This is a genomic window from Burkholderia sp. AU30198, assembly GCF_020419825.1.
In the GTDB taxonomy this organism is placed as follows: Bacteria; Pseudomonadota; Gammaproteobacteria; order Burkholderiales; family Burkholderiaceae; genus Burkholderia.
Map to the genome: position 1 here is coordinate 230,421 of NZ_JAIZSA010000001.1, position 57,671 is coordinate 288,091.

Here is a 57,671-nt window from a genome sequence, read left to right on the forward strand (position 1 = left end):
ACCTCGTCGAGCGTCGCGTACGGCACGCGGCCGATCACTTCCTGCGTCGCGGGGTTGACGATGTCGCCCCATTCGGCGCTTTGCGATTCGACGAATGCGCCGTCGATCAGCAGCTTGGCGGTGGGCAGGGCGAGGGTGGTCTGGGGAACTGCGGCGTTCATGGAACTCTCCGGGAAACGGTGTGGCAACTAAAAAGGGGCCCCGTCTCCGCCGCGCATGCGCGCGCGGCGGACGGCAGGACGAACTGAAATCGATCGAATGCGGGCCGGCGCGTCAGGCACGTGCCGGGCGCATCAGCGCGGTACACACGAGCGCGAACACGCCGAAGCCGACGAGGTACGCGATCACGTAGTGCGGCTGGCCGCCGCCGGCCTTGAGCAGCGACGTCGCGATCATCGGCGCGAAGCCGCCGCCGATCACGCCGGCGAGCTGCACCGACAGCGAGATGCCGCTGTAGCGGATTTCCGCCGGGAACTGCTGCGCGAACAGCAGCGACTCCGGCGCATAGAGGATCGGGAACACGACGCCGAGGCCGAGCACGATCGCCCACCACGCGTACGACACCTGCTGCGTGCCGAGCATCATGAAGAACGGCGCGGCGAACGCGCACATCAGCACGAGGCCGATCGCGAACATCCGGCGCTGGCCGATCTTGTCGCTCAGGTGGCCGCACAGCGGCATCGTGACGAGCGACAGCGCCGCGCCGGCCGTGATCGCGTGGAGCATCTCGGCCTTCGGCAGATGCAGCTGCTGCGTCGCGTAAGCGAGCGCGAATGTGACGACCATGTAGAACCAGGTGTTCTCGGCGGCGCGTGCGCCGACGATCGTCAGCACTTCGCGCGGATGGCGGCGCAGCGCGGCCGTCACCGGCGACTTCTCGGCCTTGCCCTGGCGCTGCATCTTCTCGAAGTCGGGCGACTCGGGCACTTTTGCGCGGATGAACCAGCCGAGCCCGACGAGCGCGATGCTCGCGAGGAACGGCACGCGCCAGCCCCACGACAGCATGTCGGCTTCCGGCAGCGCGGCCACCGCGGCCATCGCGACCGACGACAGGATCAGGCCGAGCCCGACACCCGTCTGCGGCAGGCTGCCGAACAGCCCCTTGCGGCCCTTCGGCGCGTGTTCGACGGCCATCAGCACCGCGCCGCCCCATTCGCCGCCGACGGCCATCCCCTGCAGGAAGCGCATCGCGATCAGCAGCGCGGCGGCCCAGTAGCCGATGCTGTCGTAAGACGGAATCAGCCCGATGATCATGCTCGGCACGCCCATCAGCAGCAGCGTGATCATCAGCATCGACTTGCGGCCGATACGGTCGCCGAAGTGGCCGAACACGATGCCGCCCATCGGCCGCCCGATGAAGCCGACCGCGAACGTGCCGAACGCGGCGAGCGTGCCGACGACGGGGTCCAGCGACGGGAAGAAGATGCGGTTGAAGACGAGCGCGGCGGCCGTGCCGTAGAGGAAGAAGTCGTACCACTCGATCGTGGTGCCGGCCATGCTGGCCCAGCCGGCCAGCAGGTAGTGCTTCGCGGTGCGCTCGGGCGCCGGCGCCGCGACTGTCGCATGCTCATCGAGGGTGGATCGGGTCTGCATGGTGTCTCCGTGGTGGGTGCCGCGGCTCGTGGTCCGCAGGTCACGGTCGAGTATAGTTATGCGCAGATTCATCATGTACCGATAAAGAAACCGGTTGGATATGCATTTATGCATAACGACGGCCGGCCCGGAGACTCCAGCCCCTTTTTCCCTCGCCGATGCGACATGCCACCGAGCCGGTTTCCGGCAACCTGAACTGGGACGACCTGCGTTTTTTCCTCGAAGTCGCGCGCACGCAGCGCGCGAGCGGCGCCGCGAAGCGGCTGGGGGTCGATTACACGACCGTCGCGCGGCGCATTCGCGCGCTCGAGGCCGCGATGGGCACGCTGCTGTTCGACAAGTCGCGCTCCGGCGGCTTCACGCTGACGGCCGAAGGGCAGCGGCTGGTCGCGTATGCGGACGCGATGGAGACGACCGTGCAGTCCGCGTGCGACCAGGTCGCGAATACGGGCGAGGCGCTGTCGGGCCATGTGCGGATCGGGTCGACGGAAGGGTTCGGGTGCTTTTTCCTCGCGCCGCAGCTCGCGCAGTTCCGTGCCGAGCATCCGCACGTGACGGTCGACCTGCTGCCGGTGCCGCATTTCGTCAACCTGCCGAAGCGCGAGGCCGACCTGGCGATCACGCTCGAGCGGCCAGAGCGCGGGCCTTACGTGGTCACCAAGCTGTGCGACTACCAGCTGCGGCTCTATGCGACGCGCGACTATCTCGCGAATCACGATCCGATCACCTGCACGGACGATCTCGCGCAGCACGCGTTCATCAGCTACGTCGACGATCTCGCGTTCAGCAACGAGCTGCTGTACCTGGATCGCGCGGTGCCGGGCGCCACGGCCGGGCTGCGCACGACGAGCGTGATCGCGCAGTATTTCGCGGCGCTGCAGGGCGGCGGGCTGGCGATCCTGCCGTGCTTCATGGCGGCCACGCAGCCGGCGCTCGCGCCCGTGCTGCCGGACGACGTGGTCGTCACGCGCTGCTTCTGGCTGACCTGCCGCGAGGATCTGCGCAAGCTGCGGCGCGTGACCGCGCTGTGGGATTACCTGCGCGCGGCGGCGGACGCGAATCGCGCGCTGCTGTCGGGCGAATCGGGGAGGCTGAGATTCGTCGGCGAACCGGAATAGCGGAGCGGGTGGCGTGGCGGTCGCAGTGGCGACGAAGTGACCGATCGGTATGAAAAAACGGCCGACCAAGATCCGGCCGGGTTATCGGGGGAAACGCAGATGGCTTTGACGCATGCGGGCAAGGTTTTCGTGGTGTGTGTGGCCGTATTCGGCGTGGCCGCGTATTGGCTCGCGTCGCGCATGGTGCGCCGCCAGAACGGCGGCACGCGCGGATCGGGCGGCGCGGTGGCGTTCTGGTGGCTCGTGTGCTTTTGCCTGGTGTCGCTGTGCTTCCCGTTCGCGTACTGGATCGGCGACGAACTCTACGACCTGGCGGTGTCACCGAAATACGAGGCGACCGTCGTGTCCTACCAGTCCGAGTGGGACACCTGCGAGCGTCGCGACAGCAGCGGGCGTACCGATAAATACCCGTGCATCAAGTACACGTCGATCCTGGAAGCCGTGATGCCGGATGGCCAGCGGGTCGTGCTGCCGGGCAACATCCGCTCGGGCAGCGTGCCGGAGATCGGCGAGCGCGTCGATGTCGTGCTGCCGCAGGGCGCGAATCAGCTGCACGAGCGCAGCGTGCGCAGTGTCGGCCTGCTGGCCGGCGGCGGGCTGATGGTCGCGATGATCGGGTACTTCCTCTACCTGATCGCCGCGTACGGCGCCGGCCGGAACCTCGACGGCGCGGCCCGCTTCGGCGTGGCGGTGGTGATGAACGGGCTCGTGCCGCTCGGCGCGCTGCTGATGGAAATCGGCTTCCTGAGCGTGCCGTACCGCTACTGGGCGCGCGGGAATCCGGAGCAGTGGCCGGTGTGGGTGCTGGCGCTCTGCCTGCTGTTCGCGCTCGGGCTGCTGCCGTTGCTGCTCATCTACGCGCGAACCGCCTGGCGCGCGGTCGTGAAGTAACGGAGGTGGCGGCGCGGTTGTGCCATCATGTCAGCACCGACAGCCGCCAGGAGACGGTCGTGGAAATTCATTCGCAGTGGACCTTCGATTGCCGGCCCGAGCATGTATGGCCGCATTTCCTCCATGCCCGGATGGACGACACGCGGCCGTTGCTGTTCCGCCTCGGCGTGCCGAAGCCGGTCAGTTGCCGCGTGCTCGAAGGCGTGCCGGCCATCGGCAACACGCGGCAGTGCACGACCGATCGCGGCACGATCGACCAGCGGATCCTCGTGCTCGACGAGAATCGCCGGCTGCGTTACCGGATGGTGGCGTCGACGGTGTGGTGCCGCGACTGGGTCGGGCTGCTCGAGGACGAATTCACGCTGACGCCAATCGAAGGCGGCAGGACACGCGTCGAACGGCGCACCGTGTTCAGCGCGCGCGGCCTCTTCAGGCCGGTTCGGCAGATCGGGTTGTGGCTCGCGTTGCAGCAGGCGCACCGGTATGCGGCCCGCAACTGGCGGCGCCTTGCGATGGCGGCGCAGGGGCAGGCGGTCGCGATGGCGCCGGCGCGCTAGGCCTTGGGCGCGGGCGCGTAAAAGATTTGCCCGATATCCGTGTCGCGCGCCTGGCCGTTGCGTTCGGCCTCGGTGCGCGTTTCGAAGAAATGGACCTTGCACAGATCCGGCCGGCCCAGCGCCTTCAGGATGCTCGACGTGCGCCACGCCGGCAGCCAGTCGGACCACGACAGCCGCACGCCCACGAGCAGCGCGAGCAGGACACCGATCGCGAGCGGCCCGCCCAGCAACACGGCCAGATCGGTATCCAGGTCGGAGAAGCCGCCGTCGCCGGTCCATAGCACCAGGGCCATCATCGGGATGACAAAGCAGTTCATGCCGATGAACATCCATTTCCACGCCAGCCAGAGAACGTGTGTGAGGCAGGCCAGCCCCTTGTCGCCGCACGCGTGATCCATGACCATGCGCTGCCGGTCGGGAGACGACAGCGCGAACAGGCGGCCGCGGCGATCGATCACGGCAACCACGTCGTCGCCAACGTCGAAGCACTGGCCGCCAAGGAACCCTCGGTACGTATTGCCGCCAATTTCGATTTCCACCGGAAGCTTCGCGAACAGGATCTTGCCGTTCTTCCCGACCATCACGTATGCGTTTGCCGACGAGAAGGTCCTGGTCTCGCGCAAGTTCGCGTACGACCACGTCGCCGGATGCTCGACCTTGTCGGCCGCGGCGTTCAACTGGGCGAGGACGAAATCTTCGTCGGCTTGCTGAAACATCAGCGCATTGGCCGCGGCCCCGTTACCGGTGAGCGCCGCAAGGATCGGCACCGCGGTGTGCGTGAACCAGTAGCCGAGCGATTTCTTGCGGGCTTCGGGGTCGACGGGTGGCACCTGACGGCTTCCGGCACTGCCTTGGTCGGGGCGCTCGAGAAAGCGCAATGCGGTCAGTTTGCCTTCGACAAGACGCAGGGGTGACGACATAGGGGACGCGGCCGCGACGGGACAGGGTGGGCGGAGTCTACCAGTCGTCTGACTTTATGCGCGACGCGCCCGACGCACCGCTCCGCCGGCCCTGCAGGGCGGCCGGCAGCGCGCTGCGCTCGCGCATCGAGCCCGGCCTCAACCCGGGCAACCCAGCCGGTCCGCGAGTTCGTGCAGATCCTTGACGTCGAAGTCCCACGCGTCGTCGGCTTTCAGGTCGGTCGTCTGGCCGGGCCCGTGTTCGGTCGGCCTCAGCACGAACGCGGTCGACAGCCCCTGCCGGCGCGCGGCCGCGAGATCGCCGTTGTGCGCGGCGACCAGGCACAGCTCGGCCGGTTCGACGCCGAGAATCTCGACGGTGTCGCTGTACACCTGCGGCGACGGCTTGTACGCGCGGACGACTTCGGCGCCGAGAATCGCATCCCACGGCAGCCCCGCGCGTTTCGCGACGTCGACCATCAGCCGGATGTTGCCGTTCGACAGCGGTGCGATGATGAAGCGCCGCTTCAGCCGTTGCAGCGCCGCGACTGCGTCGGGCCACGGGTCGAGGCTGTGCCACGCGAGGTTGAGCGCATCGATGTCGGCGTCGGGCACGTCGACGATCCCGTAGCGGTCGAGCGTGCGGACGAGGTTCTCGCGGTGCAGGACGTCGAGCCGCACGTAGCGGCGGCGCCCGCTGCGGATTTCCTCCATCGACGGCGAATATTCGGCCCGCCACGCATCGGCGAATTCGAGCGGGTCGAGCGCGGGGGCATAGCGGTCGAGGAACGCGGCAGCGCCGCGTGCCACGCCGCCTCTCCAGTCGACGATCGTTCCGAAGACATCGAAAACGAGCGCCTTGATTTCGGCAGGGTTCGTCATGGTGATCCAGTGAGGGTCGATCGATGAGGTTACGAATCGCCGTGCCGCCGGATTGCGCGGCGCCGGTTCGATCGACATTGAATCACGGATACGGAAAGGCGGCCTGACCGGCCACGGGGGGATCCGGGTGGCGCGGAACGGATGAGGCCGACAGCGCGCGGGTGCGCGGCGCCGGCCGGAAACGTCCGCGGCCGCGCGAGCCCGTCAGCTCTTGTCGTACGAGAACTGGATGCCGGCCGTGCCGCCGGTTTCGATGAACAGGTCGATGAAGGCCGGCACGGTGGCGCTGCGCGCCCAGTCGCGCTGCAGCTCGCAGAACAGCTGCGCGACGCTGATCATCTGGCCGCCGGCCTGTTCGATGCGGCGCAGCGCCGCGTCGTGCGCGGCAACCGACGTGCCGCCCACCGCGTCGACGACCACGTACACCTCGTAGCCGGCCTTCAGCGCGTCGAGCGCCGGGAACGTCAGGCACGCTTCGGTCCACAGGGCGGTCATGATCAGCTTCTTGCGGCCGGTCGCCTCGACGGCCTGGCGAAACTCGACGTCTTCCCACGAATTGATGCTCGTGCGGTCGTAGGTCGGATGGCCTTCCAGCGCCGCGCGCAGTTGGGGGATCGGCGGCTTGTTCAGGCCGGTCTTCACGTTGACGGTCGAGTGGACGATCGGCAGGCCATACGCGACGGCTGCCTTCGACGCGCCGACGATGTTGTTGATCAGCAGCTGGCGATCCATCGACGCGATGGAGTTCACCTGGACCGGCTGGTAATCGATGACGATGAACGCCGCATTCTGCGGGGTGAGCAGGTGGTCGTTCGCGGGGTCGCGAATCGGTTCGCTTGCCATGGTTGCCTCCAGAGACAGTGCAGGAAGTGATGGGGAGTGCCGACGGGCCGGGGCGGGGTGGCAGAGGGCCCGGACCGGAACAGTCCGGGCCACTGCGACGACCTCGACACGCGTCGAATCAAGATGCTATTCGTGGAACAAATGGCGTTCCAGTCCCTTAAAATGCCATCAGTGTTCTATAGGTGGAACAATCATGGATGACCTGAACGACCTCTACTACTTCGTGAAGGTGGTCGAACACGGCGGGTTCACGCAGGCGGGGCGTGCGCTGGACGTCCCGAAATCGACGCTGAGCCGGCGCATCGCGGCGCTGGAGGCGCAGTACGACGTGCGGCTGCTGCAGCGCACGACGCGCCGGTTCACGGTGACGGAGACCGGGCGCGAATTTTACGAGCGGTGCCTCGCCGTGCTGGTCGAAGCCGAGGCGGCGCGCGAGGTGATCGAGCGCCGGCACGCGGAGCCGCGCGGCATCGTCCGCGTGAGCTGCCCGACCGCGCTGCTCGAATACCGGGTGAGCGAACTGATCGCGCGCTTCATGGCGATTCATCCGCAGGTGCAGGTGCATCTCGAGGCGACGAATCGCCGTGTCGACCTGTTGAGCGAAGGGATCGATCTCGCGCTGCGCGTGCGCTTTCCGCCGCTGGAGGACAGCGATCTCGTGATGCGCATCCTCGGCGACAGCCCGCAGCGGCTGGTGGCCGCGCCGCACTGGCTGGACGGGCGCGCCGCGCCGCGCCGTCGGATCCTGCCGAACTGGCCGGCGTGCCGAGCCTCGACTGGGGGCCGGCGCGCCATCACGTGTGGCAACTGGTCGGGCCGAACGACGAGCAGGTGCCATTGCGTCATCACCCGCGCTTCATTACCGACGACCTGCATGCGCTGCGCGATGCGGCGATTCACGGCGTCGGCATCGTGCAACTGCCGTGCATGGTCGTCGAGGACGACCTGCGCAACGGCACGCTGGTCGACGTGCTGCCCGGATGGGCGCCGAAGGGCGGCGTGATACACGCGGTGTTTCCGTCGCGGCGCGGGCTGCTGCCGCGCGTGCGTCTGTTGATCGACTTCCTGGCCGAACACATCCGCAAGGATTGACGCGCGGCTGCCGGGTTCGGCGTGTCGCCGCCGGGGGTGCGGAGGCGGTCGGTGCTGCTGCACGGCCTGCGCGTCCCGCTGCGTTCCTTCATCGCATCGAGGCCGTCGCACCGGTTGGTTCGTGAGATCAAACCGCCGGGCATCGTTGTGCGCAAATCGCTCGTCGCTCGTCGCCCATCGCCCATCGCCCATCGCCCATCGCCCATCGCCCATCGCCCATCGCCCATCGCCCATCACCCATCACCCATCACCCATCACCCATCACCCATCACCCATCGTGCGTCGTGCGTCGTGCGTCGTCGGCTCGTGAGATTCGCGTGTGACGATTCCCGAATCCGGCGCGCAACCTGGCCCGGCCAGCCCTGGCTCGGGTTACTCCGGACGCAATTTTCCGACAACCCGCAATAAGCAGATATCGCTGCATCGGGTCGCTCACTACCATTCGTCGAACGGCTGACGACCGCGCGGATGGCCGGCCTGCCGCCGGCACGAGATGCGGCGCGGCGTCAGTGCCGATGAAACGGAGCGCCGCAATGGAGGAAGGGAATCTGCGGCAGCGGCGTCGACTCGTCGCGTTGATCGCGACGGTGTCGGCGCTGGTGCTGGCTTACGGTGTCGCGCGACATTTGTCGCACGCGTCGACGAGACCGCCGGATCAACAGGTCTTTTCCGTCGAGGTCGATCGGGACAAGGTGCCCTGGCAACGATCCGTGATCGCGATTCGCGAAGGCATGCCGGCGCATATCAAGGTGCATGCGCGAGAGGCCGGTGTGCTGATGGCGCATGAAATACCGGGCGCGCTCGCGGTCTGCACGTCCGGAACCGAGCAGTCGATGGACATTCTCCCGGTCGGGATCACCGGGCGCTTTTCGCTGCACTTTCACAGCCGCACCGGCGAGCAGATCGAGGTGGCTGTCATCGAGATATATCCGGACAACTAACGATAAAACCGGATCGAAACGACATTCGAAACGAAGTTCGAAACAGGAGGAGGCAAAGATGCTGGTACTGAATCGCCTGGCGATCGCGATATCGCTCGGCACACTCATGCTCGCCGGCTGCGGCGGAGACGACAACGACGTGACGAGCCCGCCGCCTGCCGTATCGGTGGCGGACTACGTCGTGCCGCGCGTGCCGGGCTGCAGCCCCGGCGACACGCCCGAGACGGCGCTGCAAGGGCAGGTGCCCGCCGCGCTGCGCCAGTCCGGATTCGGGGGCTTCAACTGCAACCTGAAGCAAGTCAGCCAGGTGCAGGGCGAGGGCGCGTCGTGGTCGGCGGCGACCTACACCGACCGGCAGGGGCACACCTGCTTTTACCATGCGACGATGGGCGCCACCCCGGCGTTCAACAACCCCGATGCGCCGCCGCGCGTGAATCCTGGCGTACCGGTGATCGACATCACGGACCCGGCCAAGCCGGTGCGGGTGAGTTCGCTGACGTCCACGGCGATGATCGATCCGTGGGAATCGCTGCGCGTGAACGTCGCGCGGGGGATTCTCGCCGCCGATAACGGGCTCGGCGGCGCTGGCGGCCCGGAAGTCGATCTGTACGACGTGGCGACCGACTGCACGCGCCCGCAGCTGCTCGCCAGCGTGCCCATCGGCACCGGAACCGACGGCGGCATTCTCCCGAGTGTCAGGCCCATGGGCCACGAAGGCGGCTTTTCCCCGGACGGCTTCACGTACTACATCGGCGGTGCGTTTTCGAAGTCCTACTATGCAGTCGACCTGACGATACCGACGCGGCCGAAGCTGATCTCGGCGATCACGATGGCCGACCTGGGATTCGGGGTGCTGCCGCACGGGCTGTCCGTGAGCCAGGACGGAAACCGTGCGTACTTCGTCAGTATCGGCAATACGGGCGCGGCGACCGGATCGGGCGCACCGCCGCTGGACAACCCGAACTCGAACGGGGACAACGGGTTCTTCGTCATCGACACCAGCGAAGTGCAGAGCCGTCGCCCCAATGCGCAGATGCACCGGGTCGCGACCGTGCCGGTGCGCGACGGCAGTGCGGCCCAGCACACGATCTCGTTCGCCGTGAGCGGCAAGCCTTATGTGGTCGAGGTCGACGAAGGCGGGTCGGGCGGCCTCCAGGATCCGGGGGCGACAGGTGTGAAGGCCGCGTGCAATGCAGGCGTGGCACCGTTCCCGATGGGGCACATCTACGACATGTCGAACGAAGCCGCGCCGCAGCTCGTATCCGAGCTGCGACTCGAAACGCATGCGGTGCAGAACTGCAGCAAGGTGATTCCCGACATTCTCGGCCTTTCCACGTTCACGTACGGGTCGCACTACTGCAGCGTCGACAATCGGGAGAACGCGACGGCGCTTGCGTGCAGCTACTTCAACTCCGGCGTGCGCGTATTCGACATTCGCGATCCGGCGAAGCCGAAGGAAATCGCGTACTACAACCCGCCTTCGGCCAAGTCGCCCGGCGCCGGTTCCGCGCACCTGATGTTCGGCCAGTACCGCCCGGGCGGCCCGGACTGGTGCGCGTCGCGCCTCGATTTCGATTTCGACCGCCATCTGCTGACCACGGCGTGCCAGGACAACGGCCTGCTCGTGCTGTCGTTCGAGAACGGCGCGTGGCCGTTTCCTGAAAGCACCAAAGCGACGGAGATCGGCAATTGATGCACGGCAGACAGGTTGCTCGCAGGGCATCGCGTGAGAGGGTTGCAACCGGCAGGGCAGGCGCGCGAGGGCGCGCCCGGAGAAATCCGGGCGTTGCCGCGCTGGCCTTGCTGGCGGCGCTCGCGATGCCGCTGACATGCTCGGGGTTCGAAGCGGACGTGCATTTCGGTCTCACGTTCTGGCTTGCGCGGCAAGCGGGGTTCGCGTCCGGCGAGGCCGATGCGATCGCGCTTGCCGACCAGCGGATGGATGCCGGCTCGATCGAATACATGACGTCGCCGCTGCAGTTTGCCTGCCTGTCGCGCTTCGCGCCCGATGCGCAGGATACCCAGGCGGCGCACTACCCGAGCGAGACCCGGGTGCCGGCCGCTGCCGCAGCCCGGGCCGTGGTGCCGGACGGCCCGGCCTCGCGGTCGTTGGTCGATGCTACGCTGCGGCGCGCGGAAGGGCGCAACGCGGGATTCATGCTGGGCGAGTTCGGTCGGGCGCTGCATGCGTTGCAAGACGCATGGGCGCACCAAGGCACGCCGTCGGTACCCGACTGGCGCCGCTACGGCATCGAGTGCGACGCCGGCCTGGCGATGGCCGCGCCGCTCGAGCGCGGTGGCCCGTCCGGCCACGCCGCCGAGATGACCTGGCGTTGGCCCGTCGATACGGAGGCGATGGCGAAGTCGACCTATCTCCAGATGATTCGTTATCCGAATATCAATGGAGCGTCGAGAAACGCGCGGCCGTGGGAGCAGGTGCGGCCGATGCTTGCCGGTTTCATCGATGCACGAACCAAGCACGCGAAATCGGGCTGGTTCGTCGCGAACGGCGTGAAGGACACGTCGTTCCTCGACGGCACGAGCCTGCCGGACGGCCCCGCGTGGCAGGCGGTTCGCTGGCACGGCCGGCGCGACGTGCCGAAGCCGGTCGCGCCGACCGAGCAATCCGGCGTCGACAAGGGGCTCGCCGATTTCTACGCGCGCTTCTTCAGCGACTGGGTCACGACGTCGCCGGTGGACAAGCGCTGGCTGCCCGCGCTGGCTGCCGGCCGCACCGGCAAGCCCGATGGCCCGCTGGTCGAGCAACTGACCGGCTGGCGCTTGCGGGATCACGGCGCCTACCTCGCCATCGGTACGCCCTCGCAGCCGACGGGAAGCGCCGGCGCGATCCTGCGCAACCGCGCTTCGTTCGCGGTCTTCAAGTCGCTAAACGATGCGGTGCTGCCGCTCATCGTGGAGGGCGACAAGCCGTCGCCGATCCTGCCGTTCCTGGTGTTTCCTCTGCCCGATTCGGCCGACGGAAACAAGCGTGCCGTCGCATTGATCAAGCTGCTCGATGCGCCTTACGACACGATCGGCGTGGTGTCGGAGCAGCGCAGCGGGGCCGGCTGGAAGGTCACGGGACTGATTTCGTCTTCCGATTACTGACATGCGCGACGACTTCGAATACGGTGCACGTGGCGCGACGGCCCACGTCGACAACGCGGGCCCACGCTGCAACGCGTGGCTGGCCCCGGCGGCGGTGGCGCTCCTCGCGTGCGCGCCGGCATGCGCCGATGCGCATGCGTGGAATATTCCGTACTACCTGCCGGTGCCATTGTGGCTCTATGCGTACGCGGCCACCGGCACGCTCGTGGTGTCCTTCATGATCCTGGCGTTCGCATCGGGCGCGCGCGTGCCGGACACGCGCGCGCCGGCGATCCGATGGCGGCGGGAAGGGCGGATACCGGCCGTCGCGCTCGCAGCGGGGCAGGCCGCCAGCATGGGCTTCGTCGTCCTGCTGATCGTGTCGGGCCTCGCCGGCATCCAGAACCCGTTCGTCAACCTCAGCATGTCGGGATTCTGGCTCTGGTTCTATCTGGGGTCGATCTATGTCAGCGCGGTGTTCGGCGACCTCTATGCGCTCACGAACCCGTTTGCGTTGCTGCTGCGGATCGTGGCGCGCGCCGTCCCGGCAATCGACCGGGGCCGGTATCGCTACCCCCGGAGCCTGGCATCGTATCCGGCGCTGCTCGCGTATGTGGCCCTCATCGCGCTGGAGCTGTTCGGCGCGGCAAGGCCGCGGGACGCCAGCCTGTTTCTTGCCGGCTACGCAGCCTGTGCGCTGGCCGGTTCGTTCTGTTTCGGCCGCGACGTGTGGCTCAGGCATTTCGATGCGTTCGGCATCCTGTGCGGATTGTGCGCACGACTGTCGCCGCTCGAATGGCGCCGCGTGTCGGCGCGCGAGATCGGCGTCAGGTTGAGGAATCCGGTCGCCGCCATGGCATCGGAACCACCATTCGACACCAGCGTCGTGATCTTCCTGTCGTTCATGCTGTCGTCGACGGCCTACGACGGCCTGCGCGATACGGCCGTCTGGAACACCTTCTTCTGGCGCGGCATCTATCCGCTGATCGTCGCGGTGTTTCCGTCACTGAAAAACGACTACGCGATCGCGGGAGACCTCGTGCTCGCCGGGCAGTGGGCCACCTTTGCCGCGGTCGGGCTGGCCTACCATGGCCTGTTTCGGGGCTTCTGCGCGCTCGGCGCGGCGGGATCGCGTTCGGCGCTGGATGGCAACGCGTTCGCGCGGCAGTTCTGCCTGTTGCTGTTGCCGATCGCGCTGTTCTACAACGTATGTCACTACTTCACGCTGTTCATCGACCAGGGGCGGCAGATCGTTTCGCTGCTGTCCGATCCGCTCGGCATCGGCTGGAACCTGCTGTCGATCGAACCGGCGCAGGTCGCGCCGACCGCGCTCCTGATCAACGTCGGCTACGTCTGGCATGCGCAGGTCCTGCTGATTCTCGCCGGCCATGTGCTGAGCGTATATGTCACACACGCAATCGCCGTCCGTCATCGCGTGCTGGCCGGCACCGTGGTGCGCAACCAGTTGCCGTTGCTGGTGCTGACGATCGTGCTGACGGTCAGCGGCCTGTGGATCCTGTCGCTGCCGCTCGCGTGACGTTCGCGGCACGCGGCTTGAGCCCGGACGGCGAGCATCCCCACCGTTTGCGGAACGTGGCCGAAAAGTGGCTCGTGGTCGAGAAGCCGCATGCGAGCGCGGCCTCGGTCACATCGCATCGTCCGCGTTCGATCAGGTCGCGGGCGGCCTGCAGCCGGGTTTCGACGATGTACTGATGCGGCGTCACCCCGTTGGCTTTCTTGAAGTTCCGGATGAACGAATACAGGTCGCCGGGATAGTCGATCGCTTCGGCAACCGTCACGAGCGTCAGCGGATCGCGGAAATTGTCGCGGATGTACTCGACGGCCCGGCGCATTCCCTGAGCATGCGTGTACTCCCGGGCCTTGCGCGTCGACTCGAGATACGCCATACGGCCGAGCGCGGCCGCACCCAGGGTTTCGACGTAGGTCGGCCCCGACGGCATGCCCGCGACTGCATCTTCATGGATGCTCCTGATGATCTGCACGAGCAGATCGTCGCTCACGTCGAAGCGGGGCACGGCCGGCGTGCTGGGCAGCAGGCCTGAGCGGGCCAGCCAGGACACATCGAAGTGGACGGCGAGCCACTCGATGTCGTTCGACCACCGGCTGGAACACCCGAAGCCGGGCGGCACGTAAGTCAATGGCGTGCGCATCACGTGCGCGGCCCAGCCGTTGCTGTCGGTGCGCATTTCGAATCCGGTCGGCATCTGCAAGTGCAACGTGAAGACCGGCTCGGTCGTCTCGAGATCGATCAGCTCCGACGCTTCCGCGATGTAATGATCGATCGCCACGACCCCGCGCGACGGTGTCGCCAGCTGCCGTTTCCAGCTCGCCGGCGGTTGCCAGTTGGACCGGCGTCCGTCGGGGTGTTTCGCACACACATAACGCATCGTTGGCCGGTTCTGCATGCCTGTTCCCTTGATGTTGCCCGGATACGGGCGAAGCGCGCGCTCGCCGCGTTGATCCGCCCTGGAGAATCAGCACACTGTAGGACGTCATGCTTACTCGATACTTACCTGTCCCGGACGACGATGAAACGAGGCGCCCCGCGTGCGATCGAACGGCGCGACCGCACGGCAGGGGATCGCGTGACGCGGAATCGTCCGATGTTTGCCGGTTCCGGAAGACGGCCGGCCGCCTTCAATGCCGGTTGCGGATCTGCACCTGTACCTTGCCGTCGCGGATCGGCATGACGTCGGGACTGTCGTCGCCGACTTCGCTCGCGATCAGGTCGTTCAGGCGGCCGTTCATCGCGAGCAGCAGCTCGCCGTGCCTGTTCCGGTCCATCGCCAGATTGCGCATCTCGCCCGGATCGCTCGCGACGTCGAACAGCTCGACGTCGTTGCGCGCGAACAGGTCCTCCATCGTCGTCGGCCGGTTGAATTCGAGCGGCGAGAAATAGCGCGTGAACCGGTAGCGGCCGTCGAACACGCTGCGGATCGTGCCGCGCAACCGGAAATCCGGCTGCTGCGCCAGCGCGCGGCGCAACAGCTCGTCCTCGGGCACGCCTTTCTGCCGCAGCGTGCCGAGTTCCTTCAGCATCCATTCGCTGTCGTAGTACAGCAGCATCGCGTAGTTGAACAGCGTCGCGTCGCGCGCCGCGTGTCGCTTCGCGTCGGCCGGCTTCGTGAGCCAGCGCGTGAGGTCGTGCCCCTTCAACGCGCTGCCGCGGATCGACGCGAGACGCGCGTCGTCGAGGCCGGTGAGCCCGAGCAGCGTCGGTGCGATGTCGATGTGCGACGTCAGCGCATCGCACTGCATGCCGCCCGGATACGCGGGATGGCGGATCACGAGCGGCACGTGGTTCTGCGGCTGGTACGCGGTCGCACCTTTGCCGACGAGCTGGTGCGCGCCGACGTGGTCGCCGTGGTCGGCCGTCATCACGACGATCGTGCGTTCGTCGAGGCCGAGCGACTGCAGCGATTGCAGCAGGCGCACGACGTGCGTGTCGCAATCGCGGATGCAGTTGAAGTAGTTGTCCTGATAGATCCGCACGCGTTCGTCGGTGAACGGATAGCGGCCGACGAGGTTCGCATGCGCGGCGTTGAACATTCCATGCGCGGGCGGCCGTCCCGGCTCGTCGTACGGTTGCCGCCGCGATGCCGCGAGCGGCACGTCGTGCCACGACGTGCGATACAGCGCGTCGTTCGGCGGCGGCGCGATGCCGAGCATCGGATGGTTCGCGTCCTGGACCGTCGAACCGTTCGTGTCGGTGTTCACGAACATCGCGTCGTGCGGGTTCACCAGATTCACCGCGAGGAACCACGGCTTGCCTTCCTTCGCGAGACGCGGCGCGTGGTTGCGCATCCAGCTGACCGCGGCTTCGGCCGTGATCCCGTCGTACTGGTAGCCGCCGCGCACCGCCCCGATCAGGTCGCCCACGCCGAAATAGTCGTCGAAACCGTACGACCGGATCGTGCGGTTGTAGTCGGCCACGGGAGCCGTGTACGGGCTCGAGGTTTCGTGCATCGACGCGCTCAGGTGCCACTTGCCGAGATACGCGGCGTAGTAGCCGGCATCGCGCAGCATGTGGCCGACGGTACGCACGTCTGGCGACATGTCCTTCTGCCAGGGCACGCCCGCGTTGTCGAGCACGCCGGTGTGCTGGATGTGCTGCCCCGTGTAGACCGTCGAGCGCGACGGCGAGCACACGCATGCGGCGATCTGGTGGTGCATGAACGTGATGCCGTCGCGGCGCAGCGCTTCGCGGCCCGGCACCGGAATCGGCCAGCGGTCGAAGTGGCGCTCCTGGTCGGTCAGGATGAACAGGATGTTGTAGCCGGCAGGCGGCGCGGCGGGCGCGGTCGTCGCGCCATGGAACGCGGGTGCGGGATCGACGCCTGCACCGGCGGCAACCGGTGCGGCCGGCGGCGGGTTCGCGGCCAGCGCATCGGCGCCGAAGCCGGCCGCCGCGACCGCCGCGCCGGCCAGCTTGAGGAACTGGCGCCGCGCGGTGGGTTCGGCGGCGGCGGGGGTGTCCTGATCGTCTTTCACGTCGGCTGTCTCCAGATCGTGCCGGCTCGTGCCGGGGGTTTCCATGCCGACGACTATGCGGCAGGATCGCGTATCGATCGATGAAAGATCGGGGTCGATCAATAACCTGAGCAACATGAATGACGGAGGCGTCCGTGACCCACGACCCACGCGGCCCGGCCGGCCGCACGCGGCAGCAACCGCTCGCGCCGCCCGGCGCGCCGGCCCACGAGCAGCGCATCGCGCAGGCGCTGCGGCGGCTGCGCGTGCGCGACATGGAAACGCTCGACACGCTCGGGCGCACGCGCAGCTTCGCGCGCACGGCCGAGGCCGCGTCGATCACGCAGCCCGCGCTGTCGAAATGGCTGCGCGAGCTCGAGGAATCGCTCGGCCTGCCGCTGTTCGAGCGCACGTCGCGGCGCGTCGCGCCGACCGCCTACGGCGATGCGCTGCTCGAGTGCATCGGCCGCGTGCTGACCGACATGCGCGGCGTCGCGCCGGCGTTCGACGCGTTGCGCACCGGCACCGGCCGCCCGGTGACGATCGGCCTGCTGCCGAACATGGCGCCGCAACTGATTCCGGGCGCACTGGTGTGGCTGCGGGAAGCCGGCCGTCCGGTGCAGCTCAACGTGCGCGAGGACACGCTCGACCGGATGCTCGCGCAGGCGCAGCGCCGCGAACTCGACCTGCTCGTGTGCCGGCTCGATGCGTCGGCGCTGAGCGCGGGGCTCGACGTCGCGCCGCTGTACCGCGACGACATCATCGTCGTGTGCGGGCCGCGCCATCCGCTGCTCAGGCGTGCGCGGATCGGCTGGCGCGACGCGGCCGCGTTCCCGTGGATCGCGCCGCCGCTCGGGTCGCCCGCGCGCCTGGCGCTGGACGCCGAGTTCGCGAAGGCGGGCCTGGCGCCGCCGTCCGTGCTGATGGAATCGGTGTCATGGCAGACCAACCGCGCGGTGGCCGAGCAGTCGCCGTGCCTGTTCGTGCAGTCGGCCCGCGCGTTCGAGTTGGCCGAGCGTGCTGGGGAGCGGATCGGCCGGTTGCCGCTGAAGCTGTCGACGATGCCTGAAACGGTCGGCGCGCTGTATGCGGCGCCCGCGAGCGTGTCGGTTACTGCCGCGATCGACGCGTTGAAGGCCGTGACGCGCGCGGATCCCGGCGCGGTCGCGTGAACGCGAACGGTGCCGGGGCGCCGCCACAATCTGACGAATCGTTTGCGAACGCGGCGTGTGCCACGAACGGCCTTGCGCCGGGCCGTCGCGCCGCGTGTCAGTCTTTCGGCAAGCTGACTGCCGGCAGCCAGCATCGCACGGACCGCGCGTAACCCCTGATGCGCGCGGATGCCCCGGCGTGTCACGGATTGGTGTTAAATGTATTTCGGCGCGCGTTGGCACCGCGCGCTTCACGGGGCGCACCGGGTATCGGCGTAAACCCGGGGCGAAAAACGGCACGAAGGATCGAAAACGAATCGGGCGCATCAGACCCGATCGGACAGACGGCAGGATTCATCTTGAATACCGAACCGCAAAGTTCTCGTTACAGTCTCGGGCTCGCGGCGGAAGTGCTTGCGTCCGAGCAAAGCGTGCTGAGGCTGATCACGCGCAACACACCGCTGCCGGAGCTGTTGGTCGAAGTCTGCCGGCGTGCCGAGGCTTTGCTCGGCGACGGTGCGTCATGCACGATCCTGCTGCTCGATATCGACGGCGTGCACGTGCACGTCGGCGCCGCGCCGTCGTTGCCCGCGAAGTACAGCGCGGCGATCGAAGGCGCGTCGATCGGCCCTGCGGCCGGCTCGTGCGGCACGGCGATGTACCTGCGCCGGATGGTCGCCGTCGAAGACATCGAAACCGATCCCCTGTGGGCCGACTACCGTTCCATCGCGTTGCCGCTGGGCTTGCGCGCCTGCTGGTCGGTACCGTTTCTCGACGATAGCGGCGCCGTGCTCGGCGCGTTCGCCGTCTATCACCGCACGCCCCGCCGGCCGGGCGACGAGGAAACCGCGCTGTTGCGCGATATCGGCAACAGCGTCGGCCTCGCGGTGCACCAGGACCGGATCGCGCGACAGCTTGCGCGCAGCGAGGAACATCACCGCCTCGTGGTCAACAGCCTGCACGAAGGGATCCTCGTCGTGTCGCGCGACGGTATCGTGGTCGCGAGCAACCCGAGTGCGAACCGGATGATGCGTGTGAAGGGCGACCTCGTCGGCCGCCGGCTGTCGACGGTGATCCTGCGCAAGCTGCACGAGGACGGCACGCCGATCGCGCCCGACGACTGGCCGAGCCGGCGCGCGCTCGAGACGGCCACGCCGCTGCTCGACTACACGGTCGGCTTCGGGCTCGCAGACGGCGACGTCATCTGGGTGCGCGGCAACGCGGTGCCGATCGTGAAACCGGGCGACAAGCAGGCCGACTCGGTGCTCGTGTCGTTCAACGACATCGGCCCGGTGCGCGAAGCGCAGCAACAGTTGCGCTACCTGGCGACGCGCGATGCGCTGACGGGCCTCTACAACCGCCGCTGGCTCGGCGACCGCATGCGCGAGCTGTTCGGCGGACACGATGCGGCGGGCGGGCCCGCACGCGTCGCGATCCTGTTCATCGATCTCGCCGGCTTCAAGAAGGTCAACGACACGGCCGGCCACGAAGCCGGCGACGCGCTGCTGCGCAGCGTCGCGGCGCGGCTGTCGGCCTGTGGGGGCGGCCAGTACGCGCTGACGCGGGTCGGCGGCGACGAGTTCGTGATCCTCGTCGAGGACTGCGACGATCCCGACCGGCTCGCGGTGCTCGCGCGCGAGGTGATCGAAGCGATCGCGAAGCCGTTCGCAATCGCGAACAACGAATACTGGCTCGGCGTGTCGATCGGGATCAGCGTCGCGCCGCGCGACGGCGACGATGCCGTCACGCTGATGCGCAACGCCGATTCGGCGATGTACGACGCGAAGCAGCGCGGCCGCAACCACTTCACGTTCTTCACCGCGCAGCTCAACCTGCGGCTGCAGCGCCGCTTCGCGATCGAGCAGTCGCTGCGGCGCGCGCTGTCGTCGGACATGCTGCGGCTCGCGTATCAGCCCGTCGTCGACGCGCGCAGCGGCCGCACGGTCGGCGCCGAAGCGTTGCTGCGCTGGACGAGCCCCGAGCTCGGGCCGATGTCGCCGGCGGAGTTCATTCCGGTCGCGGAAGATACGGGGTTGATCGTCGCGATCGGCCAGTGGGTGCTCGAAACCGCGTGCCGGCAGGCGGCCGAATGGCGCCGCACGATCGCACCCGACCTGATGCTGGCCGTCAACCTGTCGCCGCGGCAGTTCCACGAAGGGCTCGTCGAATCGGTCGATCGCTGCCTCGCGCAGACGCGGCTCGATCCGTCCGCGCTCGAGCTCGAGATTACCGAAGGACTGCTGATGAATGACACGGACACCGTGCTGCCGATGCTCGAGGCGCTCACGGACATGAACGTGCGGATCTCGGTCGACGATTTCGGCACCGGCTATTCGTCGCTCGCGTACCTGAAGCGCTTTCCGCTGCACAACCTGAAGGTCGACCGCTCGTTCGTATCGGGCGTGCCCGATCATCACGACTCGGTGGCGATCACGCAGGCCGTGGTCGCGATGGCGCATTCGCTCGGGATGAAGGTCACGGCCGAAGGCGTCGAGACGCAGGCGCAGTCGTGGTTCCTGCAGCAGATCGGCTGCGACATGCAGCAGGGCTATCTGTTCAGCCGCCCGCTGGATCCGCGCGACTACGCGCGCCGGCTCGGCGCCGTGTAAGCGCGGCGCGCGTTCGGCGTTCAGTGTTCGACGTTCAATCGATGCGAGGCACGCCGAAGCCGCCGGAGCCGGGCGTCGTCGGCGTTGTATCGATCTCGACGCGGTTCTTGCCTTCGTGCTTCGCGCGATAGAGCGCGCGGTCGGCGGCTTCGATCAGCAGGGTCGTCGGCAGGCCGGGCATCGGCACGATGCTCGCGCCGCCGATGCTGATCGTCACGGTGTTGCCCGTCGACGAATGCGCGTGCCGCAGCCGCAGCGCCTCGACCGCGAGGCGGATCTTCTCGCCGAGCAGCCGCGCGGCGCCGGGCGACGTCGCCGGCATCACGACCGCGAATTCCTCGCCGCCGAAACGCGCGGCGAGATCGCCCGACTGGCCGAGGCAACGCTCGATGGTCGACGCGATCTGCTTGAGCACGCTGTCGCCCGACACGTGGCCGTACGTGTCGTTGTACAGCTTGAAATTGTCGACGTCGATCATCAGCAGCGACAGCTCGCTGCGTTCGCGCGTGCCGCGCCGCCATTCGGCGGCGAGGTATTCGTCGAGATAGCGCCGGTTCGACAGCCCGGTCAGGCCGTCCGAATGCGTGAGGCGGCGCAGCTCGAGATTGGCTTCGAGCAACTGTTGCTGCGATTGCCGCAGCGCGCGATAGGCCTCGTCGCGCTGCAGCAGGTTCATGTACGAGCGCGAGTGGTAGCGCACCCGTGCGACGAGCTCGATGCGGTCGGGCAGCTTCACGAGGTAGTCGTTCGCGCCGGACGCGAACGCGGCGCTCTTGATCGTGGGCTCTTCCTGCGTCGACAGCACGATGATCGGCACGTCGCGCGTCGCCGGATTCGTCCGGTACGCTTTCACGAGGCTCAGCCCGTCGGTGCCGGGCATCACGAGGTCCTGCAGGATCACGGTCGGCCGCGTCTCGATCGCGGTGGCCATCGCGTCGTCCGAGCGCGGGCAGTAGTGGAAATCGATCCCTTCCTCGTCGATGAGCGCGCGCCGCACGGCTTCCGCGACGATCGTCTGGTCGTCGACCAGCAGCACCATCGCCGGCACGTCGGCGGGCGGCGTGTAGGAGCCGCCTGGCGGGCGAGTCAGGTCAATGGTCATGGTCGATGCAGGTTGGGGCGAGGGCCGGCATGGGTGTTGCGCATGCTCATCGGGCTCAGATCCGCGCGAGCGCCGCCAGCTCGCCCGCGATGCGCCCGAGCGGCAGGATCGCGCGCGCCGCGCCGAGCGTCGCGGCCGCCTTCGGCATGCCGTACACGGCACTGGTCGCCTCGTCCTGCGCGATCGTGTGGTAGCCCTTCATCCGCAGCGCCTTCAGGCCGATCGCGCCGTCGCGGCCCATCCCCGTGAGCAGCACGCCGATCACGCGGCCGGGCCAGTGCTCGGTCAGGCTGTTGAAGAAGACGTCGACCGACGGGCGATACGGCGTGGCAGCCGGCTCGCGCGTGTATTCGAGCGTGCCGGCGCGTGTGATGCGCAGGTGGTCGTCGGTCGCCGCCAGCAGCGCGACACCCGGCTGCGGGCGGTCGCCTTCGCGCGCCACGCGCACGGCGAGCGGCGTCTGGCCGTCGAGCCATTGCGCCATGCCTTCGGCGAACGCGCGGTCGACGTGCTGGACGATCACGATCGGGGCATTGAAATCGGCCGGCAGGCTGCCGAGAATCGACGCGAGCGCGCCGGGGCCGCCGGCCGACGCGCCGATCGCGACCAGCGGGCCGCCGCCGGTGCGGGGGGGCGTGCCGGCGAGGCGCGAGCCGCCGGGTGCGTCGAGCACGCGGCCGATCTGGTCGATCTTCGCGAGCAGCAGTCGGGTCGTGTCGCCGGCGGCGCCGTCGCCGAGCCGTGGTGTGTCGACCGCGTCGAGCGCGCCGGCGCCCATCGCCTCGAACACGCGCCACGCATTCGCGCCGATGCAGCTCGTCACGATCAGGATCGCGCACGGTCGTTCGGATCGCATGATCCGCCGCGTCGCTTCGATCCCGTCGAATTTCGGCATGATCAGGTCCATCAGCACGATGTCGGGCGGCTGCGCGGCGCACAGCTCGACGGCTTGTGCGCCGTCGGTCGCGACCCACAGCACACGGTGCTCGGGCCGTCGCGCGATCGCACGGCGCATCGCCTCGACGGCAAGCGGGAGGTCGTTGACGATGCCGATGTTCACAAGCGGAATTCTCCGGTCGGTTCGTAATGTTGGAGGTGGGCCGGGTTCATGGAAGGGGCTGCCTGTTCGGCGCCGCCGGGCGGCATCGGCGGCCGGACGGCACGGCATTCTTTTCGGTTGGCGACGCCCCGCATGCTGGCATGCGGCGCGGACGGCGGCAATCGAAAAATTTGCGCATTGCGCCGTTTCCGTGCGTTTCCTCCCTGGCGGCGCGGTGTTTCAGGCTGGCAAAGGGCACGGGCCGCCGAAGCGGACATGTTACCGTGGCGCCCTCGACAATAAGAATGGCCGCCACGCAACATGGGGTATGGAAAGCGGGACCGTGACATCAGCGCCACGTATTGCCGAAGCTATCTGGTGACGCTCGGTGCCGCCTTCGCGGGTGGCAGCGCGTTTTTCCTGTCTGCCGCGCCCGCGGGCAACTGGCCGGGGTGGGGCATCGGGCTGCTCGCCGCGCTTCTGATCGGCGGCACGTTGCTGGTTGCAATCGGACTGTTCGGTTCCGAGCGGTTCGTGCGCCGGTGCGCGGAAACGGCGTCGGGGCACGAGGCCGCGCTGGTCGTCATGGCGATGGCCTATCCCGTGTATCTTCTGCTGCGCCTGGTGTACGACAGGCGCTAGTACCGGCTGGTTTGCGACCGGCGGCGTCACGCAGCACTTTTTCATGTAGACGGGGAATCACGACAGATGGCTTTCACAAACGGACGAGGGCAGGCAATTCTGAAAGGTGCGGATGCGGTTAGCGCGAGGCGTTCGCAATGACCGCGCCCGACACCACGCTCGTCAGCCGCGACCCTCACGCGCCGATCGTGATCGAGCGCGACGGCCGGTTGCTGTACCGGATCTACATCGAGAGCGGGCACGCGTCGTTCTACCACGATTTTCCGGTCGATCCCGACGCGGTGCGCGTGCTGCGCGACGACGCCGAGCGCTTTTACTTCCTGTTCGTGGCGCTTCACCATCCGTACCAACTGAGTGCAACGAACCTGTCCGACGCGGAACGCGAACGCTATTTCAGCACGATCCTGTTTGCCGGCCGCGATGAAGTCGAAGCGTTCATGACGGAACTCGACCGCGCCAGCAACGGTGCGGTCGCGAACCTGCTGAGGATCTTCACGCAGGCCGACTCCCGGCAACTGCGCGCGGGCAGGTGGTTCGACATGGGCGCCGGCACGCCGGCCCCGTAGCGCCCGCGCAAGGCCGTCGTCCGGTTCAACGGGCGACGACGGAAACCGGCCGCGCACCCGAGGCGCGGCCGAGCCGTCAATGGCTGCGCGCGTACCCCTGGATCAGCGCGCGCATCATCCCTTCGACCGTCGCGTCGAGCAGGTCGGCTTCCTGCTCGGACTCCTCGACGAGCGCGGCATACGCGGTCGCGAGCGTCACGCGATCGACCTCATGGCGTTGCTCCATCAGCGTCACCATCCCGTCCTTCGCCAGATGAGCGGAGAACGCGCGGCTGCCGATGGTCTGGAATACGTCAATCATGGTGGCTCTCCCGTCCGTTGCCGATGCTTTCCAGTTTAGTCGGCGCACCGGGGCTCCGCCACGCGCGGCAGGCCGCCACACACTCCCCCCGGGCGGGCACCCGCGTGCCGCGACCGGTGCGCAAGCGCCGGAGGGCTAGCCACCGATTCCTGGGATGAAACACCGGCGACACATGGCCCGGGCACGGTATCCGCACGCTTCAACGTTTACCCGAGACCGCAAATTGTCGACTTTTTATCGATAAAGTCTCGTGTTAGATTGCGCCGTCCGAGTCCGGTCGAAACCGGGCAGGCGCGGTGCGTTGCCAAGGCGCCGCGCGTCCGCTACAAGGAGGAGCAATGCTGGTGCTGATTGGGGTGCCGATCGTCGTGATCGGTTTTGCGCTGCGCTTCAATGCGCTGCTGGTGGTCACGATCGCGGGGCTCGCGACGGGGCTGGCGGGCGGGCTGAATCTCGTCGACATCGTCAGCGCGTTCGGCAAGGCGTTCACCGAAAACCGCTACATGGGGCTCATCTGGCTGACGCTGCCGGTGATCGCGCTGCTCGAGCGCAACGGGCTCAAGGAGCAGGCGAAGCGCATGATCTCGCGCGTGCAGGCGGCCACCACGGGCCGCGTGCTGATGCTGTACTTCGTGCTGCGCCAGGCGACGGCCGCGCTCGGCCTCACGTCGCTCGGCGGCCATGCGCAGATGGTGCGGCCGCTGATCGCGCCGATGGCCGAGGCCGCTGCCGTCAACCGGCATGGCGAGCTGCCCGAGTCGGTGCGCCAGCAGATCCGCGCGCATGCGTCGGCCGCCGACAACGTCGCCGTGTTCTTCGGCGAGGACATCTTCATCGCGATCCAGTCGATCCTGCTGATCAAGGGCTTTCTCGAACAGAACGGGATCTCCATCGAGCCGCTGCACCTGTCGGTGTGGGCGATCCCGACCGCGATCGCCGCGCTGCTGATCCACTGCGCGCGCCTCGCGCTGCTCGACCGCCGGCTGGCGCGCGGCTTCGGCCTGGTGCCGCAGGAGGGCGCGCGATGATCGGCCTCGAATCGCTGTACACGCTCGCGGGGCTGATGTTCACCGCGTTCGCATTCTTCAACCTGACGGACCGCACGAATCAGCGCCGCATCGTCAATTTCGCGTTCTGGGCGATCTACGCGGTCACGTTCCTGCTCGGCGCGCTGCTGCCGCATTTCGTGACGGGCTGCCTCGCGATCGCGCTCGCGGTCATTGCCGGTTCGGGCAAGCTCGGGCGCGGCAAGTCCGATGAAGCCGGGGAAGCCGCGGCCGTGCGGCGCGAAACGCTCGCGCAGCGTTTCGGCAACACGCTGTTCCTGCCCGCGCTGCTGATTCCGGTCGTCACGCTGATCGGCACGTTCGCGCTAAAGCTTGTGCCGTTCGTCGACCAGAAAAGCGTGACGCTGATCTCGCTCGTGCTCGGCACGCTCGTCGCGTTCGCCGTCGCGCTTGCGATGCTGCGCGATTCGCCCGTGCATGCGGTGAAGGAGGCACGCCACACGATGGACGCGGTCGGCTGGGCCGCGATCCTGCCGCAGATGCTCGCGGCGCTCGGCGCGCTGTTCGCGGTCGCGGGCGTCGGCGGCGTGGTGTCGGGGCTCGTGAAGGACTGGGTGCCGATCGATTCGCCGTTCGCGGTGGTCGCGGCCTACACGGTCGGCATGGCGCTGTTCACGATGATCATGGGCAACGGCTTCGCCGCGTTCCCCGTGATGACGGCCGGTATCGGCCTGCCGCTGATCGTCCACCAGTTCCACGGCAACCCGGCGATCGTCGGCGCGATCGGGATGCTGAGCGGATTCTGCGGTACGCTGATGACGCCGATGGCCGCGAACTTCAACATCGTGCCGGCGGCGCTGCTCGAACTGAAGGACAAGAATGGCGTGATCAAGGCGCAGTGGCCGACGGCCGTGCTGCTGCTCGCCGTGAACACGCTGCTGATGTACGCGTTCGTATTCCGCTTCTGACTCGATGGACGAGATGCCCATGACCGACCGACTCACGCCCGAACTCGCCTCGACATTCGCGTCGCTCGCGCTCGCGCACCTGACCCGCGAATATCCGAACAAGCTCACGCATTCGCTCGAAGGGCCGCACGACGTGCAGGGGCCGCGCGCGCTGCACCCGATCTTCTACGGCAGTTACGACTGGCACTCGTGCGTACACGGCTACTGGCTCGTGCTGCGCGTGCTCGAACGCTACCCGGCCTTGCCCGAGGCCGAACGCATCATCGCGATCGTCGATGCGCACTTCACCGATGCGAACGTCGCCGGTGAGCGCGCGTATCTCGCGCTGCCGCACAACGCCGGCTTCGAGCGGCCGTACGGCTGGGCGTGGCTGCTCGCGCTGTCGGCGCAGTTGGAGCGGCTCGCGCTGAAGGGCGCGCTGCCGCAGGCCGCGCGCTGGGCGAAGACGATGGCGCCGCTCACTGATCTGTTCGTGTCGCGCTTCGAAACCTTCCTGCCGAAAGCGACCTATCCGCTGCGCGTCGGCACGCACTTCAACACCGCGTTTGCACTCTCGCTCACGCTCGACTTCGCGCGCGAAACGCAGCGCGACGGGCTCGCGGCGCTGATCGTCGATACCGCGAAGCGCTGGCACCTGAACGATGTCGCGTGCCAGGCGTGGGAGCCGTCGGGTGACGAATTCCTGTCTCCGGCACTGATGGAGGCTGAGCTGATGCGGCGCGTGCTGCCGGCCGCCGAATTCGACGGCTGGTTCGCACGCTTCCTGCCCGATCTCGCGCGCGGCGAGCCGGCGACGCTGTTCGAGCCGGCGACGGTCAGCGATCGCAGCGACGGCAAGATCGCGCACCTCGACGGATTGAACCTGAGCCGCGCGTGGTGCCAGCGTGCGTTGGCCGGCGCGCTGCCGGAAGGCGATGCGCGACGCGCGAAGCTGCTCGAAGCGGCCGACCGGCATCTCGCGAGCGCGCTCGCGCACGTGGCCGGCGACTACATGGGCGAGCACTGGCTCGCGACGTTCGCGTTGCTCGCGCTGGAGGCGTAGCGCGACGGGTGCCGCGACATGACGGGCTTTCCGCGTGTCGCGGCAGCCGAACGACGGAGGGTGCATGCAGGCGCTGCCGATGGATCAACGTGACGAAAAACGGGCATGGGTGACGGAAATCATGACGTTCATCGAAACGCAACCCTATGACCCGGACATTTGTGCGCGATATGTGTACACCGCAGCGCTTGATGCCCGCGCATATCGGTACCGTGACCGACGGCTCGACACCTTGCTCGATACGATTCGCGGCATGAGTGCAGGGGACGAGTTTCACTATTCACAGGATGAACTCGTTGAAATGTTGCAAGCGTATTTGCGCGATGCCGAGTGAAGAGCGGGGCTGAGCGATTCGTCGCCGAACCGAGGCGCGAATGCGCCGAGACAGGCTGCTCAGGGATCAGCCATGCGCGGGGTGTTGTCCGCATGATCGATTTTCCGGCGTGCGGAGCAGCGGTGCGAGCCGCGTCGCTGCTTCCCGCAGCTTCGGCACGTTCTCCCGTCAATCGTTGAGCGTCGCGCGCGGACCGCGCGCGATGCCACGGTCGTGGCTGCGCGAGCGTGCACGGGTTCGCAGCGTTCGCGTTGCTGGCGCGGGAGGTGTCGCGCGCGAAACCCCGCCGGCGGCAAGGTCTTCGGCGCACGGCTATACTCGGCGCTCGGGTTGCCTCGTTCCATGCGTATTGCGCGAGGCGGCCATCCATTCGTTCGCCGCCTCGCCATGGACAAGCTTATTTCCTACGTTGCCGCGATCCACGGGCTCGCGGGCCCGGTGTTGATCGTGTCTCACGCGACGTCGCACGACCGCTGGACCGACGACGACGTCGAGGTCACGCGCGACGAAACCGAATACCGCTTCGACAACGGCGCGATCGTGCGTCGCTCGGTCGAGCAGGACCGCGCGCCGTCCGATCTGCTGTGTGCCGAATGCTGGATCGACTACGACGTGCTTCGCCATCCCGATGCGCAGCCAATTGGTCCGACGCGGCTGACGTTCGACAATGCATGCCGCGAAACCTTCTGGTTGCGTTATCACCTTGCGTGACTGCGTGACTGCGTGACTGCGTGACTGCGTGACTGCGTGACTGCGTGACTGCGTGACTGCATGACTGCATGACTGCATGACTGCATGACTGCGTGACCGCATGACCGCATGACCGCATGACTGCATGACTGCATGACCGCATGACCGTGCGCAGCCTCGTCAACCTGGCGGCGCGCCATCCGCCGCATGCAGCAGCGGCGCGAGCCGCGTCGCCGCTTCCCGCATCTTCGGCACATTCTCGAGCAAATCGCTGAGCGTCGCGCGTGCGGTCGGCGCATGCACGGCAAGCGCCGCGAGCACGCGGCCGCTCGCAGCATCCTTCACCGGCACCGCAACAGCCACCATCCCGCGCACGAATTCCTCGTTGTCGATCCCGACGCCGCGCGCGGCGAGTCGGTCGAGCTCGGCGGCCAGCAACTGCGCATCGGTCAGCGTCCGGTAGGTCATCTTCTTCAGCGTGAGCCGCGCGAGCATCGCGTTGCGCTCCAGCGCGTTCATCTGCGACAGGAACAGCTTGCCGCTCGCCGTGCAATGCAGCGGCACGCGCATGCCGGGCCGCATCTCGAGCCGCAGCGGCTCGGTCGTCTCGACGCGTTCGACGTACAGCACCGTGTCGCCGTCGAGCGCGGTGAGGTTGCAGGTTTCGCCGAGCACGTCGACGAGCGAGCGCAGCACCGAGCGGCAGCCGCGTGTGAAGGTGTTGTTCGACAGCGCCGCGAGCGCGAACTGCGCAGCGCGCGGGCCGAGTGCGATGCCGCGGTCGTGGCCCCGCGAGTCGGGCATGTGAATCACGTAGCCGCGTGTTTCTAGCGATTCGATCAGCCGCAGCAGCGTCGCCTTTGGAATGTGCAACCGTGCGGCGAGCTGCGACAGCGTGTACGGCTGGCCGGCCGACGCGAGCGCTTCGAGTACCGCGAGTGCGCGCAGGACGCGCGCATCGTCGGCAGGCGCGCCGTCGGGCGGCGCGGGGGCGGTTTCGCGCATGTGTCTCCTCCGTCGGGATCGGCGTGCGTCCCGGGATGGTGTGTGCGATGGAAATGAAACGAATTGAACGGTTTTTGTACCACATTCGCGGCGTGGACAATAAATCGGCTTGTATGCGTTTCGTGTGCTCAATAAATTTGGACAAAACATACCGAATTTTTCCAATACCCCGGAACGGAGACACGGAATGACACGCAGCTTCGACTATGTCGTGGTCGGCGCGGGATCGGCCGGTTGCGTCCTCGCCAACCGGTTGTCCGACGGCGGACGCCATACGGTGTGCCTGCTGGAAGCCGGCCCCGCCGACAAATACATGTGGATCCACGTGCCGATCGGCTATGGCAAGACGATGTTCCACCCCGTGTACAACTGGGGCTTCCATACCGATCCCGATCCGAACATGCACAACCGCCGCCTGTACTGGCCGCGCGGCCGCACGCTCGGCGGCTGCAGCTCGATCAACGGGCTGATCTACGTGCGCGGGCAGCAGCAGGACTACGACCACTGGGCCGCGCTCGGCAATCGCGGCTGGAGCTGGCGCGAGTGCCTGCCGTATTTCCGCAGGCTCGAACACAACACGCTCGGCGAAGGGCCGACGCGCGGCACCGGCGGCCCGCTGTGGGCGTCCGCGATCCGGCAGCGGCACGAACTCGTCGATGCGTTCGTCGCCGCGTCGAACCGGCTCGGCGTGCGCACGGTCGACGATTTCAACACGGGCGACCAGGAGGGCGTCGGCTATTACCAGCTCACCACGCGCAACGGGCTGCGCTGCTCGACGGCAGTGGCCTACCTGAAGCCTGCGCGCGGACGGCCGAACCTGCATGTCGAAACCGATGCACAGGCGCTGAAGGTGCTGTTCGACGGCACGCAGGCGTCCGGCGTGCGCTACGTGCAGCACGGCAAGGTGCACGAGGTGCGCGCGCTGCGCGAGGTGATCCTCGCGGCCGGCGCGCTGCAGTCGCCGCAACTGCTGCAGGTGTCGGGCGTCGGGCCAGCCGCGCTGCTGGACCGGCACGGGATTCCGGTCGTGGCCGACCGCAAGGGCGTCGGCGAGAACCTGCAGGATCATCTGCAGATTCGTCTGATCTACGAAGTGACGAAGCCGATCACGACCAACGACGAACTGCATTCGTGGGTCGGCCGCGCGAAGATGGGGCTGCAATGGGCGCTGTTCCGCGGCGGCCCGCTCGCGATCGGCATCAACCAGGGCGGCATGTTCTGCCGTGCGCTGCCGGACGAATCGGCGACGCCCGACATCCAGTTCCATTTCTCGACGCTGTCGGCCGATTCGGCGGGCGGCAGCGTGCATCCGTTTCCCGGCTGCACGTATTCGATCTGCCAGCTGCGGCCCGAATCGCGCGGCACCGTGCGCATCCGCACCGACGACGCGCGCGACGCGCCGTCGATTCAGCCGAACTATCTCGACACCGAACGCGACCGCCGCACGACGGTGGCCGGCGTGCGCTTCGCGCGGCGCGTCGCAGCCGCCGAGCCGATGGCGCCGCTGATGAAGCGCGAGGTCCGGCCGGGCGCGGACGCGCAGACGGACGATGAGCTGCTCGAGTTCTGCCGCGAATACGGGCAGACGATCTTCCATCCGTCCGGCACCGCGAAAATGGGCGTCGCGAGCGATCCGCTCGCGGTCGTCGACGAGCGGCTGCGCGTGTACGGCACGCGCGGGCTGCGCGTGGTCGACTGCTCGATCATGCCAACCCTCGTATCGGGCAATACCAACGTACCGATCGTGATGGTCGCCGAGAAGGCATCCGACATGATCCTTGAAGACGCGCGCGCGGCCGATCGCGGCCGCGGCGTTGCATCGGCCGCCGAGGCGCTCGCGTAGGGCCTCGCCACGCATCACCCGCGTGGCCCGTGCTCCTGCGCCCGGACGGCCGCCGCGCGTTCATCGATGCCCCGCCGGTACGGTGCCGGGGCAGGTTGCGGCGCATCCTTACCTGGAGAAGCTCGCATGGCAATCGATTCCCGGGTCGTCCGACGCGTGGCCGCGGCCAGCGTGATCGGCGCGACCGTCGAGTGGTACGACTTTTTTCTGTACGGCGTGGTCGCCGGCATCGTGTTCGACAAGCAGTTCTTTCCGGCCGGCGACGCGTTCGTGTCGACGATGCTCGCGTATGCGACGTTCGCGGTCGGCTTCGTCACGCGGCCGCTCGGCGGCTTGCTGTTCGGCCATCTCGGCGACCGCGTCGGGCGCAAGTCCGCGCTGATCCTGACGATGCTGATCATGGGCGTGTCGACGGCCGGCGTCGCGTTCCTGCCGACCTACGCGCAGATCGGCATGTGGGCGCCGGTGCTGCTGCTGACGCTGCGCGTGCTGCAGGGCATCGGCCTCGGCGGCGAGTGGGGCGGCGCGGTGCTGATGGCGTACGAGTACGCACCGCCGCACCGGCGCGGGCTGTATGCGAGCCTGCCGCAGATCGGCCTCGCGATCGGGCTGTGCCTCGCGGCCGGCGTGGTTGCGGCGTTGTCACGCGCGTTGCCGGACGCCGCGTTCCTCGCTTGGGGTTGGCGCGTCGCATTCGCGGCGTCGCTGCTGCTCGTCGCGGTCGGCTTCTACATCCGCACGCGGGTGGCCGATACGCCCGAATTCGTCGCGCTCAAGCGCCAGCGGCGCGATACGAAGCTGCCGGTCGTCGAACTGCTTGGAAACTATCGGCAGGCGATCCTGCTCGGGATGGGCGCACGCTATATCGACGGCGTGTTCTTCAACGTGTTCGCGGTGTTCTCGATCGGCTACATGACGCGCAACCTGTCGATCTCGCGCGGCGATGCGCTGCTCGGCGTGATGAGCGCGGCGGTCGTGATGTGCGGGTTCATCCCCGTGTTCGGCAGCCTGTCGGACCGGCTCGGCCGCGCGCGCGTGTACCGGTGGGGCGCGACGCTGTGCGGGCTGTCGGTGCTGCCCGCGTTCTGGCTGCTGCAGACGCAATCGTCGAACCTGCTCGCCGTGTGGCTCGCGCTGGTGATCCCGTTCGGGATCTTCTATGCAATGGCGTACGGGCCGGAGGCTGCGCTGTTCGCGGAGCTGTTCGACGCGAACGTGCGTTACACGGGCATCTCGTTCGTCTACCAGGTGTCGGGCATCTTCGCGAGCGGCCTCACGCCGATCGTCGCGACCGCGTTGCTGCGCGTGAACGGCGGGGCGCCGTGGCTCGTCGGGGTTTACGTGATGTTGTCTGCACTCCTGTCGATCGTGTCCGCGCGGGCGATCGAGAAGCGTGGCGGCGTGGCCGGCGTCGCGGTGCGTGCGATGTGACGGCGGGCGCGGCGGATGGGGTGGGGGGGTGGGGCGGCGTGGCGTGAGGCCGTAGCGGCGCCTTGGTCTTCTTGCGGTGTCATGCTTGTGCCGCTGACCGCCGCTGACCGCCGCTGACCGCCGCTCACCGCCGCTCACCGAGGCCGTCTGCCGGTCGCTCGTTGTCGCCCGCCGTTCGGCGTCCCGGCGGTCCGGCGGCATTACACCCGCACTGTTGATCTTCGTTGACCGACGCCGTCTGCTGGCTGCCCGCTGTTGCCCGCCGTTCGGCGTCCCGGCCGTCCGGCGGCATTACACCCGCACCGTTGATCCTCGTTGACCGAGGCCGTCTTCCGGTCGCTCGCTGTTGCCCGCCGTTCGGCGCCCCGGCCGTCCGGCGGCATTACACCCGCACCGTTGATTCTCGTTGACCGACGCCGTCTGCTGGCTGCCCGCTGTCGCCCGCCGTTCGGCGTCCCGGCCGTCCGGCGGCGTTGCACCCGCACCGTTGATCCTCGTTGACCGACGCCGTCTGCCGGCTGCCCGCTGTTGCCAGCCATTCGGCGTCCAGATCGTCCGGCGGCGTCGCACCCGTGCCGCTGATCCCGTTCGACCGTCGCCATCCACCTGTTACCCGCCGCTCGCCGTCCCGCGCGCTGGTCCAAGCGAATCTGGTCCACTGGCCCTACCTGCGAAAAAACGGCCTGCCTACACTTTCCTCGACAGATCGCTGCATTGAAGCATCTGCACACGATCGACACGAAGAGAACGATCAGGAGACAGGCATGACCAACAGGCAGTCGGCAGCATTCGCCCGCGCGGCGAGCGCGCGCCCCGCATCAGTCCATCGAATCGCCTCGTGCGCCCGTTGCGGCGCGGCAGGCAAGCCTGCGTCGGAGGGCTGACCATGTCGACCCCTTCCATCGAACGCACCGCGAGCGGCTTCGCCGGCGGCCGGTCGAACGATACGCGATACGACCCGACCTACGATCCGCTCGTGTCGCCGGGGCCCGGGTGCGGCAAGCAGTACGCGCCGACCTACTGGGTCGCGACGGCCGGCACCCCGCCGCCCGACGACGGCCCCGTCACGCGCGATCTCGATGTCGACGTCGCGATCATCGGCGCCGGCTACACAGGCCTCGCGACCGCGCTGTGCCTCGCACGGGACCACGGTATCAAGGCTGTCGTGCTCGAAGCCAACCGCACGAGCTGGGGCTGCAGCAGCCGCAACGGCGGGCAGGGGCAGAACGCATCGGGCCGGCTGTCGCGCTCGCAGTGGATCGAGCGCTGGGGCAAGGACGTCGCGCTGAAGATGCACGACGAGATCCTCGAAGGCTTCGACAACTTCAAGTCGCTCGTGTCGGAAATCGACTGCGATCCGCAGCCGGGCGGCCATTTCCTGATCGCGCATCGTCCGCGCATCATGGCGAAGCTCGCGGCCGAGGCGAAGGTGTGGAAGGACGTGTTCGGCTATCCGTCGGAGCTGCTGAGCGCGGAAACCTTCCGCCGCGAATTCATCAACGACCACGAGGCGGCCGGCGCGCTGCACGAGCCGGAAGGCATCGGCATCCATGCGCTGAAGCTCGCGTTCGGCTACCTGCGCCTCGCGCGCGACGCCGGCGCGAAGGTGCATACGAGCAGCCCCGTGCTCGGCTTCGAGACGATCGACGGCGTGCATCACCTGCGCACACCGGGCGGCGTCGTGCGGGCCCGCGCGGTCGGCATCGCGACCGGCGCGTACACCGCGCAGACGCTGCATCCGTCGCTGCGCAGCAAGGTGATGCCGATCCTGTCGAACTCGATGGTCACGCGCCCGCTCACCGACGCGGAGATCGACGCGTGCAATTTCCGCACAACGCAGGTGCTGACCGATACGCGTACGCTGCGCTTCTACTACCGGTTCCTGCCCGATCGCCGCTTGCAGATCGGCAGCCGCAGCGCGATCACCGGTGACGATGCACCGAACCCGCGTCACTTCGAATTGCTGAAGGAAGGGATGGCGCGCAAGTTTCCCGCGCTGCGCGGCGTGCAGATCGATTACTCATGGTGGGGCTGGGTCGACGTCAGCCACGACATGATGCCGCGCGTGTGCCAGCCCGATCCGCGGCAGTCGGTGTACTACGCGCTCGGCTACGGCGGCAACGGCGTGTCGTACTCGCAGCAGGCCGGCCGCCGGCTGGCCGAGCAGATCGCGGGGAAGGGCGCACGCCAGACGCTGCCGATCTTCACGTCGCCGCTGCCTGGCCACCCGTTCGCGCCATTCCGGCGCATCGGGCAGCGGATGCTCTACCTGTCGTACTTCAGGAACGACGAAAAGCCCTGAACGCAGTGCATATCGCCTGGCGTGGCGCAACCCGCACCGGGCTGTCCAACACAATAAAAGCAACAGAAATCCGTGCGGCCGGGGCTGCAGGCGCCCCTGCACGCGCCGTCGCCGGCGGCGCCCGCGCTCACCCGAAGGTGACGCGCGGACGGCGTCCGGACAACTGGATATGGAGAAGACATGCAACCCTCGAATCAGAGTGACCTGAAGTGTGGACTCAAGCAGCGCCACATGACGATGATCGCGCTTGGCGGCGTGATCGGTGCCGGGCTGTTCGTCGGCAGCGGTGTGGTGATTCAGCAGACCGGGCCGGCCGCGATCCTGTCGTTCCTGATCACGGGCGGGCTCGTCGTGCTCGTGATGCGGATGCTCGGCGAGATGGCGTGCGCGATGCCGGCCGTCGGTTCGTTCTACGAATACGCGCGGCTTGCGTTCGGCAACTGGCGTGGCCCCGGCAAGATGGCGGGCTTCCTGACCGGCTGGATGTACTGGTATTTCTGGGTGATCGTCGTCGCGCTCGAAGCGGTGGCGGGCGCCAAGCTGATCCAGTTCTGGCTGCCCGATACGCCGGCGTGGATCATCAGCCTGGCGTTGCTGATCGTGCTGACGCTCACGAACCTGATCTCGGTCGGCAGCTACGGCGAGTTCGAGTTCTGGTTCTCGTCGATCAAGGTCGGCGCGATCATCGTGTTCCTGTTCCTCGGCGGCCTCTACGTGCTCGGCCTGTGGCCCGCGTCGATGCACACGACGTCCGTGCTGCCGACGCTGCTCGGCCACGGCGGCTTCATGCCGCTCGGCATCGGGCCGGTGATGAGCGGGGCGGTCGCGGCGACCGGTTTCTACTTCGGTGCCGAAATCGTCACGATCGCGGCTGCCGAAGCCAAGGAACCGGCGAAAGCGGTTGCGAAGGCCACCAACTCGGTGATCACGCGTGTGCTGGTGTTCTACGTCGGCTCGGTCGCGCTCGTCGTCGCGCTGGTGCCGTGGAATTCGCATCAGATGGCCACGCCGTATGTGAGCGCGCTCGAAGTGATGGGCCTGCCGGCCGCCGCCAACGTGATGAACGCGATCGTGCTGACGGCCGTGCTGTCCGCGCTCAACTCGGGGCTCTATGCGGCATCGCGGATGCTGTTCGCGCTGACCCGCCACGGCGATGCGCCGGCCGCGCTCGCGAAGGTCAACAAGCGCGGCGTGCCGGTGCGCGCGATCCTGCTCGGCACGGTGTTCGGCTACGTGTCGGTGGTGATGTCGTACGTGTCGCCCGATACCGTGTTCGCGTTCCTCGTCAACTCGTACGGCACCGTCGCGCTGTTCGTGTACGTGCTGATCGCGTTCTCGCAACTGCGCCTGCGCAAGCGTCTCGACCCGGTGGCCGCCAGCAAGCTGCGCGTCAAGATGTGGGCGTATCCGTACCTCACCTGGGTCGCGATCATCGGCATGGTCGGCATCCTCGTCGCGATGGCGTTCATCCCGGACCAGCGCAAGCCGTTGTGGCTCGGCGTCGCCAGCCTGGGCGTGCTGGTCGTCGCCTACGGGCTGACGCGCCGCAGCCGCCGCGAGCATCTCGACGACAGCGAACTGCTCGCCTATCCGCCGCGGTAATGCCCGGTCACGCATGACGCCAAAGGCCCGGCCCGCACGCCGGGCCTTTGCGCATCCGGCTATCCGCCCGATCCGATGGATGGCCGGGGCAACTATCGGGGCGACCGATAGCACCGATCAGAGGATGCGACTTTATGTCGGCCGCGTGCCGGCATAGCATGGATGAACCGATTCACGGGCGCGCCCCGGCGGGGTGCGCCCTCATCCGCGAACGAGGACAGACGATGGAACATCGGGCACGCGAGCGCGACGAGCAGGCCGAGATCAAGACGACGACGTGCTACATGTGCGCGTGCCGCTGCGGCATCCGCGTGCACCTGCGCGACGGCGAGGTGCGCTATATCGACGGCAATCCCGAGCATCCGCTGAACCAGGGCGTCATCTGCGCGAAAGGTTCGTCGGGAATCATGAAGCAGTATTCGCCCGCTCGGCTCACGCAGCCGCTGATGCGCAAGCCGGGTGCCGAGCGCGGCGACGCGCAGTTCGAGCCGGTGTCGTGGGAGGTTGCGTTCGACGTGCTCGAAAAGCGTCTCGCGCACCTGCGCGCCACCGACCCGAAGCGCTTCGCGCTGTTCACGGGCCGCGACCAGATGCAGGCGCTCACCGGCCTGTTCGCGAAACAGTTCGGTACGCCGAACTATGCGGCGCATGGCGGGTTCTGCTCGGCGAACATGGCGGCCGGGATGATCTACACGATCGGCGGCTCGTTCTGGGAATTCGGCGGCCCCGATCTCGACCACGCGAAGCTGTTCTTCATGATCGGCACCGCGGAAGACCACCATTCGAATCCGCTGAAGATCGCGCTCGGCAAGTTCAAGCGCGCGGGCGGCCGCTTCATCGCGATCAATCCGGTGCGCACCGGCTACGCGGCGATCGCCGACGAATGGATTCCGATTCGCCCCGGCACCGATGGCGCGCTGTTCATGGCGCTGATGCACGAGCTGATCGCGCGCGATGCGTTCGACCTCGAATTCGTGTCGCGCTTCACGAACGCGGCCGAGCTGGTCGACCAGCGCGACGGCGCCGACACGTTCGGGCTGTTCGTGCGCGACGCCGGCGCGCCGGAGGTCAACGCGCTGTATCCGCAGAACCGGATGTGGTGGGACACGAAGACGAACCGCGCGGTGCTGCATCACACGAAAGGCGCGGAGCCGGCGCTCGATGGCCGCTATACGCTCGACGACGGCACGCCCGTCGCGCCGTCGTTCACACTGCTGCGCGAACAGGTGGCCGAGTGCACGCCCGAATGGGCGGCCGACATTACCGGCATCGCGGCCGACACGATCCGCCGCCTGGCCCGCGAGATGGAGACGGTTGCGCGTGAGCACGCGATTGAGCTGCCGGTGCACTGGACCGATTCGTGGGGCAAGGCGCACGCATCGGTGAAGGGCGTGCCGATCGCGTTCCATGCGATGCGCGGGCTCGCCGCGCATTCGAACGGCTTCCAGACGATCCGCGCGCTCGCGGTGCTGATGTCGCTGCTCGGCACGATCGACCGGCCGGGCGGCTTCCGGCACAAGGCGCCGTATCCGCGCGCGGTGCCGCCGTCGGCGAAACCGCCGAACGACCCGGCGCAGATCAAGCCGAACACGCCGCTCGCCACCGGCCCGCTCGGCTGGCCCGCCGGCCCCGAGGACCTGTTCGTCCACCCGGACGGCACGCCCGCGCGGCTCGACAAGGCATTCTCGTGGGAATACCCGCTCGCGGTGCACGGGCTGATGCATTCGGTGATCACCAATGCGTGGCGCGGCGATCCCTATCCGATCGATACGCTGCTGATCTTCATGGCCAACATGGCGTGGAATTCGTCGATGAACACGACGGAAGTGCGCAAGATGCTGGTCGACAAGCGCGATGACGGCGAGTACCGGATCCCGTTCCTCGTCGTCTGCGATGCGTTTGCATCGGAGATGACGGCGTTCGCCGACCTGATCCTGCCCGACACGACCTACCTCGAACGGCACGACGTGATGTCGGTGCTCGACCGGCCGATCTCCGAATTCGACGGGCCGGTCGACTCGGTGCGTGTGCCGGTCGTGCCGCCGACCGGCGAATGCAAGCCGTTCCAGGAAGTGCTGATCGAGCTTGCGAGCCGGCTGAAGTTTCCGGCCTTCACGACGGCGGACGGGCAGCGCAAGTACCGCGACTATCCGGATTTCGTCATCAATTTCCAGACCGCGCCCGATTCGGGCACCGGCTTCCTGATCGGCTGGCGCGGCAAGGACGGTGACAAGGCCGTCGTCGGCGAGCCGAACCCCGACCAGTGGAAGCGCTACGCGGAGAACAACTGCGTATACCACCACCGGCTGCCTGAGCCGCTGCAATACATGCGCAACTGCAATGGGCCATACATGCAATGGGCGGTCGACAACGGGATGCGCAAGTTCGGCGTGCCGATCGTGATCCAGCTTTATTCGGACGTGATGCAGAAATTCCGGCTCGCCGCGCAGGGCCGCACGTCGGGCCGCCAGCCGCCCGACCATCTGCGCGAGCGCATCGCACGCTATTTCGATCCGCTGCCGTTCTGGCATCGCTCGCTCGAAAGCGGGCTGACCGATGCGGGCCGCTATCCGCTCGCGGCGATCACGCAGCGGCCGATGGCGATGTACCACTCGTGGGATTCGCAGAACGCGTGGCTGCGGCAGATCCACGGCGAGAACCACCTGTTCGTGAACCCTGTGACGGCCGCCGCGCAGCAGATCGACGACGGCGCGTGGATCTACGTCGAATCGCCGTGGGGCAAGGTGCGTTGCCGCGCACGCTACAGCGAGGCCGTCGAGCCCGGCACCGTGTGGACCTGGAACGCGATCGGCAAGGCGGCCGGTGCGTGGAACCTCGGGCCGCAAGCGGGCGAGTCGCAGCGCGGCTTCCTGTTGAACCACGTGATTACCGACGAGCTGCCGGATGCGGCACGCGGTGGTGCGCGGATGTCGAACTCAGATCCGATCACGGGGCAGGCCGGCTGGTACGACGTGCAGGTGCGGATCTATCCGGCCGAAGCCGATGCGGCGACGACCTTGCCGCAGTTCGCGCCGATGCCCGCGCTGCCGGGCACGCCGCGCGTGCTGCAGCGCGTGCAGGCGTATTTCGCGGGAACCGGCGCATTCGCCGCGCGGCTGCGGCGCGCGACGTCGGCCGGCCCTCAGTCTGACGACCGCTGATCGAAGGAGCGCAACCATGACCCAGATGGCCCTCGTCATCGACCTGAACGTATGCGTGGGCTGCCATGCCTGCGTGACTAGCTGCAAGGAATGGAACACGTCGGGTGAAGCCGGCAGTCTCGCCGACCTGCGCCCGTACGACGACGATCCGTCCGGCACGTTCTTCAACCGCGTGCAGACGTACGAAGCGGGCGTGTTCCCGATGACCGACACGATCCACTTCCCGAAATCGTGCCTGCACTGCGAGGATCCGCCGTGCGTGCCCGTCTGTCCGACCGGCGCGAGCTACAAGCGCAAGTCGGACGGGATCGTGCTGGTCGACTACGACAAGTGCATCGGCTGCAAGTACTGCGCATGGGCGTGCCCGTACGGCGCACGCGAGCTCGATGAAGGCCGCAAGGAGATGACGAAGTGCACGCTGTGCGCCGACCGCATCGACAACCAGGCGCTGCCCGAGCGCGACCGGAAACCGGCGTGCGTGCTTGCGTGCCCGACGTCGGCGCGGCTGTTCGGCGACGTGCACGACCCGGAGTCGGAGGTGTCGCGCGCAATCCGCGAACGCGGCGGCTATCAGCTGATGCCCGAATGGGACACGCGCCCGTCGAACCATTACCTGCCGCGCATAAAGACCGAGTCATCGTGTGGTTGCGGGAGCAGCGGCGGATGCGGCAGCACGTCGGGCGGCGTCGATGAAGACGAGTCGTTCGAAGCCCGCGCGTCGCGCGGCGACATCGATCTCGTGTCGCTTGCGACGCAGCGCTGAGCGCGCAGCCCTTCACTCATACGAAAAAACGGAGTTCCCATGCGCCCAGCCTTTTCGGTCGTTTTCCTCACCACGCTGTGCGGCGCCGCACAGGGCCTGCTGCTGACGCTCGTGATCGTCGAAGCGCTCACGCGGCTGGCCGGCATCGACGTGGCCGCCGCGTTCTACGTGACGGGCGCCGCGCTGTCGGTCGCGCTCGGCGTGCTCGGCCTGTTCGCGTCGTTTTTCCATCTCGGCCACCCCGAACGCGCATGGCGCGCGATCGCGATGTGGCGCACGTCGTGGCTGTCGCGTGAGTGCATCGCACTGCCGGTGTTTCTCGCGTGCGCGTTCGCGTATGGCGCGGCACACCGGTTCGGCTGGCCCGGCACGTTGCTGATCGGCGCGGCGGGCGCGCTCGCGAGCGTTGCGCTGTTCGTGTGCACCGCAATGATCTACGCGTGCCTGCGGTTCCTGCAGGAATGGGCGAGCCCGCTGACGCTCGTGAACTTCATGCTGCTCGGCTGCGCGTCGGGCTGCACGCTGGCGACGGCTTGCGCCGCGTGGCTCGCGCCGGCGCTGGTCGGCCGGCTCGCCGTGGCCGCGTGCGTGCTGACGCTCGCGGGTTGCGTGGCGCGGCTTGCGTCGCTCGCACGCAATGCGCGGCTGCGGCCGAAGTCGACCGTGCAGAGCGCGACCGGGATCCGCAACGAGAAGGTCGAGCAGAAGTCGCGCGGCTTCACGGCCAGCGCGTTCAATACGCGGGAGTTCTTTCACGGGCAGGGCAACGGCACGCTGCGCGCGGTGAAGGCCGGCTTCCTGATCGGCGCATTCGCGGTGCCGTTCGTGCTGACCGGCGCGGGCGCGCTCGCGCCGACGTCGGTCGCGGCGGCCGTCGCGCTCGGCGCGGCATTCGTGATCCAGTATGCAGGGCTGGTCGCGGAACGCTGGTTCTTCTTCGCGGATGCGCGGCATCCGCAGAACATCTACTACCAGCGCGCATCGTGACGTTGCGTGGGCGCCGCCACGCCGTGCGGGAACTAGAACGTCGCCGCCAGCGCGCGCGCCGCTTCCTGCAAACGCGGCACGTGGTCGAGCAGCCGCGACAGCGGGGCGCGCGACACGGGCGCATGCACGGCGACCGCGGCGATACACGTGCCGTCGTCGCCGACGATCGGTGCCGCGATGCACACGATGCCCGCGACGAATTCCTCGTTGTCGATCGCGACGCCCTTGTGTGCGGTGCGGTCGAGTTCGGCTTCGAGCAGTTCGGGATCCGAGATCGTGTTCGGCGTGTAGCGCGGCAGTGCCAGCGCGCGCACCAGCGCGGCGCGTTCGTCGCGCGGCAGCAGCGCGAGCAGCAGCTTGCCGCTGGCGCTGCAGTGCGCGGGCACGCGCGAGCCAGGTTTCAGGTCGAGCCGCAGCGGCCAGTCGGCCTCGACGCGGTCGAGATAGACGACTGCCGTGTCGTGCAGTGCGGTGAGGTTGCAGGTTTCGCCGAGATCGGCGACGAGCCGTTCGAGGATCGCGTGGCGCAGCCGGCGCGCGCCCGCATGCAGCATCACGCCGGTGCCGAGCCGCGCGAGGCGCGGGCCGATCGCGTATGCGTTCTTGCGGCCCGGCTCGCGGATCACGAGGCCGCCGGCTTCGAGCGACGCGAGCATCCGGTGGAGCGACGCCTTCGGGATATCGACTTCGCGGGCGAGATCGGCGAGCGACACGGCATCGCCGGCCTGGACGAGATGTTCGAGCAGCGCGAAGGCGCGCAGCGTGGGCGTATCCGCGGGCAGCATGGCAGGCGTTCCGGAAACTGGACTGCGGCCATTGTACCGAACGGCCTGGAGAGCCGGCCGCACGGGGCGGGGGGCCATGCAATCCGGCACGGATTTTCGGCAACGGAACGAATCGTTCCATAAACAGGATCGACGCAGGCGCAATCGACGCCTGCGCAATACGCAACGACAGGAGCGCAACGCAATGGATGGGGTGGCGAACAAGCCGGACTGCATGGTGTCGGTCCGCGAACGGTTCGGGTTCGATTCGGACCTGATGGTGCCCGCGTTCAGCACGCGCGACGATCACGTGCCCGATATCGACGACGCGTACCGTTTCAACCCGGACGTCACGCTCGCGATCCTCGCGGGGTTCGCGCGCAATCGCCGCGTGCTTGTGCAGGGGATGCACGGCACCGGCAAGTCGACGCATATCGAGCAGGTCGCGGCACGGCTGAACTGGCCGTGCGTGCGCGTGAACCTCGACGGCCATATCAGCCGGCTCGACCTCGTCGGCAAGGATGCGATCGTCGTGCGTGACGACGTGCAGGTGACCGAATTCCAGGAAGGGATCGTGCCGTGGGCGCTGCAGCGCCCGGTCGCGCTGATTTTCGACGAATACGACGCGGGGCGGCCGGACGTGATGTTCGTGATCCAGCGGATACTGGAGCGCGACGGCAAGTTCACGCTGCTCGACCAGAACCGCGTGATCCACCCGCATCCGTCGTTCCGGTTGTTCGCGACCGCGAACACGGTGGGGCTCGGCAACCTGAACGGGCTCTATCACGGCACGCAGATGCTCAACCATGCGCAGATGGATCGCTGGAACGTGGTCGCGACGCTCGACTACCTGCCGCGCGACGAGGAGATCGGCATCGTGCGGGCGCGCGTGCCGGAACTCGCGGACGAAGCGGGCCGCCCGCTGCTCGAATCGATGGTGAGCCTCGCGGAGCTGACGCGCAACGGCTTCGCGACCGGCGACCTGTCGACGCTGATGTCGCCGCGCACGGTGATCAACTGGGCCGAGAACTGCCAGATCTTCCGCGATCCGGCGCTCGCGTTCCGGCTCACGTTCCTGAACAAGTGCGACGACGCTGAGCGGCCGGTCGTCGCCGAGTATTACCAGCGCTGTTTCGGCGAGGAGCTGGCGGTTGTGTCGCGCGCCGGCGGCGGCGAGCCGGGAGCGGGGCGGTGAGCGCCGATCGCGACGCCGCGCGGCGCGCATCGGCGCGTGAAGCGCTGGGCGCGTCGACCGTGCGCGCGTTGACACGCGACGCGGCACTGCATTACCGCGCGGGCCGCGTGTGCCGCGACCTGCGGCCGCTGCCGATCCATGCGCCGCACCTGCGCGCGCAGGCGGCCGACGACGATCTCGCGTCGTGGCGCGGCGCGGCCGACGGCGCCGCGCTGCGCATCCTGCATTCGGATGCGGACCTGCATCGCGCGTTGTCCGGCGACGATCCGGTCGAACGCGTGCTGTTCGAAATGCTCGAGCAACTGCGCTGCGAATCGCTGGCGCAGCCCGCCATGCGCGGCGTCGTGCAGAACCTGCGCCATCGTTTCGACACCTGGTCGCGCGCGTTCCACCGGTCGGGGCAGGCCGATACGCATGTCGGGATCCTCGTGTACACGGTTGCGCAGATCGCATGGTCGCGGCTGACGGGCTGGCCGGTGCTCGAAGAAACGGAAGACCTGATCGAAGCGTCGCGCGCGGCGATCGTGCCCGAGATCGGTGTGCAGCTTGCGGGGCTCAAGCGCTGCCGGCACGATCAGCGCGCATTCGCGGAACACGCACTGGCGCTCGCGAAGCGCATTGCTGCGATGATTCGCGACGCGCGTGCGGCCGTCGTCGAAACGGAGACGGAAGACGCGCGCGAGCAGGGCGACGCACTGACGAACTTCTCGCTCTGGGTCGATTTCGACGACACGGGCATCGATATGCCGGCACTCGTGGAGACGGGCGACAGCGTCGTGCTGCAGGGCGGCGACGCCGTCTACCGCGCATATACGACGCGCTACGACCGCGAGCTCCGGCCGGCCGCGCAGATCCGCGCGGCACTGCTGCGCGAGTACCGCGACCGGCTCGACGGCCAGGTCGCCGCGCAGCGGATCAACGTCACGCGGCTCGCGCGCGTGCTGCGCGCGGCGCTCGTCGTGCCGCAGGCCGATGGCTGGTCGTTCGGCGAGGAGCACGGCCGCCTCGATGGCCGCCGGCTCGCGCAGCTCGTCAGCTCGCCGGCCGAACGGCGGCTGTTCCGGCTCGAACGCGTGCGGCCGCATGCCGACTGCGCGCTCGCGTTCCTGATCGACTGCTCGGGGTCGATGAAGACGTGGATCGACGGCGTCGCGCTGATGGTCGATACGCTGGCCCGCGCGGGCGACGCCGCTGGTCTCGCGACCGAAGTGCTGGGCTTCACGACGCTCGCCTGGAACGGCGGCCGCGCGCGGCAGGACTGGCTCGCGCGCGGCAAGCCGCGCCATCCGGGCCGGCTCAACGAAACCGGCCACCTGGTGTTCAAGGACGCGGACACGCGCTGGCGGCATGCGCGCACGGGCATTGCCGCGCTGTTCAAGGCCGATCTGTTCCGTGAGGGTGTCGATGGCGAAGCGGTCGACTGGGCGTGCGCGCGGCTCGCGGCGCGGCCGGAGGCGCGCAAGATCCTCGTCGTGATCTCGGACGGCAGCCCGATGGACGGCGCGACGGCGCTCGCGAACGATCCGTTCTACCTCGACAACCACCTGAAGCAGGTGGTCGCGCGCCAGGAGGCGGCCGGTCGCGTCGAAGTGCTCGGGCTCGGCGTCGGGCTCGATCTCGGCCCGTACTACCGGCACCGGCTCGCGATCGACCTCGCGTCGGCGCCGGACATGAAGCGGCTCGTCGAAATCGCGTGCTGGATCGGCGCGCGGCGATGAAGCGGGCGACTGCATTCGGCGCGGACACGGCGAACGTGTACGCGTCGAGTCCGGATCGATTGCGGGGAACAGGGCGCTTCGACGCGGTGTACGCTGCGCGACATCAAGCGCGATGCAGCAGCGGCGGCAGCGACGTCGCGATCAGCCCGATGCCGATCGCCATCAGTACGCCGAACGCAAGCCGGCGCAACGCGACCGGCGACAGTGGCGGCGGGTAATGACGCGCGGCGACCGTCGTCAGCATCACGACCGGTGTGGCGATTGCTGCAAGCACCCAGATGTCGCGATCGAGCTGGCCTTCGCATGCGCTGTACAGCACGCGTGTGGCCGAGGTCGTCGTGAACAGCACGATCAGCGCACAGCGGATCTGCACGAGCGTCAGCGGCTGCCGGTAGAACTGGAAGATCAGCGGCGGCCCGGACACACCGAACATCCCGCTCAGCAAGCCGCCGAACAGGCCGCTGACGAAGAAGCTGCGATTGTCCGAGCGCTCGGTGAGCGGCGCCGGGCGCAGCGCCGCGCTCAGTCCGCCGTACAGCACGACCGCGCCGAGGATCAGCTGCAGCAGGTCGGCCGCCGAGCGGCTCAGGCATTCGAGCAGCAGCACGCCCGCGACGACCGACGGCAGGATGCCGAGCGTCGCCGCGCCCACCGCGCGCCAGTCGATGTGATGCAGCCGGCCGGGCAGCGCGGTCGCGCCGTTCGCGAGCGACACGACGCTCATCAGCGTCGCGACGGTGGCGAGCGGCGCGAGGCCGAAGCCGCTCGTCGCGCCCATCACGATCATCCCGAGCCCGAAGCCGGTGACGGTCTGGAAATAGCTGCCGGCGCCGATCACCGCGATCAGGATCGCCAGTTTGTCGGCTGTCATGCGTGTGCGGCCTCGCCGGTTGCGGCGCGCTGCGCGGCCGCCTGCGCCTGCACGGTGGTCGCCGCGATCACGTGATACACGTCGTCGGCGCTGCAGCCGCGCGACAGGTCGTTCGCGGGCCGGCGCAGCCCTTGCAGCAGCGGGCCGACGGCCTTCGCGCGGCCGATCCGTTCGGCGAGCTTGTAGCCGATGTTGCCGGCTTCGAGGCTCGGGAACACGAGCACGTTCGCGTGGCCGCCCACCTGCGAATGCGCGATCTTGCGCTCGGCGATTTCCGCGACGATCGCCGCGTCGAGCTGCACGTCGCCGTCGATCGCGAGCGCGGGGCGCAGTTCGCGCACCTGCGCGGTCGCGGCCGTCACCTTGTCGACCGCCGCGTGATGCGCGCTGCCGCTGGTCGAGAACGACAGCATCGCGACGCGCGGTTCCTCGCCGAGCAGCGCGTGCGCGCTGTCGGCGGCGGCCATCGCGATCTCGGCGAGCTGATTGGCGTCCGGATCGACGACGAGTGCGCAGTCGGAGAAGATCAGTCCGCCCTTGATCGTGTGAAACGGCTCGCACAGCATCATCAGGAAGAAACTCGACACGATCCGGAACGCCGGATCGACACCGATCAGCTGGATCGCCGCGCGCACGACATCGGCCGTCGCATGCACGGCGCCCGCGACCGAGCCGTCCGCATCGCCGAGCCGCACCATCAGGTTCGCGTGGCAGAGCGGGTCGAGCACCGCGTCGCGCGCGGCATCGGCCGTCATGCCTTTGCTCTTGCGCAGCGCATGCAGCGTGTCGGCATAGGCATCGCGTGGCGTGGCGGTGGCCGGATCGACGAGCGTCATGCCGTCGAGATCGATCGCGTCGCGCGCGGCCGTCGCGTGGATCGCCGCACGGTTGCCGACGAGCACGATGCGGGCGATGCCGTCACGCGTCGCGCGCGCGGCGGCCTGCAGCACGCGCGGATCGTCGGCTTCGCACAGCGCGATGCGCATCGGCTGGCGGCGCGCGGCTTCGAGAATGCGGTCGAGGGCTTTCATCGTTCGCTCGGGTAGGAAAGGAAAAACGGCCGGATGCGGCGGCCCGCACGGGGCACGGCGTCCGGCCGGAAGGCCGGCCGCGCGAGAGGGGCGCGCGACCGGCAACGGGGTGCGTCTGAGACGCCGCGTTACACGTAGTCCTTGTACTTGTCGAGCATGCGAACCGGCTTCGACAGCGCATCGCGACGGAACGGATCGCCGAGTTCACGCGTGCACATGATCTCGATGATCGTCGTCTTGCCTTCGTTCATCTGCATGTCAATTGCGCGCTTGAGCGCCGGGCCCACATCTTCGAGGCGGTCGACCGTGATCCCTTCGGCACCCATCGCACGCGCGATCGCCGCGAAGCTCTGGTTGTCGAGTTCACCGGCGACGAAACGGCGGTTGTAGAAGTCGACCTGGTTCTTCTTCTCCGCGCCCCACTGACGGTTGTGGAACACGACGGCCGTCACCGGGATGTTGTGGCGCACGCAGGTCATCGTTTCCATCAGGCTCATGCCCCACGCGCCGTCGCCCGCATACGACACGGCCGGGCGGTGCGGCGCGGCGACCTTCGCGCCGATGATCGTCGGGAACGCATAGCCGCAGTTGCCCCAGCTCATCGCCGCGAAAAAGCTGCGCGGCTTGTTGAAGCGCAGGTAGCTGTTCGCGACCGAGTTGATGTTGCCGATGTCGGTCGACACCATCACGTCCTCGGGCATCGCCTTCTCGAGCTCGCGCAGCACCTGGCGCGGATGCAGGTACTGGCCGCCGCTGAACGGCTTCTCGTGCTTCTGTTCCTCGATCATGTCGAGGCTGTACGCGTCGCGCTCGTGCGTCCAGTCGTCGAGTTCCTTTTCCCACGCGGCCTTCTCGGTCGCGATCTGGTCGGCGCGATCGCCGCGCGAACCGTCGCACGCGAGCGTGCGGCCGTCGAGGCGTTGCGTGAGCGCGATCGCCGCGGCCTTCGCGTCGCCGCAGATGCCGACCGAGATCTTCTTCACGAGGCCGAGCATCTTGTGGTCGGCGTCGATCTGGATGATCTTCGCGTCCTTCGGCCAGTAGTCCATCCCGTGCTGCGGCAGCGTGCCGAACGGCCCGAGGCGCGAGCCGAGCGCGATCACGACGTCGGCGCGCGACAGCAGTTTCATCGCGGCCTTCGAGCCCTGGTAGCCGAGCGGGCCGCACCACAGCGGATGGTTCGCCGGGAACGAGTCGTTGTGCAGGTAGCTGTTGACGACCGGTGCGCCGAGCCGTTCGGCGAGCGCCTTGCATTCCTCGATCGCGTCGGCCATCACGACGCCGCCGCCCGAGATGATCACCGGGAACTTCGCCTGCGCGATCAGTGCGGCCGCGTCGTCCAGGCTCTGTTCGCCGCCGGCGCCGCGGTCGAGCCGGCGCGGTTGCGGAATCTCGACCTTGACCTTGCCGTAGAAGTAGTCGCGCGGGATGTTCAACTGCGTCGGGCCCATCTCGGCCTGCGCGCGGTCGAAGCAGCGCGCGGTGAATTCGGCCATCCGCGCCGGGTGCGTGACGTGACCCTGGTACTTCGTGAATTCCTGGAACATCGGCAACTGGTTCGCTTCCTGGAAGCCGCCGAGGCCGATGCCCATCGTGCCGGCTTCCGGCGTGACGATCACCACCGGACTATGTGCCCAGTACGCGGCCGCGATCGCGGTCACGCAGTTGCTGATGCCGGGGCCGTTCTGGCCGATCACGACGCCGTGGCGGCCCGACACGCGCGCATAGCCGTCGGCCATGTGGCCCGCGCCCTGTTCGTGCACGACCGGGATCAGGCGGATGCCGGCCGGCGCGAAGATGTCCATCGCGTCCATGAACGCGGAGCCCATGATGCCGAACATGTCGGTCACGCCGTTGGCCGCGAGGGTCTCGACGAAGGCTTCGGACGGCGTCATGTCCTGCGGACCGTTCGCCGATGCACGCAGGGAAGTGGATTGTTCGCTCATGGGTTGTCTCCGATTGTTCAATTAACGGAACGTCTTGTTCCAGATGCTATTTGCTGGGGAAAGCCGGTCAAGTCATTCCGCCCGCTGTTATGGAATGTGGAATGAAATGAAATGATTCGTTTCAAAATGCGCGCGAGGGCGGTGGCCCGGGTGGCGCGCGAGGCGCGCGCTCACGCCGGCTGTTTCGGCCGTTCCTTGCGGAACGCGCGCTTGACGGCGATCAGCCCGTCGCGGAATTCGAACAGGTCGCAGCCTTCGGCCTCGATGCGCCAGCCTTCGGCGTGCGTACCCGTGAACACCCATTCGGAGACGCCGCGCTCGCCCGCGACGGTGTGGCGGCCGTGACCCCAGTGCGCGTCGGGGAAGGTCTTGAACACGGCTTCGAACGCGGCGCGTACCGCGTCGCGGCCGACGAAGCGCGTGCCGTGGATGTCGGGGCCGCCGGCCGCGTCGAAGACGCAGTCCTCGGTCATGAAGCCCATCAACGCATTGGCGTCGTGCCGGTTGAATGCGTCGGAAAATGCCGCGAGCGTGGCGGCCGTGACGGGGGCGGTGAGCGTGTCGGACATAACGTGTCTCCTGTCGAATGGTGGGCGGCCGCAAGGCGCTCTGGCGCGCATGCGGCACGCGGTATCGACACGTTAGTGAGCGCTCGTTTTTGGCGGTAGCGCCAGTCGGGAGGTTTCGCTTGGGCCAGCGCCGGACGCGTAGCGGGTGGGCGGCAGAGGATGTGCTCCGTCACGGTCTATAACGGTTTTCCGATTGCCGATGCGCATCCATGGCGCAGGACGATTGCTTGTCAGGCGAAGCAGTTTTGGGATGTGTATCAATCGGTTCGATTGGAATGACGCGGGGCGCCCGACAAATCGCAAGTCGGCGTTTCATAGTCTGAGAAATTCGAAATCAAACGCTCGCCCTTGCGGGGTCGGGCGCGGGGGATGTTCTGATTCGCAAGCGCTTTCCTTGGTTAGTGTGCTGTTCGGCCGGGCGGCCATTGCTCGCGTTCCACCCGGCGCGATCGCACAAGCGTTCGACCATTGCAACCGACGATGCGCCCGTGAATCGACGGTCGATCCACGAGGCTGCGTCGAAACAACCCATACCCCGACTTCATCCGAGATACCCACCATGATGCGACGAGCGGACACGGCGATCCTTGAGCAACAGGCAACCTCAGCGCGAGGATCGATCCGGCAACGTGCTGCGGGAGGCGTGAGCGCCGCAGCGGAATGCGCCGGACAGGTGGGCACGGAAGGCGCGCAACCGCTGCAGCGTTCGGGCGGGGAACGACGCGACGGGGAGTCGAACCCCCGTTGGGGGAACAACGACGAACACCACCGAAGGATCACCGGGTCTGGTGGACGTTGACATGCGACCGATCTGCGAAAACATGACTCCCCTGGCGTTCCGCGTCATGTTCGCGAAGGCGCAGGTATTGGCCATCGGCCTGCTGGCCGCGCGTATTGCTTCCCTGAAAGGCTGGCCGCAGTCCGAGAAAGGCCGTGTGCTCAAGTGGTTCGGTCGCGACGACGAGCAGACGCGCACACGGCTTCTGGCCGGCTTGATGAAAGTGCAGGATGTCGTCCGTTCGTTCAACGAGCACAGCGTCGTTCGCACCGGCAGCGCTGCCGATCCGGCAACGGGATGTACACCGCATCCGCCTGGAACCGATCGGGAAGCCGCCCATGTCTGCGCACCGGACACCGCAATGCACATGCCCTTCATCGGGGCGCGGTTTTGCACGATGCGCCCGTGGTCCGCGCACGCCGATTCGCAGGTGTCCGTGATCATTCACGAAGCAAGCCGATTCCTCGATACCAGGACGGCAACCGGCAAGCCGTGCAACATCACACGGGTCCTTCCCGCATGGGGGCGAGCACATCCGGATTTGGCGATCAACAATGCCGAAAGCATCGCCGGCTACGTCGTCGATGGCGACTAGCTTCCTGGCTGCTGTCATGCTCGCGTTGATCGTTGCGCAGACAGCGCTTGCGTGCGAAGGGCCACAAAACCTTCCCGGTCAATACATCGACGTTCGCTTTGAAAGTGATTCAAGCGAGATTCCCGGGACCGAACTGGCACGGTTGTCAGCATGGTCGAGCGATTTACACAATCGCTTTCCGATTCTCGATGTTGTCTGGCTTGTCGGGCTCTCGGAATCGACGAAAAGAACGCGCAGCAGTTGGCGTACCGACGAGCTGAAAACGTCACGAATGCGCTTGATCCGTTCATGATCAAAGGCAGGCGGCGCGCATTTATCCGTCGAATCTACCAGCCGGTTCCCGAGATTGATCAAAGCGGACGGCGTGTGGAGGTCAATGTGGGTCCGGGATGCCCGGACCATTGTTGCTCAACCTCGAGCCCCACACCTGCCGGGCATTGACGTTACATGCCACTCTGACGAGGCCCGCGACATCGCGGGCCTCTCTCATTGATCGGGCCTCTGCGCCCGGACACACTGCGCGAGTGCCCGCACCCCCGGCTCGATCCGCTCCAGCGGAATCGCGGAAAACCCCATCCGGAAGCATCGACGCGCGTTGCTGTCGTCATTCATGAAGAACACGCCGCCCGGCTCGATCAGAATGCCGGCCGCCTGCGCATCCACCGCGAGCCGTGCCGCATCGAGCCACGGCGGCCCCTCGACCCAGCACGACGCGCCGCCCGTCACGCGCACGTGGCGCGCTTCCGGCAGATGCACATCGAGCGCGGCCATCAGCGCCTGCGAGCGCTCGCTGTACGCATGCGCGAGCCGGCGCAGCAACGCGTCGTGATGACCGAGCGCGAGAAAGGTCGCGAACGCCCGCTGGATATACGCAACCGGATGGCGCACCATCAGCCGCCGCAGCGCCCGCAACTCGCGGATCAGCTCGCGCGGCCCGACCACGTAGCCGAGCCGCAGCCCTGGCGCGAACGTCTTCGACAGGCTGCCGACGTAGATCACGCGGTCGGCCGTGTCGAGGCTCTTCAACGCCGGATGCGGCGTGCCGGAGAACGTGTTTTCGCTCTCGTAGTCGTCCTCGATGATCACGAAATCGTGCTGCTGCGCGTGATCGAGCAGCGCGCGGCGGCGTTCGATCGGCATCGTCGCGGTGGTCGGGCACTGGTGACTCGGCGTCACGTACACGTAGTCGCAGCGCGCGAGCGTATCGCCGAGCGTGTCGGGTGCGATGCCATGGCCGTCGACCGGCAGCGGCAGCAGCCGCGCGTTGCGGTTCTCGAAGATGTTGCGCGCGTCCGGATAGCCGGGGTTCTCGAAACCGACCGTCGTGTGCTTGCCGCACAGCAGGTCCGCGATCAGGTACAGCGCCTGCTGGCAGCCGTTCGTGACGACGATCTCGTCGGGCATCGCGAACACGCCGCGCCGCGGCAGCACGCGTGTGCGGATCTGCTGGATCAGCGATTCGTCGTCGCGTTCGATCAGGTCGGGCGCCCAGTTGCGGATCTCCATCACCGACAGCGCCTTCAGGCAGCATTCGCGCCAGTCGTTAGTCGGAAACAGCGACTGGTCGAACTGCCCGTAGATGAACGGAAATTCGTAGTGCTGCCAGTTTGCGGGCTTCACGATGTTGCGCTGCCTCGACGGCGGATGCGTGATGCGTTTCTCCCAGGCGGGGCGCCCGGGCACGTCGTCGCCACCGGCGGGCAGGGCGCCGGCCCGGACCTGCGCGAAGCCGGGCACGCCTTCGAGCATCTTCGGGTTCACGAAGTGCCCGCTGCGTTCGCGCGAGATCAGGTAGCCCTCCTCGACGAGCATCTGGTACGCGAGCACGACCGTGTTGCGCGCGACGCCGAGCTGGTCGGCGAGCTCGCGGCTCGACGGCAGCGCGGCATCGGGGGCGAGCTGGCCGTCGAGGATCGCGGCCACGAGCATCCGCCGGATCTGGTCCTGCAGGCTCGACGCCGACGACCGCCGGAACTGCTGGGCCCATAAGGCGGTCGGGGTACGACTCGACATGCTTCCTCCTGTGATCGGTACGGGAAACGCGAGGCGGTGCGCGTGGTGTGCACGTGGCCCGCGAGGGGCGCGGTGTCGCGAGAATACGCGCGTTGCGCCGCGGATGTGGACTCAATGAATGGTGTCGTCTGGCACTACTGCGCGCCGACGTGGCAAGACGATACTCAACTCGTCGCGCCCGGACGATCCGGATAACTCCCCGGTACGTGGGCGCAGGAGGGCGTGCGCGCATCGCGTTCGCCTGCAGCGTGATGCAAAGGAGAGGGACGCCATGCATGTCGTCGTGTTCAGGGATCGCTGCGAGCGCGTGATCCGCATCGTGTTCGACGATGCAGGTGCGACGGCAGTCGCGTATCGCGACGACGACGCGATCGGAGCACTCGACATCGACGACGATGGTGACGGTGAGGAGCGATCGCCGTCGCTCACGCGGCTATACGTCGAACCAGCGTACCGGCGCAGCGGCATCGCGCACACGCTGCTCGCGTGCGCGTCGCGCGAATTCGGGCGGCCGATTCGCATCGACGCCGGCGCGCGTGAGTGGCCCGATACGCCGGCGTGGTCGACGCTGTGCCGCTGCCTCGAATACGAAGGAGTGGTCGTGGTGCGCCAGGCCGCGCGGCGGTAACCGAAAGCGTGGCCACGACCACGCTGCACCCAGACGGAGACGACATGAGTACGGTCCTGAAGCCGATTCCCGCATCCGACGTGCGGCACGAAGCGTTGCGTATCGACGGGCAGCGCGTGTGGCGCGACGCAGTCATCGACGTGCGCAACCCGTACGACGGCTCGCTGGTCGGCACCGTGCCGAAGGCGACGCTGGACGATGTGCGGCGCGCGTTTGCGGCCGCGCGTGCGTACCGGCCGACGCTCACGCGCCACGATCGCGCGGCGATCCTGCGCCGTGCGGCCGACATCGTACGCTCGCGCACCGCCGAGATTGCAGCGCTGATCACGGCCGAGTCTGGCCTGTGCCTCAAGGATTCGACCTACGAAGCGGGCCGCGTGGCCGACGTGCTGACGTTCGGCGCCGGCGAAGTGTTGAAGGACGACGGGCAGATCTTCTCGTGCGACCTGACACCGCACGGCAAGAAGCGCCGCGTGTACACGCAGCGCGACCCGCTGCTCGGCGTGATCTCCGCGATCACGCCGTTCAACCACCCGATGAACCAGGTCGCACACAAGATCGTGCCGTCGGTCGCGACCAACAACCGGATGGTCGTGAAGCCGTCGGAGAAGGTGCCGCTGTCGTGCTACCTGTTCGCGGACATCCTGTACGAAGCCGGCCTGCCGCCACAGATGCTGCAAGTGCTCACCGGTGATCCGAAGGAGATTGGCGACGAGCTGATCACGAACCCGGCGATCGACCTCATCACGTTCACGGGCGGCGTATCGATCGGCAAGTCGATCGCGTCGCGGATGGGCTACCGGCGCGCGGTGCTCGAACTCGGCGGCAACGATCCGATCATCGTGATGGAAGACGCCGATCTCGACGAAGCGAGCACGCTCGCGGTGTCGGGCTCGTACAAGAACTCGGGGCAGCGTTGCACTGCGATCAAGCGGATGCTCGTGCACGAGTCGGTGGCCGATCGCTTCACTGAGCTCGTAGTCGAGAAAACGCGTGCGTGGTCGTACGGCAATCCGGCCGATCCGTCGGTGGACATGGGCACGGTGATCGACGAGGCGGCTGCGAAGTTCTGCGAGCAGCAGGTGAACGACGCGATTGCACGCGGTGCGCGGCTGCTGGTCGGCAACGTTCGCAACGGCGCGCTGTATTCGCCGACGGTGATCGATCGCGTGACGCCCGACATGCCGCTCGTGAAATACGAAACCTTCGGCCCCGTGTCGCCGATCATGCGCTTCCGCGACATCGACGAAGCGATCCGGATGTCGAACAGCACCGACTATGCGCTGTCGTCGTCGGTCTGCACGAACCGCTTCGACAGCATCACGCGCTTCATCACCGAGCTGGAAGTCGGCAGCGTGAACGTGCGCGAAGTGCCGGGCTACCGGCTCGAAGTGACGCCGTTCGGCGGCGTGAAGGATTCGGGGCTGGGGTACAAGGAAGGCGTGCAGGAAGCGATGAAGAGCTTCACGAACGTGAAGACGTATTCGCTGCCGTGGTGAGCGAGGCGGGGAGGGGCGTACCACGCCCGCCCGCCGTCAATCGCGTTACTGATAGAAGTTGAGCGTGACCATCGCCGAACGGCCCGGCGCCCACGTCGCGTAGATCGGATACGCGCTCGCGTAATACTTCTTGTCGAACAGGTTCTGCACGTTGAGCTGCACGTCCATCGTCTTGTTCACGCGCCACGTTGCGGCCGCGTCGAAGCGCGCGTAGCCGGGCGTCCATTTCTTCGTCGTCGCGGATACCGACGCATAGGTCTGGCTCATCACCGTCGCACCGGCGCCGAGCGTGAGCTTCGGCATCACGTCGTAGCTGGTCCACAGCGTGAAGTTGTGCTTCGGCACCATCACCATCGGCAGGCCCGATGCGCCCGGGCTGCCGGGGCCCGCGTCGGTCGTGATCGCGTTCAGGTACGAGTAGCCGCCGAACACGTGCCACTTCGGCGTCACGTTGCCCGCGAAGCCGAATTCGAAACCGCGCACGCGCTGCTTGCCGGCGTTGACCGTGTGACCGAGGCCGTCGCTGACGCGCGCGTTGGTCTTCTCGGTCTGGAACAGCGCCGACGTCAGCGACAGCTGATCCTGCAGCACGTCCCACTTCGCGCCGATCTCGATGTTGCGCGAGCGTTCGGGTGCGAGGTCCTGGTTCGTCGCGGTGATCTGGTCGGTGCCGCCGCCGAGGCCGCCGTTCGAGCCCGGCGGGTTTGACGACGTGCCGTACGACGCATACAGGCTCACGTTGGTCACCGGCTTGAACACGAGGCCGAACTGGTAGCTGAACAGGTTCGACGTGTTCGACAGGTCGGCGACGCCGGCCTGCTTGCCGGTCGTGTCGTAGCGGTCGAAGCGCAGCCCCGTGTTGAACTGCCAGCGCTCGGACAGCTTCACGGTATCGAAGATGTACGCGGATACCGTGTCGGTGCGCGTGTTCGTTGTCGGGCCGGGGAAGCCCTTGTCGCCGTTCAGCACGATGCTGCCGGTCCACGGCATGTTCGGGTTCCAGCCGCCCGCGAGCGGCGTGCAGTTGCCGGCCACCGAGCAGGGGCCGCCCGAGCGGATGTTGTTGCCGGCCGAATCCGACACGAGATAGCCCTCGTAGCGCGCCTGTTCATGGCTGAACTCGACGCCGGCCGTCATCGTGTGCTTCATGCCGAACAGGCTCGCGCTGCCGGTCACTTCGGTCTGGTTCGAGAAGCCGTTGAGCGCGTACTTGCCGCTCTTCGCCTGCAGGCCCAGCATGTTCGGGTTCGACGCGAGGATCTGCGGGTTCGTCGCGACGTAATCGAGCGTCGAGCGGCCGAACATCGTGGTGTTCTTCAGCTTCCAGTCTTCGTTGATCTTGTGCTCGACGCGTACTTCGGCGGTGTCGGTCTGCCCGTAGCGGTAGTCGCGCGTGTTCAGCCCGAAGAACTGCCCGCGATCGGTCGGCACCGGCGTGCCGCCCGTCGAACGGAACGGCACGCTGAAGTCCGGCATGTCGTACGAGTTCATGTGGTAGTAGCTGACCGTGACCGTGGTCGGCGTGTTCAGCCCGAACACGATCGACGGCGCGACGCCCCAGCGCTTGTTGTACACGTCGTTGCGGCCGGCCTGGTTCGCGTCGTGCCCCATCACGTTCAGGCGCACGGCCGTCGTGTCGTTGATCTTGCGGTTCGCGTCGACCGTCGCGCGCTTGTAGCCGTCGGTGCCGAAGCCGATGCTGCTGTTGATGAAGTCGTCGTTCTTCGGCGTCTTCGTGACGATGTCGATGCTGCCGCCCACCGAGCCGCGGCCCGCATAGACCGAATCGGGGCCCTTGATCACGCTGATCTGCTCGACCGCGAAGGTCTCGCGGTTCTGCAGCCCCGAGTCGCGCATCCCGTCGACGAAGATCGAGTTGCGCGATTCGAAGCCGCGGATCACCGGACGGTCGGCCGACGGGTTCGCCGCCGCATCGCCGCCGAGGAACGTGATGCCCGGCACGGAGCGCAGCGCATCCGCGAACGACGTGACGTTCTTTTCCTTGATCAGTTGCTCGGGGATCACCGTGACCGAGCGCGGCGTATCGAGCAGCGGCGCGGTGAACTTGTACGACGGCGAACGCTTCACCTGCATGTCCGACGGCGCGGACGACTTGACGTTGATCGTCGGCAGCGTCGCCTGCACGTCGGCGGACGGGGCCGGCTGGTCGGCGGCAGCGGAGGCAGGAGCAGGGGCGGTTTCGGCGGAAGCAAGCAGCGGCGTCAGGAACACGGAGCAGGTCAGTGCCGATACGAGGGCACGAGGCCTCGTCTTGAACTGGGCGGGCATATCGGGAAGCAGCGGAAGATTCGGTGAACGGGTGCGTTTTCTCGACGCCGGCCGGGCAGGCGCAGGACATCGGAAACGTCAATGTAAATGCGTATGATTCGCGTTAGCGGTCGCAATTGTACGGATTGGTACCAAATATGTAAACGATTGAATGGTTTTTGTACTAATCCGGTCAGGTTCTCGTGGGGGCGCGATCGCCTTTGCGTCGCGTGCAACACGGCTTTCCATCGCCCGGCCGGTGCGCGGCGGCGGCGACTCGATACACTGCCGTACCGGTTGGACGGGCCCCGGCAAGCAGGCCCCGAGCAAGGAGACAACACACGATGGACACCCAACGCGCAGCAGTCGTCACATACCGAGGCCATGCGATCGAGAACACGCACATTGCCCATGTGGCGGTGGTCGATGCACGCGGCAGGCTGCTGGCCCGATTCGGCGATCCGTTCCGGATGACGCTCGCGCGGTCGGCGGCGAAACCGGCCCAGGCGTTGTCGGTGATCGAGACGGGCGCGCCTGAACGCTTCGGCTTCGACGATGCGGACATCGCGCTGATGTGCGCGTCGCACAGCAGCGAGGACCGGCATATCGAGCGCACGCGCGCGATGCTCGCCAAGGTCGCCGCGCACGAATCGGATTTGCGTTGCGGCGGCCATCCGCCGTTGTCGGACGCGGTGTATCGCTCGTGGATCAAGCGCGACTACACGCCGACCGGCGTGTGCAGCAACTGTTCGGGCAAGCACGTCGGGATGCTGGCCGGCGCGCAGGCGATCGGCGCCGCGATCGCCGATTACCATCTGCCCGAGCATCCGATGCAGGTGCGCGTGAAGCACGTGGTG

Annotated in this window: 48 protein-coding genes and 1 pseudogene (2 of these 49 cut by a window edge); 31 read left to right on the forward strand and 18 right to left on the reverse strand. The window is 67.5% G+C overall.

Annotated features, from left to right (window positions below):
- Both LGN19_RS00980 and LGN19_RS00985 read right to left on the reverse strand, forming a co-directional pair.
- Positions 1-161 carry the 5' portion of a CoA-acylating methylmalonate-semialdehyde dehydrogenase gene (locus tag LGN19_RS00980; protein WP_085043171.1) on the reverse strand. 1,366 nt of this gene lie to the left of the window's left edge, so only the first 161 of its 1,527 coding nucleotides appear in the window; it begins with the start codon at positions 159-161; its stop codon lies off the left edge, out of view.
- A 112-nt stretch (positions 162-273) separates the two neighbouring features.
- Entirely contained in the window at positions 274-1,593 is a 1,320-nt protein-coding gene (locus tag LGN19_RS00985; protein ID WP_226212877.1) for an MFS transporter, read from the reverse strand.
- 158 nt (positions 1,594-1,751) lie between these two features.
- On the opposite strand from LGN19_RS00985, the gene LGN19_RS00990 reads away from it, so the two are divergent.
- The 3 genes from LGN19_RS00990 to LGN19_RS01000 all read left to right on the forward strand — a co-directional run bounded on the left by LGN19_RS00990 (position 1,752) and on the right by LGN19_RS01000 (position 4,159).
- Positions 1,752-2,711 carry a LysR family transcriptional regulator gene (locus tag LGN19_RS00990; protein ID WP_226212878.1) on the forward strand — a complete coding sequence of 320 codons (960 nt, stop codon included), beginning with the start codon at positions 1,752-1,754 and terminating at the stop codon, positions 2,709-2,711.
- 99 nt (positions 2,712-2,810) lie between these two features.
- Positions 2,811-3,602 (forward strand): uracil permease, encoded by a 792-nt coding sequence (locus LGN19_RS00995; protein WP_175221541.1) that lies wholly within the window; start codon positions 2,811-2,813, stop codon positions 3,600-3,602.
- Positions 3,603-3,661: 59 nt separating this feature from the next.
- On the forward strand, positions 3,662-4,159 hold the full coding sequence (locus LGN19_RS01000; protein WP_122949748.1) for an SRPBCC family protein: 498 nt from the start codon (positions 3,662-3,664) through the stop codon (positions 4,157-4,159).
- On the opposite strand, the gene LGN19_RS01005 is transcribed toward LGN19_RS01000, so the two are convergent.
- From LGN19_RS01005 to LGN19_RS01015, 3 genes are all read right to left on the reverse strand, one after another.
- Positions 4,156-5,079: a hypothetical protein gene (locus LGN19_RS01005; RefSeq protein WP_226212879.1), complete on the reverse strand. Its 924-nt coding sequence runs from the start codon at positions 5,077-5,079 to the stop codon at positions 4,156-4,158. The two genes, LGN19_RS01000 and LGN19_RS01005, sit on opposite strands and share 4 nt — an antisense overlap.
- A gap of 138 nt (positions 5,080-5,217) precedes the next feature.
- A complete protein-coding gene (locus LGN19_RS01010; protein WP_226212880.1) occupies positions 5,218-5,940 on the reverse strand; it encodes a haloacid dehalogenase type II in 723 nt (240 codons plus the stop codon).
- 204 nt (positions 5,941-6,144) lie between these two features.
- The gene (locus LGN19_RS01015) at positions 6,145-6,783 is read right to left on the reverse strand and encodes a hydrolase (RefSeq protein WP_174958511.1); all 639 of its coding nucleotides are present in this window, start codon (positions 6,781-6,783) and stop codon (positions 6,145-6,147) included.
- 193 nt (positions 6,784-6,976) lie between these two features.
- Here LGN19_RS01015 and LGN19_RS01020 point away from each other — a divergent pair.
- From LGN19_RS01020 to LGN19_RS01040, 5 genes and pseudogenes are all read left to right on the forward strand, one after another.
- Positions 6,977-7,875, forward strand: a pseudogene (locus LGN19_RS01020) (LysR substrate-binding domain-containing protein).
- Between the two features lie 575 nt (positions 7,876-8,450).
- The gene (locus LGN19_RS01025; protein WP_226212881.1) at positions 8,451-8,816 is read left to right on the forward strand and encodes a hypothetical protein; all 366 of its coding nucleotides are present in this window, start codon (positions 8,451-8,453) and stop codon (positions 8,814-8,816) included.
- 58 nt (positions 8,817-8,874) lie between these two features.
- On the forward strand, positions 8,875-10,509 hold the full coding sequence (locus tag LGN19_RS01030; RefSeq protein WP_226212882.1) for an LVIVD repeat-containing protein: 1,635 nt from the start codon (positions 8,875-8,877) through the stop codon (positions 10,507-10,509).
- A 125-nt stretch (positions 10,510-10,634) separates the two neighbouring features.
- Entirely contained in the window at positions 10,635-11,924 is a 1,290-nt protein-coding gene (locus LGN19_RS01035; RefSeq protein ID WP_226212883.1) for a DUF6765 family protein, read from the forward strand.
- Position 11,925: 1 nt separating this feature from the next.
- Positions 11,926-13,440 (forward strand): hypothetical protein, encoded by a 1,515-nt coding sequence (locus LGN19_RS01040; RefSeq protein WP_226212884.1) that lies wholly within the window; start codon positions 11,926-11,928, stop codon positions 13,438-13,440.
- Here the strand turns inward: LGN19_RS01040 and LGN19_RS01045 are convergent.
- Together LGN19_RS01045 and LGN19_RS01050 are read right to left on the reverse strand one after the other, a co-directional pair.
- The gene (locus LGN19_RS01045; protein WP_226212885.1) at positions 13,403-14,212 is read right to left on the reverse strand and encodes an AraC family transcriptional regulator; all 810 of its coding nucleotides are present in this window, start codon (positions 14,210-14,212) and stop codon (positions 13,403-13,405) included. The genes LGN19_RS01040 and LGN19_RS01045 overlap by 38 nt on opposite strands.
- A gap of 349 nt (positions 14,213-14,561) precedes the next feature.
- A complete protein-coding gene (locus LGN19_RS01050) occupies positions 14,562-16,415 on the reverse strand; it encodes a sulfatase-like hydrolase/transferase (RefSeq protein ID WP_226212886.1) in 1,854 nt (617 codons plus the stop codon).
- Between the two features lie 134 nt (positions 16,416-16,549).
- Between LGN19_RS01050 and LGN19_RS01055 the strand changes: the two genes are divergently transcribed.
- Positions 16,550-17,566, forward strand: coding sequence for a LysR substrate-binding domain-containing protein (locus LGN19_RS01055; RefSeq protein WP_226212887.1), 1,017 nt, complete (start codon positions 16,550-16,552; stop codon positions 17,564-17,566).
- Between the two features lie 338 nt (positions 17,567-17,904).
- Positions 17,905-20,154: a putative bifunctional diguanylate cyclase/phosphodiesterase gene (locus LGN19_RS01060; protein ID WP_226212888.1), complete on the forward strand. Its 2,250-nt coding sequence runs from the start codon at positions 17,905-17,907 to the stop codon at positions 20,152-20,154.
- A gap of 34 nt (positions 20,155-20,188) precedes the next feature.
- Here LGN19_RS01060 and LGN19_RS01065 read toward each other — a convergent pair whose 3' ends face one another.
- Positions 20,189-21,256, reverse strand: coding sequence for a diguanylate cyclase (locus LGN19_RS01065; protein ID WP_226212889.1), 1,068 nt, complete (start codon positions 21,254-21,256; stop codon positions 20,189-20,191).
- A gap of 55 nt (positions 21,257-21,311) precedes the next feature.
- Positions 21,312-22,316 carry a chemotaxis response regulator protein-glutamate methylesterase gene (locus LGN19_RS01070; protein ID WP_122949325.1) on the reverse strand — a complete coding sequence of 335 codons (1,005 nt, stop codon included), beginning with the start codon at positions 22,314-22,316 and terminating at the stop codon, positions 21,312-21,314.
- Positions 22,317-22,673: 357 nt separating this feature from the next.
- On the opposite strand from LGN19_RS01070, the gene LGN19_RS01075 reads away from it, so the two are divergent.
- Both LGN19_RS01075 and LGN19_RS01080 read left to right on the forward strand, forming a co-directional pair.
- Positions 22,674-22,937 carry a hypothetical protein gene (locus tag LGN19_RS01075; protein WP_205186877.1) on the forward strand — a complete coding sequence of 88 codons (264 nt, stop codon included), beginning with the start codon at positions 22,674-22,676 and terminating at the stop codon, positions 22,935-22,937.
- Positions 22,938-23,074: 137 nt separating this feature from the next.
- On the forward strand, positions 23,075-23,503 hold the full coding sequence (locus LGN19_RS01080) for a hypothetical protein (protein ID WP_174958523.1): 429 nt from the start codon (positions 23,075-23,077) through the stop codon (positions 23,501-23,503).
- 76 nt (positions 23,504-23,579) lie between these two features.
- On the opposite strand, the gene LGN19_RS01085 is transcribed toward LGN19_RS01080, so the two are convergent.
- On the reverse strand, positions 23,580-23,804 hold the full coding sequence (locus LGN19_RS01085) for a hypothetical protein (RefSeq protein WP_039357299.1): 225 nt from the start codon (positions 23,802-23,804) through the stop codon (positions 23,580-23,582).
- A 338-nt stretch (positions 23,805-24,142) separates the two neighbouring features.
- Here LGN19_RS01085 and LGN19_RS01090 point away from each other — a divergent pair, with 338 nt between their 5' ends.
- The 5 genes from LGN19_RS01090 (at position 24,143) to LGN19_RS01110 (ending at position 27,866) form a co-directional block, all read left to right on the forward strand.
- Positions 24,143-24,832: a DUF969 domain-containing protein gene (locus tag LGN19_RS01090; RefSeq protein WP_122949327.1), complete on the forward strand. Its 690-nt coding sequence runs from the start codon at positions 24,143-24,145 to the stop codon at positions 24,830-24,832.
- The gene (locus tag LGN19_RS01095; protein ID WP_226212890.1) at positions 24,829-25,779 is read left to right on the forward strand and encodes a DUF979 domain-containing protein; all 951 of its coding nucleotides are present in this window, start codon (positions 24,829-24,831) and stop codon (positions 25,777-25,779) included. The genes LGN19_RS01090 and LGN19_RS01095 overlap by 4 nt, the downstream gene beginning before the upstream one ends.
- 19 nt (positions 25,780-25,798) lie before the next feature.
- Positions 25,799-26,821 carry a DUF2891 domain-containing protein gene (locus LGN19_RS01100; protein WP_226212891.1) on the forward strand — a complete coding sequence of 341 codons (1,023 nt, stop codon included), beginning with the start codon at positions 25,799-25,801 and terminating at the stop codon, positions 26,819-26,821.
- 64 nt (positions 26,822-26,885) lie between these two features.
- On the forward strand, positions 26,886-27,155 hold the full coding sequence (locus LGN19_RS01105) for a hypothetical protein (protein ID WP_226212892.1): 270 nt from the start codon (positions 26,886-26,888) through the stop codon (positions 27,153-27,155).
- A gap of 387 nt (positions 27,156-27,542) precedes the next feature.
- On the forward strand, positions 27,543-27,866 hold the full coding sequence (locus LGN19_RS01110; RefSeq protein ID WP_226212893.1) for a hypothetical protein: 324 nt from the start codon (positions 27,543-27,545) through the stop codon (positions 27,864-27,866).
- Positions 27,867-28,025: 159 nt separating this feature from the next.
- Here the strand turns inward: LGN19_RS01110 and LGN19_RS01115 are convergent, their stop codons facing one another.
- A complete protein-coding gene (locus tag LGN19_RS01115; protein ID WP_226212894.1) occupies positions 28,026-28,850 on the reverse strand; it encodes an IclR family transcriptional regulator in 825 nt (274 codons plus the stop codon).
- Positions 28,851-29,037: 187 nt separating this feature from the next.
- On the opposite strand from LGN19_RS01115, the gene LGN19_RS01120 reads away from it, so the two are divergent.
- The 7 genes from LGN19_RS01120 to LGN19_RS01150 all read left to right on the forward strand — a co-directional run bounded on the left by LGN19_RS01120 (position 29,038) and on the right by LGN19_RS01150 (position 40,939).
- The gene (locus tag LGN19_RS01120; protein ID WP_226212895.1) at positions 29,038-30,693 is read left to right on the forward strand and encodes a GMC family oxidoreductase; all 1,656 of its coding nucleotides are present in this window, start codon (positions 29,038-29,040) and stop codon (positions 30,691-30,693) included.
- A gap of 126 nt (positions 30,694-30,819) precedes the next feature.
- Positions 30,820-32,124: an MFS transporter gene (locus tag LGN19_RS01125; RefSeq protein ID WP_226212896.1), complete on the forward strand. Its 1,305-nt coding sequence runs from the start codon at positions 30,820-30,822 to the stop codon at positions 32,122-32,124.
- Positions 32,125-33,010: 886 nt separating this feature from the next.
- Entirely contained in the window at positions 33,011-34,426 is a 1,416-nt protein-coding gene (locus LGN19_RS01130; protein WP_175221556.1) for an NAD(P)/FAD-dependent oxidoreductase, read from the forward strand.
- A 180-nt stretch (positions 34,427-34,606) separates the two neighbouring features.
- Positions 34,607-36,028: an amino acid permease gene (locus LGN19_RS01135; RefSeq protein ID WP_122949334.1), complete on the forward strand. Its 1,422-nt coding sequence runs from the start codon at positions 34,607-34,609 to the stop codon at positions 36,026-36,028.
- Positions 36,029-36,252: 224 nt separating this feature from the next.
- The gene (locus LGN19_RS01140; RefSeq protein ID WP_226212897.1) at positions 36,253-39,189 is read left to right on the forward strand and encodes a molybdopterin oxidoreductase family protein; all 2,937 of its coding nucleotides are present in this window, start codon (positions 36,253-36,255) and stop codon (positions 39,187-39,189) included.
- Between the two features lie 16 nt (positions 39,190-39,205).
- A complete protein-coding gene (locus tag LGN19_RS01145; RefSeq protein ID WP_226212898.1) occupies positions 39,206-39,952 on the forward strand; it encodes a 4Fe-4S dicluster domain-containing protein in 747 nt (248 codons plus the stop codon).
- 39 nt (positions 39,953-39,991) lie between these two features.
- Positions 39,992-40,939, forward strand: a complete 948-nt coding sequence (locus LGN19_RS01150; RefSeq protein WP_226212899.1) for a dimethyl sulfoxide reductase anchor subunit family protein — start codon at positions 39,992-39,994, stop codon at positions 40,937-40,939.
- Positions 40,940-40,971: 32 nt separating this feature from the next.
- Here the strand turns inward: LGN19_RS01150 and LGN19_RS01155 are convergent, their stop codons facing one another.
- On the reverse strand, positions 40,972-41,724 hold the full coding sequence (locus LGN19_RS01155; RefSeq protein ID WP_226212900.1) for an IclR family transcriptional regulator: 753 nt from the start codon (positions 41,722-41,724) through the stop codon (positions 40,972-40,974).
- A gap of 184 nt (positions 41,725-41,908) precedes the next feature.
- Here LGN19_RS01155 and LGN19_RS01160 point away from each other — a divergent pair, with 184 nt between their 5' ends.
- Both LGN19_RS01160 and LGN19_RS01165 read left to right on the forward strand, forming a co-directional pair.
- Positions 41,909-42,898, forward strand: a complete 990-nt coding sequence (locus tag LGN19_RS01160; RefSeq protein ID WP_122949339.1) for an AAA family ATPase — start codon at positions 41,909-41,911, stop codon at positions 42,896-42,898.
- Positions 42,895-44,616 carry a cobaltochelatase CobT-related protein gene (locus tag LGN19_RS01165; protein ID WP_226212901.1) on the forward strand — a complete coding sequence of 574 codons (1,722 nt, stop codon included), beginning with the start codon at positions 42,895-42,897 and terminating at the stop codon, positions 44,614-44,616. The genes LGN19_RS01160 and LGN19_RS01165 overlap by 4 nt, the downstream gene beginning before the upstream one ends.
- Positions 44,617-44,719: 103 nt before the next feature.
- Here the strand turns inward: LGN19_RS01165 and LGN19_RS01170 are convergent, their stop codons facing one another.
- The 4 genes from LGN19_RS01170 to LGN19_RS01185 form a co-directional block, all read right to left on the reverse strand.
- On the reverse strand, positions 44,720-45,487 hold the full coding sequence (locus tag LGN19_RS01170) for a sulfite exporter TauE/SafE family protein (protein WP_043179351.1): 768 nt from the start codon (positions 45,485-45,487) through the stop codon (positions 44,720-44,722).
- The gene (pta, locus tag LGN19_RS01175) at positions 45,484-46,518 is read right to left on the reverse strand and encodes a phosphate acetyltransferase (RefSeq protein ID WP_226212902.1); all 1,035 of its coding nucleotides are present in this window, start codon (positions 46,516-46,518) and stop codon (positions 45,484-45,486) included. The genes LGN19_RS01170 and pta overlap by 4 nt, the downstream gene beginning before the upstream one ends.
- A gap of 128 nt (positions 46,519-46,646) precedes the next feature.
- Complete coding sequence (xsc, locus tag LGN19_RS01180; protein WP_043179349.1) at positions 46,647-48,464, reverse strand: sulfoacetaldehyde acetyltransferase; 1,818 nt, start codon at positions 48,462-48,464, stop codon at positions 46,647-46,649.
- Positions 48,465-48,634: 170 nt separating this feature from the next.
- Positions 48,635-49,033 carry a nuclear transport factor 2 family protein gene (locus LGN19_RS01185; protein WP_122949342.1) on the reverse strand — a complete coding sequence of 133 codons (399 nt, stop codon included), beginning with the start codon at positions 49,031-49,033 and terminating at the stop codon, positions 48,635-48,637.
- An 800-nt stretch (positions 49,034-49,833) separates the two neighbouring features.
- On the opposite strand from LGN19_RS01185, the gene LGN19_RS01190 reads away from it, so the two are divergent.
- The gene (locus LGN19_RS01190; RefSeq protein WP_226212903.1) at positions 49,834-50,406 is read left to right on the forward strand and encodes a hypothetical protein; all 573 of its coding nucleotides are present in this window, start codon (positions 49,834-49,836) and stop codon (positions 50,404-50,406) included.
- The gene (locus LGN19_RS01195; RefSeq protein WP_226212904.1) at positions 50,396-50,698 is read left to right on the forward strand and encodes a hypothetical protein; all 303 of its coding nucleotides are present in this window, start codon (positions 50,396-50,398) and stop codon (positions 50,696-50,698) included. The genes LGN19_RS01190 and LGN19_RS01195 overlap by 11 nt, the downstream gene beginning before the upstream one ends.
- A 194-nt stretch (positions 50,699-50,892) precedes the next feature.
- On the opposite strand, the gene LGN19_RS01200 is transcribed toward LGN19_RS01195, so the two are convergent.
- Positions 50,893-52,419 carry a PLP-dependent aminotransferase family protein gene (locus tag LGN19_RS01200; RefSeq protein ID WP_226212905.1) on the reverse strand — a complete coding sequence of 509 codons (1,527 nt, stop codon included), beginning with the start codon at positions 52,417-52,419 and terminating at the stop codon, positions 50,893-50,895.
- A 271-nt stretch (positions 52,420-52,690) separates the two neighbouring features.
- Between LGN19_RS01200 and LGN19_RS01205 the strand changes: the two genes are divergently transcribed.
- On the forward strand, positions 52,691-53,047 hold the full coding sequence (locus LGN19_RS01205) for a GNAT family N-acetyltransferase (RefSeq protein WP_226212906.1): 357 nt from the start codon (positions 52,691-52,693) through the stop codon (positions 53,045-53,047).
- A gap of 44 nt (positions 53,048-53,091) precedes the next feature.
- A complete protein-coding gene (phnY, locus tag LGN19_RS01210) occupies positions 53,092-54,546 on the forward strand; it encodes a phosphonoacetaldehyde dehydrogenase (RefSeq protein ID WP_226212907.1) in 1,455 nt (484 codons plus the stop codon).
- Between the two features lie 45 nt (positions 54,547-54,591).
- On the opposite strand, the gene LGN19_RS01215 is transcribed toward phnY, so the two are convergent.
- The gene (locus LGN19_RS01215) at positions 54,592-56,835 is read right to left on the reverse strand and encodes a TonB-dependent receptor (protein ID WP_174963035.1); all 2,244 of its coding nucleotides are present in this window, start codon (positions 56,833-56,835) and stop codon (positions 54,592-54,594) included.
- A gap of 323 nt (positions 56,836-57,158) precedes the next feature.
- Between LGN19_RS01215 and LGN19_RS01220 the strand changes: the two genes are divergently transcribed.
- Positions 57,159-57,671 carry the start of an asparaginase gene (locus LGN19_RS01220; RefSeq protein WP_226212908.1) on the forward strand. The gene runs 552 nt beyond the window's last position, so 513 of the gene's 1,065 nt are visible here — the first part of the coding sequence; it begins with the start codon at positions 57,159-57,161; its stop codon lies off the right edge, out of view.

Excerpts from the sequence above, each read along its gene's own strand:
- LGN19_RS00985 (WP_226212877.1), bottom strand. The coding sequence starts at position 1,593 with ATGCAGACCCGATCCACCCTCGATGAGCATGCGACAGTCGCGGCGCCG.
- LGN19_RS00990 (WP_226212878.1), top strand. The coding sequence starts at position 1,752 with ATGCGACATGCCACCGAGCCGGTTTCCGGCAACCTGAACTGGGACGAC.
- LGN19_RS00995 (WP_175221541.1), top strand. The coding sequence starts at position 2,811 with ATGGCTTTGACGCATGCGGGCAAGGTTTTCGTGGTGTGTGTGGCCGTA.
- LGN19_RS01005 (WP_226212879.1), bottom strand. The coding sequence starts at position 5,079 with ATGTCGTCACCCCTGCGTCTTGTCGAAGGCAAACTGACCGCATTGCGC.
- LGN19_RS01010 (WP_226212880.1), bottom strand. The coding sequence starts at position 5,940 with ATGACGAACCCTGCCGAAATCAAGGCGCTCGTTTTCGATGTCTTCGGA.
- LGN19_RS01015 (WP_174958511.1), bottom strand. The coding sequence starts at position 6,783 with ATGGCAAGCGAACCGATTCGCGACCCCGCGAACGACCACCTGCTCACC.
- LGN19_RS01030 (WP_226212882.1), top strand. The coding sequence starts at position 8,875 with ATGCTGGTACTGAATCGCCTGGCGATCGCGATATCGCTCGGCACACTC.
- LGN19_RS01035 (WP_226212883.1), top strand. The coding sequence starts at position 10,635 with ATGCCGCTGACATGCTCGGGGTTCGAAGCGGACGTGCATTTCGGTCTC.
- LGN19_RS01040 (WP_226212884.1), top strand. The coding sequence starts at position 11,926 with ATGCGCGACGACTTCGAATACGGTGCACGTGGCGCGACGGCCCACGTC.
- LGN19_RS01065 (WP_226212889.1), bottom strand. The coding sequence starts at position 21,256 with ATGACCATTGACCTGACTCGCCCGCCAGGCGGCTCCTACACGCCGCCC.
- LGN19_RS01080 (WP_174958523.1), top strand. The coding sequence starts at position 23,075 with ATGACCGCGCCCGACACCACGCTCGTCAGCCGCGACCCTCACGCGCCG.
- LGN19_RS01085 (WP_039357299.1), bottom strand. The coding sequence starts at position 23,804 with ATGATTGACGTATTCCAGACCATCGGCAGCCGCGCGTTCTCCGCTCAT.
- LGN19_RS01090 (WP_122949327.1), top strand. The coding sequence starts at position 24,143 with ATGCTGGTGCTGATTGGGGTGCCGATCGTCGTGATCGGTTTTGCGCTG.
- LGN19_RS01095 (WP_226212890.1), top strand. The coding sequence starts at position 24,829 with ATGATCGGCCTCGAATCGCTGTACACGCTCGCGGGGCTGATGTTCACC.
- LGN19_RS01100 (WP_226212891.1), top strand. The coding sequence starts at position 25,799 with ATGACCGACCGACTCACGCCCGAACTCGCCTCGACATTCGCGTCGCTC.
- LGN19_RS01105 (WP_226212892.1), top strand. The coding sequence starts at position 26,886 with ATGCAGGCGCTGCCGATGGATCAACGTGACGAAAAACGGGCATGGGTG.
- LGN19_RS01110 (WP_226212893.1), top strand. The coding sequence starts at position 27,543 with ATGGACAAGCTTATTTCCTACGTTGCCGCGATCCACGGGCTCGCGGGC.
- LGN19_RS01115 (WP_226212894.1), bottom strand. The coding sequence starts at position 28,850 with ATGCGCGAAACCGCCCCCGCGCCGCCCGACGGCGCGCCTGCCGACGAT.
- LGN19_RS01120 (WP_226212895.1), top strand. The coding sequence starts at position 29,038 with ATGACACGCAGCTTCGACTATGTCGTGGTCGGCGCGGGATCGGCCGGT.
- LGN19_RS01125 (WP_226212896.1), top strand. The coding sequence starts at position 30,820 with ATGGCAATCGATTCCCGGGTCGTCCGACGCGTGGCCGCGGCCAGCGTG.
- LGN19_RS01130 (WP_175221556.1), top strand. The coding sequence starts at position 33,011 with ATGTCGACCCCTTCCATCGAACGCACCGCGAGCGGCTTCGCCGGCGGC.
- LGN19_RS01135 (WP_122949334.1), top strand. The coding sequence starts at position 34,607 with ATGCAACCCTCGAATCAGAGTGACCTGAAGTGTGGACTCAAGCAGCGC.
- LGN19_RS01140 (WP_226212897.1), top strand. The coding sequence starts at position 36,253 with ATGGAACATCGGGCACGCGAGCGCGACGAGCAGGCCGAGATCAAGACG.
- LGN19_RS01145 (WP_226212898.1), top strand. The coding sequence starts at position 39,206 with ATGACCCAGATGGCCCTCGTCATCGACCTGAACGTATGCGTGGGCTGC.
- LGN19_RS01150 (WP_226212899.1), top strand. The coding sequence starts at position 39,992 with ATGCGCCCAGCCTTTTCGGTCGTTTTCCTCACCACGCTGTGCGGCGCC.
- LGN19_RS01155 (WP_226212900.1), bottom strand. The coding sequence starts at position 41,724 with ATGCTGCCCGCGGATACGCCCACGCTGCGCGCCTTCGCGCTGCTCGAA.
- LGN19_RS01160 (WP_122949339.1), top strand. The coding sequence starts at position 41,909 with ATGGATGGGGTGGCGAACAAGCCGGACTGCATGGTGTCGGTCCGCGAA.
- LGN19_RS01170 (WP_043179351.1), bottom strand. The coding sequence starts at position 45,487 with ATGACAGCCGACAAACTGGCGATCCTGATCGCGGTGATCGGCGCCGGC.
- pta (WP_226212902.1), bottom strand. The coding sequence starts at position 46,518 with ATGAAAGCCCTCGACCGCATTCTCGAAGCCGCGCGCCGCCAGCCGATG.
- xsc (WP_043179349.1), bottom strand. The coding sequence starts at position 48,464 with ATGAGCGAACAATCCACTTCCCTGCGTGCATCGGCGAACGGTCCGCAG.
- LGN19_RS01185 (WP_122949342.1), bottom strand. The coding sequence starts at position 49,033 with ATGTCCGACACGCTCACCGCCCCCGTCACGGCCGCCACGCTCGCGGCA.
- LGN19_RS01190 (WP_226212903.1), top strand. The coding sequence starts at position 49,834 with ATGCGACCGATCTGCGAAAACATGACTCCCCTGGCGTTCCGCGTCATG.
- LGN19_RS01195 (WP_226212904.1), top strand. The coding sequence starts at position 50,396 with ATGGCGACTAGCTTCCTGGCTGCTGTCATGCTCGCGTTGATCGTTGCG.
- LGN19_RS01200 (WP_226212905.1), bottom strand. The coding sequence starts at position 52,419 with ATGTCGAGTCGTACCCCGACCGCCTTATGGGCCCAGCAGTTCCGGCGG.
- LGN19_RS01205 (WP_226212906.1), top strand. The coding sequence starts at position 52,691 with ATGCATGTCGTCGTGTTCAGGGATCGCTGCGAGCGCGTGATCCGCATC.
- phnY (WP_226212907.1), top strand. The coding sequence starts at position 53,092 with ATGAGTACGGTCCTGAAGCCGATTCCCGCATCCGACGTGCGGCACGAA.
- LGN19_RS01215 (WP_174963035.1), bottom strand. The coding sequence starts at position 56,835 with ATGCCCGCCCAGTTCAAGACGAGGCCTCGTGCCCTCGTATCGGCACTG.